This is a genomic window from Enterococcus sp. DIV1368f, from assembly GCF_051712245.1.
In the GTDB taxonomy this organism is placed as follows: domain Bacteria; phylum Bacillota; class Bacilli; order Lactobacillales; family Enterococcaceae; genus Enterococcus; species Enterococcus faecalis.
This window is the reverse complement of sequence record NZ_JBIOON010000001.1, coordinates 2665857-2723527: the sequence shown is the minus strand read 5'-3', so window position 1 is coordinate 2723527 and position 57671 is coordinate 2665857. Positions and strand designations below refer to the sequence as shown.

General features: G+C 39.6%; 47 protein-coding genes and 1 riboswitch (1 of these 48 only partly in view). Of the genes, 28 read left to right on the top strand and 19 right to left on the bottom strand.

The window, feature by feature from the left end:
* Positions 1-130: 130 nt before the first annotated feature.
* From IGL07_RS13205 to IGL07_RS13185, 5 genes are all read right to left on the bottom strand, one after another.
* On the bottom strand, positions 131-1117 hold the full coding sequence (locus IGL07_RS13205) for a polyprenyl synthetase family protein (RefSeq protein ID WP_002358954.1): 987 nt from the start codon (positions 1115-1117) through the stop codon (positions 131-133).
* Between the two features lie 37 nt (positions 1118-1154).
* Positions 1155-1712, bottom strand: a complete 558-nt coding sequence (locus tag IGL07_RS13200; RefSeq protein WP_002354743.1) for a Gx transporter family protein — start codon at positions 1710-1712, stop codon at positions 1155-1157.
* Positions 1713-1723: 11 nt separating this feature from the next.
* The gene (locus IGL07_RS13195; protein ID WP_002358956.1) at positions 1724-2146 is read right to left on the bottom strand and encodes a NusG domain II-containing protein; all 423 of its coding nucleotides are present in this window, start codon (positions 2144-2146) and stop codon (positions 1724-1726) included.
* Entirely contained in the window at positions 2124-2315 is a 192-nt protein-coding gene (locus IGL07_RS13190) for a hypothetical protein (protein ID WP_075575622.1), read from the bottom strand. Before IGL07_RS13190 ends, IGL07_RS13195 begins: the two co-directional genes overlap by 23 nt.
* A gap of 197 nt (positions 2316-2512) precedes the next feature.
* Positions 2513-4459 (bottom strand): NAD(P)/FAD-dependent oxidoreductase, encoded by a 1947-nt coding sequence (locus tag IGL07_RS13185; protein ID WP_002354747.1) that lies wholly within the window; start codon positions 4457-4459, stop codon positions 2513-2515.
* A gap of 277 nt (positions 4460-4736) precedes the next feature.
* Here IGL07_RS13185 and pplA point away from each other — a divergent pair, with 277 nt between their 5' ends.
* The 6 genes from pplA (at position 4737) to IGL07_RS13155 (ending at position 16767) form a co-directional block, all read left to right on the top strand.
* The gene (gene pplA, locus IGL07_RS13180; protein ID WP_002368513.1) at positions 4737-5666 is read left to right on the top strand and encodes an extracellular electron transfer flavoprotein PplA; all 930 of its coding nucleotides are present in this window, start codon (positions 4737-4739) and stop codon (positions 5664-5666) included.
* 255 nt (positions 5667-5921) lie between these two features.
* Positions 5922-6989, top strand: coding sequence for an FAD:protein FMN transferase (locus tag IGL07_RS13175; RefSeq protein ID WP_002354751.1), 1068 nt, complete (start codon positions 5922-5924; stop codon positions 6987-6989).
* Positions 6990-7002: 13 nt separating this feature from the next.
* Entirely contained in the window at positions 7003-7950 is a 948-nt protein-coding gene (gene menA / locus IGL07_RS13170; protein WP_010817733.1) for a 1,4-dihydroxy-2-naphthoate polyprenyltransferase, read from the top strand.
* Positions 7951-8335: 385 nt separating this feature from the next.
* On the top strand, positions 8336-8719 hold the full coding sequence (locus IGL07_RS13165) for an LPXTG cell wall anchor domain-containing protein (RefSeq protein ID WP_195526218.1): 384 nt from the start codon (positions 8336-8338) through the stop codon (positions 8717-8719).
* The gene (locus IGL07_RS13160) at positions 8700-12500 is read left to right on the top strand and encodes a WxL domain-containing protein (protein WP_202578181.1); all 3801 of its coding nucleotides are present in this window, start codon (positions 8700-8702) and stop codon (positions 12498-12500) included. The genes IGL07_RS13165 and IGL07_RS13160 overlap by 20 nt, the downstream gene beginning before the upstream one ends.
* A gap of 499 nt (positions 12501-12999) precedes the next feature.
* Positions 13000-16767 (top strand): WxL domain-containing protein, encoded by a 3768-nt coding sequence (locus IGL07_RS13155; protein ID WP_010817729.1) that lies wholly within the window; start codon positions 13000-13002, stop codon positions 16765-16767.
* A 153-nt stretch (positions 16768-16920) separates the two neighbouring features.
* On the opposite strand, the gene pepG1 is transcribed toward IGL07_RS13155, so the two are convergent.
* Both pepG1 and IGL07_RS13145 read right to left on the bottom strand, forming a co-directional pair.
* The gene (gene pepG1 / locus IGL07_RS13150) at positions 16921-17064 is read right to left on the bottom strand and encodes a type I toxin-antitoxin system toxin PepG1 (protein ID WP_002415596.1); all 144 of its coding nucleotides are present in this window, start codon (positions 17062-17064) and stop codon (positions 16921-16923) included.
* A 330-nt stretch (positions 17065-17394) separates the two neighbouring features.
* Complete coding sequence (locus tag IGL07_RS13145) at positions 17395-19011, bottom strand: phosphatase PAP2/LCP family protein (RefSeq protein ID WP_010817728.1); 1617 nt, start codon at positions 19009-19011, stop codon at positions 17395-17397.
* Positions 19012-19102: 91 nt separating this feature from the next.
* Positions 19103-19269, bottom strand: a riboswitch (M-box (ykoK) riboswitch).
* 429 nt (positions 19270-19698) lie between these two features.
* On the opposite strand from IGL07_RS13145, the gene IGL07_RS13140 reads away from it, so the two are divergent.
* On the top strand, positions 19699-20337 hold the full coding sequence (locus IGL07_RS13140; RefSeq protein WP_002375448.1) for a lytic polysaccharide monooxygenase: 639 nt from the start codon (positions 19699-19701) through the stop codon (positions 20335-20337).
* A gap of 303 nt (positions 20338-20640) precedes the next feature.
* Here IGL07_RS13140 and IGL07_RS13135 read toward each other — a convergent pair whose 3' ends face one another.
* On the bottom strand, positions 20641-21633 hold the full coding sequence (locus tag IGL07_RS13135) for a biotin--[acetyl-CoA-carboxylase] ligase (RefSeq protein ID WP_010817727.1): 993 nt from the start codon (positions 21631-21633) through the stop codon (positions 20641-20643).
* Positions 21634-21771: 138 nt separating this feature from the next.
* Here IGL07_RS13135 and IGL07_RS13130 point away from each other — a divergent pair, with 138 nt between their 5' ends.
* From IGL07_RS13130 to rpoC, 5 genes are all read left to right on the top strand, one after another.
* Positions 21772-21987: a zinc ribbon domain-containing protein gene (locus IGL07_RS13130; RefSeq protein ID WP_002354768.1), complete on the top strand. Its 216-nt coding sequence runs from the start codon at positions 21772-21774 to the stop codon at positions 21985-21987.
* Positions 21988-22160: 173 nt separating this feature from the next.
* Entirely contained in the window at positions 22161-22391 is a 231-nt protein-coding gene (gene mazE / locus IGL07_RS13125) for a type II toxin-antitoxin system PemI/MazE family antitoxin (protein ID WP_002354773.1), read from the top strand.
* Positions 22391-22732: a type II toxin-antitoxin system PemK/MazF family toxin gene (locus tag IGL07_RS13120; RefSeq protein WP_002360937.1), complete on the top strand. Its 342-nt coding sequence runs from the start codon at positions 22391-22393 to the stop codon at positions 22730-22732. Before mazE ends, IGL07_RS13120 begins: the two co-directional genes overlap by 1 nt.
* Positions 22733-23102: 370 nt before the next feature.
* On the top strand, positions 23103-26717 hold the full coding sequence (gene rpoB / locus IGL07_RS13115) for a DNA-directed RNA polymerase subunit beta (RefSeq protein WP_010712913.1): 3615 nt from the start codon (positions 23103-23105) through the stop codon (positions 26715-26717).
* Between the two features lie 166 nt (positions 26718-26883).
* On the top strand, positions 26884-30537 hold the full coding sequence (gene rpoC, locus IGL07_RS13110) for a DNA-directed RNA polymerase subunit beta' (RefSeq protein WP_002354777.1): 3654 nt from the start codon (positions 26884-26886) through the stop codon (positions 30535-30537).
* Between the two features lie 48 nt (positions 30538-30585).
* Here the strand turns inward: rpoC and IGL07_RS13105 are convergent, their stop codons facing one another.
* Positions 30586-31278 carry a prepilin peptidase gene (locus IGL07_RS13105; RefSeq protein ID WP_010817726.1) on the bottom strand — a complete coding sequence of 231 codons (693 nt, stop codon included), beginning with the start codon at positions 31276-31278 and terminating at the stop codon, positions 30586-30588.
* Positions 31279-31386: 108 nt separating this feature from the next.
* Here IGL07_RS13105 and IGL07_RS13100 point away from each other — a divergent pair, with 108 nt between their 5' ends.
* The 9 genes from IGL07_RS13100 to IGL07_RS13060 all read left to right on the top strand — a co-directional run bounded on the left by IGL07_RS13100 (position 31387) and on the right by IGL07_RS13060 (position 43285).
* Entirely contained in the window at positions 31387-32907 is a 1521-nt protein-coding gene (locus IGL07_RS13100) for a gluconokinase (RefSeq protein ID WP_010817725.1), read from the top strand.
* Positions 32908-32990: 83 nt separating this feature from the next.
* Positions 32991-33710: a DUF5105 domain-containing protein gene (locus IGL07_RS13095; RefSeq protein ID WP_010817724.1), complete on the top strand. Its 720-nt coding sequence runs from the start codon at positions 32991-32993 to the stop codon at positions 33708-33710.
* Positions 33711-33837: 127 nt separating this feature from the next.
* On the top strand, positions 33838-34305 hold the full coding sequence (locus IGL07_RS13090; RefSeq protein WP_002354782.1) for a Dps family protein: 468 nt from the start codon (positions 33838-33840) through the stop codon (positions 34303-34305).
* 237 nt (positions 34306-34542) lie between these two features.
* A complete protein-coding gene (gene rplM, locus IGL07_RS13085) occupies positions 34543-34971 on the top strand; it encodes a 50S ribosomal protein L13 (RefSeq protein WP_048670019.1) in 429 nt (142 codons plus the stop codon).
* Positions 34972-34984: 13 nt separating this feature from the next.
* On the top strand, positions 34985-35377 hold the full coding sequence (gene rpsI, locus IGL07_RS13080; RefSeq protein ID WP_002354786.1) for a 30S ribosomal protein S9: 393 nt from the start codon (positions 34985-34987) through the stop codon (positions 35375-35377).
* A 138-nt stretch (positions 35378-35515) separates the two neighbouring features.
* Positions 35516-38533, top strand: coding sequence for a sulfatase-like hydrolase/transferase (locus IGL07_RS13075; protein WP_025189602.1), 3018 nt, complete (start codon positions 35516-35518; stop codon positions 38531-38533).
* A gap of 189 nt (positions 38534-38722) precedes the next feature.
* Positions 38723-39283: a hypothetical protein gene (locus tag IGL07_RS13070; protein ID WP_010817722.1), complete on the top strand. Its 561-nt coding sequence runs from the start codon at positions 38723-38725 to the stop codon at positions 39281-39283.
* 462 nt (positions 39284-39745) lie between these two features.
* Complete coding sequence (locus IGL07_RS13065) at positions 39746-39901, top strand: hypothetical protein (RefSeq protein ID WP_438747454.1); 156 nt, start codon at positions 39746-39748, stop codon at positions 39899-39901.
* 456 nt (positions 39902-40357) lie between these two features.
* The gene (locus tag IGL07_RS13060) at positions 40358-43285 is read left to right on the top strand and encodes a CHAP domain-containing protein (protein WP_202578176.1); all 2928 of its coding nucleotides are present in this window, start codon (positions 40358-40360) and stop codon (positions 43283-43285) included.
* Between the two features lie 55 nt (positions 43286-43340).
* On the opposite strand, the gene IGL07_RS13055 is transcribed toward IGL07_RS13060, so the two are convergent.
* The 5 genes from IGL07_RS13055 to IGL07_RS13035 all read right to left on the bottom strand — a co-directional run bounded on the left by IGL07_RS13055 (position 43341) and on the right by IGL07_RS13035 (position 48587).
* Positions 43341-45860 carry a sigma 54-interacting transcriptional regulator gene (locus IGL07_RS13055; RefSeq protein ID WP_010776200.1) on the bottom strand — a complete coding sequence of 840 codons (2520 nt, stop codon included), beginning with the start codon at positions 45858-45860 and terminating at the stop codon, positions 43341-43343.
* Between the two features lie 147 nt (positions 45861-46007).
* The gene (locus tag IGL07_RS13050) at positions 46008-46835 is read right to left on the bottom strand and encodes a PTS system mannose/fructose/sorbose family transporter subunit IID (RefSeq protein ID WP_002360964.1); all 828 of its coding nucleotides are present in this window, start codon (positions 46833-46835) and stop codon (positions 46008-46010) included.
* Positions 46832-47647 carry a PTS mannose/fructose/sorbose/N-acetylgalactosamine transporter subunit IIC gene (locus tag IGL07_RS13045; RefSeq protein WP_002365419.1) on the bottom strand — a complete coding sequence of 272 codons (816 nt, stop codon included), beginning with the start codon at positions 47645-47647 and terminating at the stop codon, positions 46832-46834. Before IGL07_RS13045 ends, IGL07_RS13050 begins: the two co-directional genes overlap by 4 nt.
* Before the next feature lie 16 nt (positions 47648-47663).
* Positions 47664-48155 carry a PTS system mannose/fructose/N-acetylgalactosamine-transporter subunit IIB gene (locus IGL07_RS13040; protein ID WP_002354800.1) on the bottom strand — a complete coding sequence of 164 codons (492 nt, stop codon included), beginning with the start codon at positions 48153-48155 and terminating at the stop codon, positions 47664-47666.
* A gap of 12 nt (positions 48156-48167) precedes the next feature.
* A complete protein-coding gene (locus IGL07_RS13035; protein WP_002354802.1) occupies positions 48168-48587 on the bottom strand; it encodes a PTS sugar transporter subunit IIA in 420 nt (139 codons plus the stop codon).
* Between the two features lie 257 nt (positions 48588-48844).
* Here IGL07_RS13035 and IGL07_RS13030 point away from each other — a divergent pair, with 257 nt between their 5' ends.
* The 3 genes from IGL07_RS13030 (at position 48845) to IGL07_RS13020 (ending at position 51705) form a co-directional block, all read left to right on the top strand.
* On the top strand, positions 48845-49780 hold the full coding sequence (locus tag IGL07_RS13030) for an ABC transporter ATP-binding protein (protein ID WP_002354809.1): 936 nt from the start codon (positions 48845-48847) through the stop codon (positions 49778-49780).
* Positions 49773-50543, top strand: coding sequence for an ABC transporter permease (locus IGL07_RS13025; protein ID WP_002354811.1), 771 nt, complete (start codon positions 49773-49775; stop codon positions 50541-50543). Before IGL07_RS13030 ends, IGL07_RS13025 begins: the two co-directional genes overlap by 8 nt.
* 187 nt (positions 50544-50730) lie before the next feature.
* Positions 50731-51705 carry a tRNA dihydrouridine synthase gene (locus tag IGL07_RS13020; RefSeq protein WP_010710860.1) on the top strand — a complete coding sequence of 325 codons (975 nt, stop codon included), beginning with the start codon at positions 50731-50733 and terminating at the stop codon, positions 51703-51705.
* A 57-nt stretch (positions 51706-51762) separates the two neighbouring features.
* Here IGL07_RS13020 and IGL07_RS13015 read toward each other — a convergent pair whose 3' ends face one another.
* From IGL07_RS13015 to rpsN, 5 genes are all read right to left on the bottom strand, one after another.
* Positions 51763-53298, bottom strand: coding sequence for a zinc ABC transporter substrate-binding protein AdcA (locus IGL07_RS13015; protein ID WP_002398929.1), 1536 nt, complete (start codon positions 53296-53298; stop codon positions 51763-51765).
* Between the two features lie 20 nt (positions 53299-53318).
* Positions 53319-53441 (bottom strand): putative metal homeostasis protein, encoded by a 123-nt coding sequence (locus IGL07_RS13010; protein ID WP_002383181.1) that lies wholly within the window; start codon positions 53439-53441, stop codon positions 53319-53321.
* A 33-nt stretch (positions 53442-53474) separates the two neighbouring features.
* Entirely contained in the window at positions 53475-54449 is a 975-nt protein-coding gene (locus tag IGL07_RS13005; protein WP_002367488.1) for a CobW family GTP-binding protein, read from the bottom strand.
* 15 nt (positions 54450-54464) lie between these two features.
* Positions 54465-54614 (bottom strand): 50S ribosomal protein L33, encoded by a 150-nt coding sequence (gene rpmG, locus IGL07_RS13000; protein WP_002354818.1) that lies wholly within the window; start codon positions 54612-54614, stop codon positions 54465-54467.
* A 110-nt stretch (positions 54615-54724) separates the two neighbouring features.
* Positions 54725-54994 (bottom strand): 30S ribosomal protein S14, encoded by a 270-nt coding sequence (rpsN, locus tag IGL07_RS12995; RefSeq protein WP_002354822.1) that lies wholly within the window; start codon positions 54992-54994, stop codon positions 54725-54727.
* A gap of 201 nt (positions 54995-55195) precedes the next feature.
* On the opposite strand from rpsN, the gene IGL07_RS12990 reads away from it, so the two are divergent.
* The 4 genes from IGL07_RS12990 to IGL07_RS12975 all read left to right on the top strand — a co-directional run.
* Positions 55196-55594, top strand: coding sequence for an OsmC family protein (locus tag IGL07_RS12990; RefSeq protein WP_010817718.1), 399 nt, complete (start codon positions 55196-55198; stop codon positions 55592-55594).
* Between the two features lie 361 nt (positions 55595-55955).
* On the top strand, positions 55956-56678 hold the full coding sequence (locus IGL07_RS12985) for a methionine ABC transporter ATP-binding protein (RefSeq protein WP_002354824.1): 723 nt from the start codon (positions 55956-55958) through the stop codon (positions 56676-56678).
* The gene (locus IGL07_RS12980) at positions 56675-57346 is read left to right on the top strand and encodes a methionine ABC transporter permease (RefSeq protein ID WP_010817717.1); all 672 of its coding nucleotides are present in this window, start codon (positions 56675-56677) and stop codon (positions 57344-57346) included. Before IGL07_RS12985 ends, IGL07_RS12980 begins: the two co-directional genes overlap by 4 nt.
* Positions 57347-57358: 12 nt before the next feature.
* Positions 57359-57671, top strand: partial view of a MetQ/NlpA family ABC transporter substrate-binding protein gene (locus IGL07_RS12975; protein WP_002354826.1) — the 5' portion only. The gene runs 506 nt beyond the window's last position; the window shows 313 of its 819 coding nt (coding positions 1-313); it begins with the start codon at positions 57359-57361; its stop codon lies off the right edge, out of view.

Here is a 57671-nt window from a genome sequence, read left to right as displayed (position 1 = left end):
TAAAATCAAGCTACCGTCTTAAACGGTCTACCCGAGAGCGTATGTCTAGTACGCTCTCTTCGTGTTTATTATACCAAGGTATCACCTAAAAAGCTAGCCGCTAAATCCTCAATAGGATTTAGCGGCTTCTTTAATTTTCTCTTGTCAAAATCGTTTGTGTAATTTCATACAATTGTTCTTTCGCTTGGGCCTTTGTTTCAGGAAGTTTGCTGATTTCTTTCAGCGCTTTTTCTGTGTAATGAGTGGCTAATTGTTGGGCCTTTTCTACGCCACCTAGTTCATGGACAAGACGATAAATTTCCTGTGTTTCTTCATCGGTCAAGGCTTCTTTTTTCATTAAAAGTGGCAACAAGACTTCACGATTGGCTTCAAGTGCATAAATCAAGGGCAAAGAATACACGCCTTGACGTACGTCTTCTAAGACGGGTTTGCCGATAGCATCAGCAGTTTGTGTATAGTCCAAAATATCATCAATAATTTGAAAAGCCAGTCCGATATTTTCGCCGATTTCACCACAACGTTTGGCAAAACGTTGGGAGGTGCCACTTTCATAGGCACCGACAAAACAACTTAGCGCAAACAGTTCCGCAGTTTTCCCGGAAATGTTTTTTAAATATTGGTCAATTGTTACCTCGAAATTATAGCGATTGTCCATTTGACCAAGCTCACCAGTCAGGACTTTTTCCATACTGCGCGAATTTAATTGAATGCTTTTTAATGAAGAAGAATAATCAGATAAGAGCTTGAAACAGCAAACAAAAAGATAATCGCCTGTATACACGGCTGTGCTATTCCCAAAGCGCGAACGCAATGTTGGCAAGCCACGACGCGTATCGGCTTCGTCGACAATATCGTCGTGAACTAACGTGGCGGTATGCAGTAATTCAATGGAAGCCGCTAACGCTGTCGCCTTTTTAGGGTCCCGCTGTTCACCAAAATAAGAGAACAACAGTTGGTAGGCTGGACGTAGCAATTTGCCGCCAGAATGAATCATGTCATGGACAGCAGCTTGAATCTCTTGATTATCGATTTGAACCGCTTGTTCCATCAAGCGAAGAGTAGTTGTTAATTCTTTTGATAACGTAGGATAGGTATTCCACATAGGATGTATATTCATAAGATGACTCCTTTAATTGTGGCGGACAGGTTTTCAATTAGAAAAATTGACTCCACTTATGTTTCGTTGTTTGTTCATAATTTAGTTGGAATTTTCGTAACGTCTGGACATGTTGTAGTAAATAATTAGCGGCAATCCCAATGGCAATCCCCGAAAGTAACCCAAACAGAGATAGAAATGGTAAGTACAGCATCGGCGCCCACGAATGAGCAAAGAAAGAGGTCGTTAGCAACTGACCAACGTTGTGTAAGAAACCACCAACGGCACTAATCCCAATGATACTGACCCGTTTTGGACCCAGCTGTTTGACAAGCAACATGCCGAAATAACTTAATAAGGCACCACTGGCACTATAGAAAAAGGTCGAAAGTGTGCCGCCCAGTAATGTCGTTAAAATCAAACGTAAACAGACCAGGAAAAAACTATCACGCTTACGCATGGTGAAAATCGCAATAATGGTAATTAAATTTGCTAGACCGAGCTTTGCCCCAGGAGCAAATGCGAAAGGGTAAGGAATCATATTTTCGATTAAACCAATAATGACCCCTTGGGCAACGAGCATAGCAATATAAATATTCTTGTGTAATTTGCTCATAGTTGTCGTGCTTAATAAATTAAGCTACCGTCTTCACTCCCATCAGAAGCTTCCACGGTGATAAACAAATTGTGGGGCAGACAGGCAATCGGGGTTTCACCAGGTTTGGAAATCCAGCCTCGCCGAACATCCACTAAGTCAGCACAGTTGGCTTCCTTCACGCGGATACGATCACCATCTACTTCAATCAGGTTGTAATCACCGTCTTTTGCTTCGTATTTATATGTATAATGCGGGCCGTCCTTTTTTAAATCAAAGACTTTGATTACTTTGTTGTCTACTTTCAAGACTGCTTGATACGTAGCCGCTTCTTGACCACGGTTTTGCATGGCAAAAACAACAAGGGGCAGAAAAGAACCAAGAACTAAAACAGCAATAATAATAACGTCCCATGTTTTCAAGCGACTTTTCTTAATGAATTCTTTGATCGTCATTTTCTTCTCTCTCCTTTGGTGTTTTTTTCTTGTCTATCATAACACAGTGAACGAGCTTGGAACAAAAATTATTTTGAATTTTTGTTCCAAGCTCAAAAACTGATAAACGGCGGGAACAGAACCAACTCCTTCGGAAATAAGCCGAAATTCCCCAAAAATTAAAGAGCAATTTTCGGAAATTTCTTCTTATTTCTCGGAGCTAAACGATTCTGTCCCGACCTCAGTTGAGCCACCATATTATATAAAAGAAAATATGTGGGACAAAAGTCATGCTTGACTGCTGTCCCACATACTAAATCCTATGATAGTCAGCTGGAGACATGTGTCTCAGCTTTTGCTCGTAGTTGTCAATCGATTATCGATTGCTTACTTACCGCCGTATCTAGCTTTCGGGGTACCATACCACGCTTTACCAAGTTTGCGTTGAATCCATGGAATTACCCAGCGGTCTAAACCGACAGCACGGCCTGAACCGTTCATCAAAGCAAAAGCGACAAAGATAAACCAGATATTTACCCAATAGAACATGCCAGATAAACAGAAGGCAATTGTTAAACCAATTGTAGCAGCACTTGATAACCAAGTGAATAAACCAGCAATCAATGCTAAAGCAATACATACTTCAACGATTGTCATGAATTTTTGCATGAACAAAGCAACTTCTTGGTTTGGCATCATAAATTTCATTACGCTTTCGAACCATTTAGGCATGTGATCAAACACTTGCATTGGTGTTTCGCCGTAAGCGTAGCTTAAACCAAAGTGCGCTGCTTGTGTTGCCGCATCGGCACCACCGCTTGCCGCCGCATCCGCCGCACCACTTGCAGCAGTTGTTGCTGTTTCAGTTGCTTGAGAAGCACCTGTTGTTACTTGTTCTTGTAACCAAGGGAATGGGAAAACGACTTTATCTGTGAACCAAGAACCATCACCAAACCAAGTGCTTGGTTTCAAGTAATCGCCGTTGCCGACAATTTTCTTCATTGATTCGACTAACCAAACCATACCATAGAAGACACGTAGCGGAACACTCCACAAGACATTGCCGTAACGAGACGTATGTCCGCGAGCAACAGAACGATCATCTTTAATATGGAAGATTTCGTGCATAATGTATTGGAACATGTAGTAACCAGAACGAATATCAAAGAAGTATTTCAAGTTAACGATATGTTTCATAATGATGGCTAAGAAACCACTCAAATGAATTTTATCGAATAAGTTGGCAACGCCCCATTTCGCGCCGATGGAAACCATGAATCCTTGGTAGTTTCCTTTAAAGGCGTGTTTTTCGCCGCCTTTAATATCTGCAACGATGTTGGCAGCCGCAGTATGACCTGTTTGTTCAGCTGCTTGAACGATTTGAGGAGTTGGTGTATTTGGTGTTTCTTCGTAATAAACCAAGTCACCAATGATATAAATGTTTTTGTCTTCGTAACCTTTTGCTTGCATGTATTCATTCGCAACTAAACGACTACCACGTGCTGCTTCTAAACCAAAGTCAGCGGCATCAGAAGTTGCTTTCACACCAGCTGTCCAGATTAACGTATGCGTTGGTACTTCAGAACCATCTTTTAATTTAATGTGATCTGCTGCAACTTCAACGATTGGTGAGTTCAATAATAATTGAACATTTTTCTTTTCTAGATAACGTTCTGCTTTGGCAGCATCGTTACGAGATAACATGTTTAAGATGGTTGGCATTGCTTCAACAACCATTAATGTAATTTCGTCTGGATCAATTTTGGCATCTTTCGCTAAACGATCTTTCCAGTCGATTAATTCGCCGACCATTTCGATCCCAGTAAAACCAGAACCACAGACAACGAATGTTAACATTGCTTTGCGTACTTCAGCATCTGGTTCGATGGCTGCTTTAGCAACGGTTGCTTCAATGTGATGACGAATTTTCACTGCATCATCAAATGACCATAAGGTGAAACCATTTTCTTTCACGCCTGGTGTTCCAAAGTCGTTTGGTTCGCCACCCATACCCAGAATTAACTGGTCAAATGGATAAGAACCTGCTAAAGTTTTCACAACTTTGTTTTCTTTGTCGATCCCAGTAACAGTATCTGTTACTAATTTTACGTTTTTCTTGCGTGAGAACAAACGTTGTAAGTCGTATTGAATTGCTTCTGGTTCAACACGTCCGCCTGCTACTTCATGCAATTCGGTCATCATAGTGTGGTAAGAATGGCGATCAATCAATGTGATTGTTACGTCCGTATCTTTTTTAAATTTCTTTGCTAGAAATTTAGTAGCTGAAACGCCAGCATACCCAGCACCTACAACGACAATATTTTGCTTTGTCATTGACAATCCGCTCCTTAATATTGTAAGTAGTAAAATAGTGATAATGATTAATAAGTACACAATCGACTAACATTATATAAGTATTTCACGAATTTGTCTAATATAAATTTTAATTGTCAACAAATTTACTCCAACGATGAGTTTTTGATGAAAAAAAGACCGAAATGTAAATATTTTTAGGGGATGGTCTTGACAACGTTTTTAAAACCATTATAATGTGTAATGTATCACAAACTTTTAATGTTTGTGAAAATCATGAAAGAAAAGGTGACTATCAATGAAAGTGAATAAATTTGTTAAAGGTTTTGCGGCAATTGCATTATTTAGTTTAGTATTAGCAGGCTGTGGCGCAGACAAGAAAGACAACACAACGAACTCTTCTAGCGCAGCATCTTCAGAAACGAAAAAATCAACTGAATCATCAGCACCAGCGAAAAAAGTTGCCGGTGGCGATTTAAAAGATGGTACGTATAAATTAGAAGAAAAAAATGAAAAAAATGGTTACCGTGCAGTCTTTGAAATGACTGTAAAAGACGGCAAAATCACTGAATCTAAATATGACAACATCAATGCTGACGGCAAATCTAAAACAGAAGACACTAAGTATGAAGAAAGCATGAAAGCAAAATCTGGTGTTGGACCAAAAGAATACATCAAACAATTAAACGATTCTTTTGTTAAAGCACAAAGCGCAAGCGGTGTGGAAGTAGTAACTGGTGCGACTCATTCATCTGAATCATTCCAAAACTACGCACAACAATTAATCCAAGCCGCACAAGCTGGTAACACAGACACAATCGAAATCGACAATGGGGCAACATTGAAAGATGGTACGTACTCATTGAAAGAAAAAAATGACTCAAACGGCTACCACACAACATTCTCAATGACTGTGAAAGATGGTAAAGTGACTGAATCTAACTACGATAACGTGAACGCTGACGGCAAATCTAAAAAAGATGACACTGAATACGAAAGCAAAATGAAAGACGTTGCTGGCGTTGGACCAAAAGAATATATCGAAACATTAAACAAAGAATTTGTTAAAGCAATGGGCGAAGAAGACGGCTCACCTGCAGGTGTTGAAGTAGTAACTGGTGCAACACACAGCACACATTCATTCATCAACTACGCACAACAATTAGTGAACGCTGCTGAAAAAGGCGACACAACTGAAATCGTTGTTGACAACATCGTAACAAAATAAGTAATAATAAATGAATCGTGAAGTAGTTCCTGAAACGCTTTTCAGCAATTGCTTGACACCATTGAGGGGTTGGGAAAAAGTCGGTTAGCTGACTTTCCCGCCCCTTTTTCTTCGCTAGTTCTGTCCATCGTTTCACAAATTTTTTTCACAGAAATTTGTGAATTTCCAAGAGAAAGTCTTTTCATTTTTTCCAAAAAAGGCTACTATGCAAGAGAACTTATTTTTTAATTAAAGAAGGAAAGAAGAGGGAATCCTATGAAAAAGAAACTTCTGCTCATGGTGAGTGTTCTAGCAGTGCTGTTTGTGGCAGCTGCTTGTTCCTCAAAACCAGAAGCGAAAATTAATACAGAACCATATTCTGACCGTCAAACAATGCTTGGTACCTACGTTCAAATTCGCATCTACGATGATGGCAAAGAAGACGTCTTACCGAAAGCCTTTGCCCGTGTCAAAGAACTAGGCGATAAAATCACCGTCAACCAACCAGGTTCAGAAATTGATGAAATCAACCAAGAAGCAGGCGTGAAACCAGTCAAAGTCTCAGATGACCTGTATCCTTTATTGAAAAAAGCCTATGAATATAGCAAAGACTCCCGCGGCGGCTTTGACATGGCAATTGGCCCAATCACCTCTATGTGGCACATTGGCTTCGATGATGCCCGCAAACCAAGCCAAGCTGAAATTGATCAAGCCTTGAAACTTGTCGATTACACGAAAGTCAAATTCAACGACAAAGAGCAAACCGTTTACCTTGAAGAAAAAGGCATGCAATTGGATTTAGGCGCAATTGCCAAAGGCTTCATTACCGATGAAGTCGTGAAAGTTCTGAAAGACAACGGCGTTACCACTGCTATCGTCGATTTAGGTGGGAATGTTTACGTCTTAGGACACAGCCCGCGTGGCAAAGACATGGACTGGACAGTCGGCATTCAAGATCCGAATAAAGCCCGCAACACTGTTTTAGGTCAAGTCAAAGAAAGCAACAAAACCTTAGTCACATCAGGAATTTATGAACGCTACTTAAAAGTCGATGGCAAAACCTACCACCATCTCTTTGATCGTGAAACTGGCTATCCGTTTGATAACGACATCGCGGGTGTCACCATTATCACCGACAAATCCATCGATGGTGATGGTCTCTCAACAGCCGTCTTCTCAATGGGCGTCAAAAAAGGACTAGAATATGTCGAAAGTCTGAAAGGAACCGATGCCATTTTCGTCACAAAAGACGACAAAGTCTACATCAGCAAAGATATCGAAGGCAACTTTGAAATCGGCAAAGACTCTGGCTATACGATGGGGAATCGGGCCGATTTGAAATAAGGAGCGACTAAAAATGTCTTTAAATGTGTTTTTAAAAGTAGTGGAAATTCAGACGAAGCTAGCCAGTCTCTTTCCCTTTATCATCGGGGTCTTGTTTTCAATGACCTATTTTGGGGAAGTTCAGTGGGGCAACACGCTGGTTTTCTTCATTGGCATGGTGGTCTTTGATATGGCCACCACTGCCATTAATAATTACATGGACTTCAAAAAAGCTAAATCAGACGTCTATAAATATGAAGAAAATATTATCGGACAATCAGGCGTTTCACCACAACTAGTTCGCAACATGATTTTCGCCATGATTGCCTTCACTGCCGTTGTGGGTGCGTACTTAACGGTTCAAACCGGTTGGCTCTTCCTTGTGTTAGGCGGGATTTGCTGCTTCATCGGGATTTTCTACACGTATGGACCGATTCCGTTATCCCGCATGCCCTTGGGAGAAATTTTCAGTGGCTTCACGATGGGCTTAGGCATCTTCGTCTTAACCGTTTACTTGAACGTCGTCACCAAGCCGCCGTTTTACTTAACGGTTGATTTCGCCAGTGGCGCCTTTCGCTTAGACGGCAATCTCTGGGCGGTGCTTGCGATTGTCGTGGCTTCCTTGCCCTTGGTTTGTTCGATTGCTAACATCATGCTCGCCAATAATTTACGAGACTTAGATACGGATATTGAGAACCACCGTTATACGTTAGTCTATTACATCGGGCGCCCAGCAGGGATTGTCCTGTTTCAAGTATTAGCGTTAGCAGGTTATCTGGTGATTTTATTTGGCTTCATTAGTGGTATTTATCAATGGCCTGTGTTAATCACGTTTGCCACTCTGCCAGTCATTTGGAAAAATATTCAAACGTTTAAGCAAGAATTGCCGCAGCCGAAAAGTTTCCGCCATTCCATTAAGAACTTACTGGTTTTCAATGGCACCTATGCCTTAGGGCTATTAATCAGTGCCTTGATTGGTTAAACTCTAAAAAAGTGCGCAGAATGCGAAAAAAATCTTGTTTTTTTTCAAGAAGTTTCTTCAAAATAGTTAAGAAAAGCTCAAAATGTTAGTGGTCGACACTAACATTTTGAGCTTTTCTCGTTAAAAAGGACAAAAAATTAAACTTTGAAAGAGTGGTTTCAGAGAAAAACAGGTGGGAAACAATATTCCTGTTGGTCGATAATTAAATAACATGCCTGTAAACGCTGTTCTGTCAATATATTTCAAAAAATTCGCATGGGGTGCGTAAAAATCGTCAATTTCTCAAAGGGGTTTCTTTGTTATTATAGAGGTATGAAAAAAGGTTGTTTGAGCATTCGATAAACACCAGCTCAAATCTGTTGTTGATTTAAAAGGAGGTTTTAAAATGAAAAAAAAGCGTTATTTAATTATTGCGTGCCTACTATTTTCCCCTAGTTTTTTTATAAATGTTGAAGCATCTGATGGTGGTTCTAGTTCGGTGGGGGTGGAATTCTATCGAAAAGATCCAGCGAAAGTCGCTCCCAAAAAGCCCTCGCCGAAAACAGATGCGCCAGCCGCTAGTCCGCAGGGGAAAGCAAAGGGACAAGCTGGCACTCCACAAGGAGGTCATTCAGGTGGTGGTTCGGCACAAGCCACCACGACTGGCTCGCAGCTCCCTAGCACAGGGAGCAAGAGTCAGGTAAATCTTAGCATTCTCGGCTTAGCCTTAATTGGCCTGGTGGGAATGGTACATAGAAAGAAGGGGCAGCATGAAACAGATCAAGTTTAGACACTTAGCAACATTGGGATTATGTTGCTCGTTATTAGCCAATTCATTCACAGGAATTACGGCTATTGCCGAAACTGTGACGATTGAAAGTAGTCCGACGGCAGAAACAGTGGCAAGTGAAACAACAGAAACAGAGAAAAAAACAAAAGTAGAACAAACAGAACAAACAAAAGAAGCAAAAAATCAACAAGAGCATAAAGAAACGGAAGCTACATCGCAGGATACCTCAGAAGAAAACAATCAAAAAGAAGTCGCGCAACCAACCGAGGCTACAACGTCATCCTTAGAAAAAAACCTACCCAAAATCGAGTCAAGAGGGATTCCGTTAAAAACAGTTGTTTATCCGAAAGTTCAGTATGATTTTGTGGATGAAACCGGCGCACCGTTTACAACACCCTTATCTTTTTCGGGAAATTATATAGCACAATATGGTGGTATAGATGGGGCACCAGTTGCATTACCTGCACCTTATAATAAACTGTCGGCTCAGGCAAATGGTACGGGGTCCTATATTTTAAGTATCAATAATAATGAGGGCTTTCCCTTGACTCCACAAATGATAGAAAAGTATGGTATCAACAAGTACTTTGCATCATTTGTAGTAGATAAATTAAGGATTGTAACGTCCTTGAAATTTGTGGATAGCATTAAGTATGCTTCGACAAGTAATTACTGGCCTGTCTATATATATAAAGGACATAATATAACTACAGGAATTTTTGACAACAGTATTGAGGACGGCATAGTAGAGGAATATACCTTGTACAGTGGTAGAGACGGCACATTCAAAATAAATACGCTGGGTTCTTTTGAAATAGTCCAACCACATAACTTATCGATTACAAGTGGTGGCTTTCCTGGGAAGGTAGCTCCAGGTTATGAGTCTATTTTATTACGTGGTTTTGATGGGACAAATACAATCAAAACAAAATTGGTTTACAAAGTCACTCGAAAACAAGTCACCGAAAAATTTGTTGATGGAACAGGCGTGGCAATTACACCACCAACAGGGTTTACCCAAAATAAGAAAACACCAATGACAAATAACAATTTCACTTATACAAGTGCTAAAGCATTACCAGACACTTACCAAGCGAATGGCAAGACCTACAAATTCAAAGGCTGGTACAAAGGCAAAACCAAACCAGCAACCTTAAAAACAACGAAAACACCAAGCTATGCTGTGACTTATGATAACAATGATGATTTGAATGTAGTGTACGAAGAGACCTCTAAAGACTACAAATTCCCAAGTAGCACCGTGAATTTCCAATTTGTCAATGAAGCAGGAACGATTATATCGCCAACGCCTTTTACAATAACAACTGATTTACAACAAGAAATTAATTCCACTTATACAAAGCTTGGATCAATTACTGGAACTAATTCAGGAAATACCAAACAGGTGACGATTCCCGCCAAAACGATTAGAGCAGATGTGTCTTTAGGCGGAGTGAATAACTATGGAACAACCAACACGAGAATCACTATTCCAAAATTTTATGAAAATATATCTCTTTACACAGGAAATGCCTATACACAAGCTACGTTGAATGAGTATTTAACTGTAAATAATGCACTCGGTAAACCAGTCAATAATCCGCCATTGCATTATGGTTTAAGTAAAGTGACAGCGACACAATTTAAAATAAGCGAAGTTACTAATGGTTCCAATTATAGATACAGTCGATTGTTTGCAGCATCTAATCAATATAATTTAGAAAAATATTATACACCAGTAGGGACGATTTACTATCAATTAACCAATCGCAAGGTCACTGAGAACTTCGTGGACGCCAGCGGTACGAAAATCACGCCACCAACTGGCTTCACCCAAGGTAAACAAACGGTAATTAATAGTGACCTGTACACCTTCAAACAAAGTGGTACCTTACCAGACACATACAAAGCAAATGATAAGACTTACAAATTCAAAGGCTGGTACAAAGGCAAAACCAAACCAACAACCTTAAAAACAACGAAAACACCAAGTTACGCAGTGACTTATGATAACAATGATGATTTGAATGTTGTTTATGAAGTGGACCCGGCTAAAGACTACAAATTTCCAAGTAAAACCGTGAATTTCCAATTTGTCAATGAAGCAGGAACGATTATATCGCCAACGCCTTTTACAATAACAACTGATTTACAACAAGAAATTAATTCCACTTATACAAAGCTTGGATCAATTACTGGAACTAATTCAGGAAATACCAAACAGGTGACGATTCCCGCCAAAACGATTAGAGCAGATGTGTCTTTAGGCGGAGTGAATAACTATGGAACAACCAACACGAGAATCACTATTCCAAAATTTTATGAAAATATATCTCTTTACACAGGAAATGCCTATACACAAGCTACGTTGAATGAGTATTTAACTGTAAATAATGCACTCGGTAAACCAGTCAATAATCCGCCATTGCATTATGGTTTAAGTAAAGTGACAGCGACACAATTTAAAATAAGCGAAGTTACTAATGGTTCCAATTATAGATACAGTCGATTGTTTGCAGCGTCTAATCGACATAATTTAGAAAAATATTTTACACCAGTAGGAACAATTTACTATCAATTAACCAATCGCAAGGTCACTGAGAACTTCGTGGATGCCAGAGGTACCAAAATCACGCCACCAACTGGCTTCACTCAAGGCAACCAGATTCCGATGACCAGCGACACCTTCAAGTACACAGCTGCCAAAGCTTTACCAACTAGCTATACAGCAGATGGTAAGACGTATCTGTTCCAAGGTTGGTACAAAGGCAAAACGAAACCGAACACGTTGACCACCAGCACTACGCCAACGTATGACACAACCTTTGATGACAATGACGATATGACAGCAGTCTACAAAGAAGCGAGCATCAGCGCTAACTTAACGATGCGTGGTGCAGTCGATGTCGTTGACAATGGCGGAACCATGGAATATTGGGAAGTGCTCCTCAAAAATACGGGAGAAGCACCATTAACCTCAATTAAGATTAAACCAACCACTGACTGGGAGTCTGGAATTAGTACACCCACGGAACTGTTTATTTTAGGTACTGGTCAAAATACGAAAGTTCGACCAATCACGAAAGAACAGTGGGAAGCAGGTTTTGAGATTCCTTTAGACAAAAGTCTTCCTGTTGGTGGGCAACTAACAATTAATCTCATAGGAACAAAAGTTACTGGACAACCAAACCAAGTGCTAAAAGCCGCTGTGGAAGTGTCAGGAAACTTTAACAAACTGACGGCCTCAGATACTGTTCGGATCAAAGATTTAGATCAAGAAACAAAGGAACCAACTGGGGAAGGATTTATCAGTGTACCAACTTTCGATTTTGGTCAAGTTGGCGTTGCTAGCGTTACGAAGCAACATGGTTTGAAGAAAGCCGCTGATTACTATGGCAACGGTACTCGTAATCCCTATGTCCGAATTAGCAAAACCCAACCGAATTGGAGTTTAACCGCACAATTGTCACAACCAAAATCAGCTACTGATAGTCTACCGACAGCGACCCGCTTATTATTAGGCGCGGCTCCTGTTTCAAGTTTCTCCAATTATAATCAACCAACTGAGTTGAAAAATGCAATTGGCACCACGAATGCTATTAACTTAACGGCAAATAATGCGGCAACCAGCATTATTGCCAATCAACAATTTACCGGTAGTGATGTCTATCAACTGGACTTTACGTTTGATAATATCAAACTAGAAGTACCAGCCAACCAAGGAACGGCTGGTCAACAATACCAAGCCGCAGTTACGTGGAATTTAGTAACTGGCCCGTAAAAATAAAAAATACTCGAGCTTCAGAAAAAGAGGAGGCTCGAGTATTTTTTATTGATAGTCTGATTATGGTCATTGTGCCATAATAGAAACGCCAAGAGAGCGGTTAAGAAGGGTAACGAAAAATAGTCTTTTTGAAATGACTGTCTAACTAGCTGAAGTTAAACTGCAGTCATTTCTTTTTACTTGCTTTTTAATAGTAAAGAAATTGTGAGAAAAGCTCAAAATGTTAGTGTTTGTGACTAACATTTTGAGTTTTTTGTGGTAAATATTAAGGAATTTCGCAGGAGATTAAGAGAAAAATGGTGATTTTCCCTGGAACTCAGGCGTTTTTTCGAAAAAAAAAGGCTCTTCCACCTTGATATAACAGGAATCGTTGGAAAAGTCGACTAACCGTATTAAAATTTGAAATTTCAGGGAACGACTTTTTTGATAGAATAATATAGAAAATAAAAAGCTGTACATAGACTAATAAAAATATACATACTAAAAGGAGAATAGCATGAATCAAAAAGTAAAAAAAGTATTCGCAACCGCTTTGTGTTGTTCCTTATTAATAAGTTCACTTAATGGTATTTCAGCAGTTGCTGAAACCATAACCACAACAAGCATCACTCAAGAAACACAACCAGAAGAACCTCAAGCGGATGTATCACCAGAAAGCGGAGCGCTCCTTCAGGGACTACCAGTGCTTCCATCAATTACGACAACGGCGGAAGAAATACAACCAGAAGAACCGCCAGTGACAGAATTTTCTGAAAAATTTGAACCTGATCAGCCTGTTCCTTTTTTGCCTGACCCACAGCAAGGGAGCAAACGAGAAAATCGAGCGGCAGGTACATTTGCTATTCCCGCCAAAACTTATAAATTAGCGTTTATTGATGAAGCGGGTAAGTATATCGATCCCGCTAAAGTCACGATTACTGGCGAGACCATGAAGGTTGAAGCACAAGGTACCTCTGGCAAAGTTGGCAATGTTGTCACAAACAATGTTGGTAATCTTAAAGAAATGACGGTGCCGTCAGTGACGTTGGCTGATGATGATAGTACGGGAAACACAGGGTATTCGGGGGTTCAGAATAGTCAAATTCGTTTACCTGGTTACTATGATTTACCTCAAATGTCCCCCACAACTTATCATACAGGTACGACATTTCCAATCGCTCAATCTAAGAGAGTTCGTCTTACAAATAATGAAGTAACAGAAACAGATGATAGTGGTACGCGCTTTAGGTTGGTTAGGACTACTCCAAAGCAATACGAGTTTATCAAAGTTGCTTGGCAAAGTGATGTATCAAAGACTAAGTTTGCTTATGGCTTTAGTATGGCCACGACAAGTGGTGCCAATGATTATTTTACTACAGATGACACGGTTTACTATTACGTGCCCAACCGCCGTGTGAATATTTATTACAGTGATGCAGAAGGTAACGGCTTACCAGCTTATCCAACGGGCTATTCGGCTGCTCTTTCAACCACGCTTGTTGATTCAGAGAACTATCACTATACAGCACCCAAAGATTTTCCAGAAACCTATCATTCTGGCGGTCGCTATTTTAAATTTAAAGGCTGGTATAAGGGCGGTGCTAAACCAGACCCTAAAACAACGCCTTTAAATACAAGTTTAAGACCTGACTTTGATGTAACCTATGATGGCAATGATCGTGTCTATATTTTTTATGATGAAGTGGAAGAAATGACTACTACAATTCCTGAAGTGAAATATAATTTTGGGTTTGTGGATGAAAAAGGTGCATTAATCGCTCCCACCGAGTTTGATATGACGACTAATTTAAAGGCAATCATGAATGGTGTCGCCCAGAATACGGGAACAGCTACAGGTATTGATGTTGGTAATTTAAAACAGTTGACTATTCCTAGCCAAACGCTAACATATGTACCCAAACTCAACATGGCTTTTTCTGGGACAGGAGATTTTCGTTTAACCGTTCCCAAGCGCTATAAAATTCCGACCGTAACGCCGAGTTTATTTTATAAAGGCTCAACGACAGCTTATCCTATGGCGACAACTTTATTAAGATTTATCGGCAACAAAGCAGACGAACGTCTTGTAACAGATGGTTCGCGATACCGTTTGGAAAATACCAGCGTCCCACATAGCTATCCCATGCGTCGAACTTATTGGGACATTGACTTAACAAAGACTATGTTTAATTCAGCTTTAAGTATGGCAACGACAGAAGCGCAACCAGCGTATTATACAACGGACGATACGATATATTACTACTTGGAGAATCGCCGCGTGACTGAACACTATGTAGATGAAGCAGGCACTGAAGTGCCAATGCCTTCAGGCTTCACCCAAGGAAACCAAACAGTAATTGACAGTGATACCTACCATTTTAAATTGTCGAAGGAATTGCCGTTTAGTTATTTTTTAAACAATAAATCCTATCGTTTCAAAGGGTGGTATAAAGGTAAAACTAAGCCTCAGGTATTGGAAACGAGTCGAACGCCTGAGTATGATACAACTTTCGATGATAACGATGATTTAACCGTCATTTATGAAGAAATCAAATACGGCGGAAATACTGTTACATTTGGTTTTGTCGGGGAAGATGGGCAGTTATTGAATCCTGCGAACTTTAACATTACGACAGATATTGTGGAATCAACCGCAGGAAATTCAACCGTTTTAAGTAATGTGTCTGCCGTGCTTGCAGCAAACAACTTTAAAGCCTTAACGGTACCGCAAAAAGAACATACACTAACAGAGCAGTCGTTTTATTATGGAACGAAAAACACGCTGATTACGATTCCAAAAATGTACCAAGAGATTTCTTTTGAAAAACCAGTAACGTATCAAGGAAAAAACTATCCAGTAGCAGGCCGCGTTGAAGCTACCTTTAGTGGTAATGAGTATGTCGGTGGTGCAGGACCGCCTTACTTTGCTGTTTCAAAGATGAGCCAAGGGCAATATAAAATGAGAGAATTTGCTTGGGAGGAAGCGCCAGGTCAAGTCTTTTCAAACCTATATAAAATAGCTATTTCTCGTTCAGGGACGTCGATTGGTGGGGTCGAAATGTATCCTGATGCACCAATCTATTATTACGCAACCAACCGTCGTGTCACGGAAACGTTTGTTGACACAAGCGGCGCCAAAATCACGCCGCCACAAGGCTTTACACAAGATAATCAAGTCACAGTCACCAGTGATCCTTTTACTTATACTGCTTCAAAAGCTTTACCAAGCGTTTATGCGGTTGGGGAAAAAACCTATAAGTTTGTTGGTTGGTATAAAGGCAAAACAAAGCCAACGGCCTTCACCACAACGGCTACGCCAACTTATCAGGTGACTTTTGATGATAATGACGATATGACGGCGGTCTACGAAGAAGAAACGCCGACTGCTGCTTTAACTTTAACGAGTACCAACCGTGTCGTGAACAATGGCGATAGTATAGATTGGGTGGCAACACTGAAAAATACCAGCCTGGCACCACTTAAAACGCTGACAGTGAAACCAGCGACCACTTGGCCTGCAGGAATCGGTACGCCGACGTCACTTTCTGTCCAATTGGAAGGACAATCACCAAAAATTTATCCAGTAACGGCGACTACTTGGTCTGAAGGAATCAGCTTAACAGGTCTTGAAATACCGGCAGGTCAAACAGCCAACGTGACGCTTGTTGGTACCAAAATTTCAGGAACATCAGACCAACGCTTGACGGCAACCCTTGATGTCACAGGGAATTTTGCGACAGTGAGCGCTGCGGATGCGTTACGTCTAACAGATACCACCCAAGGAACAATTACACCAACAGCAGAAGGTTTTATCAGCGTGCCAACCTTTGATTTTGGAAAAATGAATATTGCTAGTGCAACCCAACAATCAGGCTTGAAAAAAGCGGCCGATTACTATGAAAATGGTACACGTAATCCTTACTTGCGAATTAAGAAAAATCAACCGAATTGGCAGATGACAGCGCAACTATCTCAACCGAAAGCAACTACAGATAGTCTGCCACCAGCGACTCGCTTATTATTAGGTCCTGCGAATGTTTCAAGTTTTACAAATTATAACGAAGCAACCGAACAAATCAAAGCAGTTGGTAAGACTAGTTCTTTGAGCTTAACGGCGAATAATGTGGCAACCAGTGTCGTTGCAAACCAACAATTCACAGGTAGTGACGTCTATCAACTAGACTTCACGTTTGCTAACATCAAACTAGAAGTGCCAGCCAATCAAGGCATGGCTGGCCAACAATACCAAGCCGCAGTCACCTGGAATTTGGTGACAGGCCCATAAAATAAAAATGCCCGAGCCTCTTATTTTTCTAAGGCTCGGGCATTTTTTATTGATGGTCTTTTTAGGGTTGTTGTGCTATAATGATAAAGAAAAGAGAGATATGCTTCCAACATATCTCTCTGATGTAGAGCCGTTTAAGACGGTGACCCGTTATTATTTTTTCTTGTCATTTTTAAGCAATTTCACAATCAGCGCAATCAAAGCAATGGTAAACATACCAAACCCTAGGATCGTCTGAATTGTTTCATATGCTGACAAAAGGCCTCTCCTTTCATAGATTTTAGCACTTACATTCATAAGCACCACCACCGAAAGGGAAAGTCTCTGCTCCTACGCTTCTCACTTTGTTGCGATTCTCGTCGCAAAGCGCATGTTCCTTTGTGCTTGCCGCCGCCATAACTTCTCTACGCTTAGAGTATACTATGTAAAACAAAAAATAATTAGTTTCCAATATATTTTTTAGGCAATTGTACTATAATGGTAATGAAAAGAGAGCTATGCGCTAACATACTTCTCTGATGTAGAGCCGTTACTAACGGTGACAAAAATTAATATTTTTGAAATGACCGTCTAACTAGCCAAAGTTAAGCAGCGCCCCTTTCATTAAGGGACGCTGCTTTTTAGTCTTTATTGCGATTGTTCAGTGTCTTTTGTAGAGAGGTTCATTTGTTCTTTGATGGCATTTTCGACACGTTGGCGTTCACTCTCTTCCACAAGTTGATAAGAAATACCTTCAATCCCTGTCACGCCATCGCCAGTGTAATCGTAGCCTTTTAATTGATCGGTTTCAATCGTTTTTAGTGCGGGGGTGTATTTTTTTAGCATCGCCATCATTTGGTCAAAGGACAAGTCGGTTTCGCCATGTTCGCCGATTACGTCCAGAATTTCTTGATATTTTAGCAAGCTGTTAAAAGAAAGTAACTTGTTGGTTAATTCAATTAAAACTTCTCGTTGGCGGCGTTGACGACCATAGTCGCCTTCAGGGTCTTCGTAACGCATGCGCGCGTATTGTAAAGCTTCCCAGCCCCCTAAATGCTGTTTGCCTTTCGGATAATGAATCCCTTCAGCGTCAAAAGCAAAGGCGTTGTCAACAGTGACGCCGCCCACCGCATCGCCAAGGTCCTTCATAGCATCCATATCAATTGAAAAGTAATGATTGATTGGGATGTGCAAGACATTTTCAACCGTTTTAATTTGCATATCGGCACCACCGAAAACGTGGGCCGCATTGATTTTATTGTATTCGCCATTGGTGCCAGCCATTTCCACATAGTAGTCGCGCGGGATGCTAGTGATGGTAGTTTTTTGTAATTGATTATTCACTGTGACCACCATTAGGGCGTTGGAGCGGTAATCGGTTTTGCGTTTTGAGTCATTCGCAATTCCCATAATTAAGAAACTAACCGGTTCCCCTTTGGCTAAATCGGGACTTTTCGTGGAAGATTTTCTTGGTTTATACATGGTATTCGCCGTTTTTTGCAAATTGCGATACATGCTGACGCCGTAAGCCGAAACAGAAAGTGAGCCTAAAAATAAAAGGGTTAAACTGAAGACCACGAATAAACTTTTTCTTTTACGAGAATGGCGGCGCCGGCGTTGTGTCGGTACTTCTGCTTCCTCTGGTTCAGGTGCCGGCAAATAACGTTGAACAATTTGAAATGAAAAGTTGATCCAGCTATAACTTAGGAGCATCCCAGCGATGACATCACTAGGATAATGAACGCGTAAGATTAAACGACCTAACACAATCAAAACTAAATAAGTGAGTAAGAAAATTTTGATGCCTTTGGTTTTTTCAACATGAAGATAGGCCAAAATGATCAAAATCGTACAGACTAGCGCCATTGCTAATAATGAATGTCCGCTGGGAAAGCTAGCAGAGCTCCGGTCAGCTAAAGCGCCTAGGTTTGGTCGAGCCCGACCCACCACATGTTTAAAAACGCTCCCTAAAAAGCCGACAGCTAATAGGTTACTGACAGCCCAAAAGGCTAGGATTTTTTCTTTTTTGCGTAAAAGGTAAACCATCAATAATAAGAAGAATAGCAGCATTGGTCCAATCGTGGCTGTTTTTGCTAACAGATTGACCGCTGTTAAAAGTGGGGCATTTAATTGCCATTTGATGTGATAAATAGCTTCGTCCATTTGTTGAAACCAATTTGGACTAGCCGCCACTAACAAAGTGAGGAAAGTAAAACCAAGCGTTGTTAGGGCATAAAGTGGAAATTTTTTATTCGATGTTTGCATGAGAATCCCTTTCTTTTTCCCTTGAAAGAGTAGACTAAGCCAGCATCGATCGTAAATAAGCGCTTGCGACTAAACAGGACACAGCAAGCCAATCGGTTCTCATCGTCTGAGCTTTAGCACTATCCAACGTAAAGATTTCTCTTAGCTATTTTTAGAAGAGCCTTAATTCGACCATTCCTGTTTTACACATTGGTGTCTTTCGACATTTCTGCGCAATAGCCTATGTTTGGATAGGAGCCTCACCTAACAAGGTTATTTTATCTAACGCTAGAAGTATAGAATTTATGCAGCGGTTCTCACAATGAAGTTTAAGAAAATTTATTGTTTTTTAAATAAATTTAAAGGTGTGGGGAAGTGAAGCAGTTAAAAAAACAGTACTTGAGCATTCTAAAAAAAGAGTGGGCAAGGCTGTTCTCGGTTAATCGCTATAAATAGTTGGGTGTTCAATAATGATAAATTAAAAAACAAACATTTTTTATAAGAGTGCTATAAGTTTTTCTCAGTAAAAAAGGCGAACAGTTGCTATTGAATTACTAGTTCATTTAAAATAAATATGTCGACAATAATTGTGCACAAAGTTGATGGTCGCTATCGAAAAAGTAAAAATGATGTTGTGGAGATTTTACGTTTCAGTTGATTAAGATTACATGTTTTTTGAAGGGTTTTGCTTATAAGGGAGCGATATACATGAAAAAAATGATGTTATTCATAATTGCAGTAGGCGCAACGATGATCAGTGTTTTTGCTTTAGGAGATGCACAGCAGAGTTATGCACACGGCTATGTTGATAGCCCAGTCAGTCGAGTCAAAAATGCGGAAGCAAACGGATTTGGATGGGGACCTGGTCAAGACAGCTCACAGCCAGAAATTATCACGACACCCCAAGGAATTGAAGCGCCAACTAAATTATTAGACACGGGTCAATTAAATGGAAGGTTGCCTTCAGCTGGCTTAGCAAGCTATTCCAAACTAGATGAACAAACAGCCACTCGTTGGGTAAAAAGTAATATAACAACAGGAGAGAATAATTTTAAATGGGTGATGACGGCAAAACATAAGACCAATCGTTTTAGATACTATATGACGAAACCTGGATGGAATCCTAATGCACCATTAACGATGGACGAAATGGAACTGATTGGCATAGTAGGGCAACCAATCGGTCAAGATTTACCTCCTGGTCAAGGATTTATGGTCAATGATACAGAAACACACAGAATAAATATTCCCGCTGATAGGAAAGGATACCATGTTATTTATGCCGTTTGGGATATCAATGACACGATTAATTCATTTTATCAAGCGATAGATGTTAATGTTCAATAATCAGGTATCAAGATAATGCGGCTGAGACAAAAGTGCTTAGCACCAAGAACCAAGTAGGTTCTGTTCAACACTTCCAAAGGCTCAAATACATCGAGTAATCGCAGATGTCATCTATTTACTTTGCAAATAGTATTTCTCAACACTTAAGAAGGCTAAACTGCGACGAATGCTCACATGAGAAAGCCAATAAGAAGAAATTTCCGAAGGGGCTGCTTTTGTTCAGCTGATTATCTTCAGAAGTAGCAAGTGGGACATCAGTCAAAACGACTGATGTCCCACTTGCTTTTTTCTAAACTTCCCCACTTATCCTCGACGCCATTCACCAATCTGGTCCAAACTAATTTCTCCAGAAGACAACGTTTTGGCCGTGCCATCAGGCAACTGGACAATCAATTCTCCATTTCCATTAATGGTTGTCGCAACGCCGCGGAAGTCTTGCCCGTTTTGGGTAAAAGCGACGTCTTTGCCAATCACAAAGGAGCGTTGCCGGTATTCTTCTAAAAAGTCTTTCGTTGAACGTTCGTCTAAAATCTGGTAAAAATGATTCCAAATGTTGGCGACTAATTCATTTCGCGTCGCCGTCGGTTCACCATCTGGGAAAAGGGAAGTCACTTTCTGCCGAATGTCCTCAGGAAATTCGGTTTCTGTAATTGAAAAATTAATCCCCATGCCGATGATAACATTAGAAATCTGCCCTGTTTCCACATTGCTCATGGCTTCCGACAAAATCCCGCAAACTTTTTTGCCATTTAAATAAAGGTCGTTGACCCATTTAATTTCTGTGTGAACGCCTGCCAGAGCATCCATTGCTCGAGCGACCGCTACGGCCATAATCACAGTATATTGAGCGATTTCTTCAAAATTTTGGTTCGGTTGAAGCACCATGCTCATGTAAATCCCTTTACCTGGCGTAGCGAAAAACGGCCGGCCGAACCTGCCCCGCGGCATTTCTTGCATGTCAGCAACAATCAAAGTATTGTCGGGCGTTTGGTCTAAAATCGCCCGCTTAGCATCGGTCATGGTAGATTCAGATGTTTCTAGGACGGTAATTGTTAAAGGCGGTGTTTGTGACCATAACGCCAACTGAATGCCTTCTGCAGAAAGGACATCTGATTTTTCAAGGCGATACCCCTTATTTTGCACGCTAGTAATTTGATAGCCATCTTTTTTCAATTCATTAATTGCTTTCCAAATAGCTGTGCGAGATAAGGACAGACGTTGTGCCATCTCTTCGCCGGAAAGGAATGCGGGCGTTTGTTTCATCAATAAAGTTAGGACTTGGCTTTTTGTCGACATATTTTTTCCTCCGATTCGTTATGCTTATTGTAGCGGAAAGGAAAAGGCTTGGTCAACTAGTGAAAAAATCCATCTTAGGATGGAGGAAAATGAAGCAGGCGTTTGCTATACTTGTTTTATTGAGAAGGAGTGAGGGGAATGGAAAAGCAACAATATGTTTGTGAGAAATGTGGCAACATGCACTATGTGTCGGACCAATTTCAAGCAACAGGTGGGAACTTTGCGAAAATTTTTGATGTTCAAAATAAAAAATTTATTACAATTAGCTGTACCCAATGCGGCTACACCGAACTTTACCGCAGCCAAACAAGCGGCGGCATGAATGTCCTAGACTTTTTATTAGGTGGCGGTTAGTCAAAAACGAATGCATCTTTGCATTCGTTTTTTTGTGTGTGAACAGGAAGATAGGGGAAAATGCGTAATTATTTATTACGCCTTATATAGTAAACTCAGTCACATTAAGTGTGATTTAAAATTCTTTCCATCATTGCAAAGGCATAGTATAATGAAGCGAAGGGAGTGATTTCATGCTAACAACTAAATCAAGAAGACAAGGAAGCTCGGTCGTTTTAACTTTACCCACTGATAATGGTAAAAAACCAAAAGTCGACCAAGAATATATTGTGATGTATTCTGACGACGGTACAATTACATTAGTCCCTAAAATTCAGGATCCATTTAGTGAAGGTCCAGAAGGTGAGTATTATGAAAAAGATGAGTGGCATGATCTTGCACCTGAGGGGAGAGAACTTTTTTAATGAACGTTGAAAAGAAGTACATTCCCAAAAAAGGAGATATTGTATGGATTGATTTTGATCCTGCTGCAGGTAAAGAAATTCAGAAGAGACGCCCTGGTTTAGTCGTGTCAAGATATGAATTTAATCGGAAAACCATGTTTGCTGTGATTTGCCCGATTACTTCCACCATTAAAAATATTCCCACTCGATATACGTTGCCCGATGACATAGAAACTCATGGGCAAGTAGTGATCTCACAACTGAAATCTTTGGACTTCACTGAAAGAAAATTAAGTCAGATTGAGCATTTGCCATTAAAAGATATGGCGAAAATTGACCAAATAATTGAATATATTTTCTAGTTGTTGAAAAAATGCGTAATTATTTATTACGCATTTTTTCATTAAAACCCTTTACAAAAAAACTCCTTTTTATGAAAAAGAAAACCTTAAAGAAACCCTTGACTTTTCTAGATAAAGGTAGTAGAATCTATAGAGCAAAAACTATCTGAAAGTGACGAAGCAGGAGCGAAATATTGTCCGTTCCGGTTTTTTATAGGAAAACAAAAGTAGAAACGCCAGAAAATTTTTCGGAAGCATGTTCTATTTTTGGTTTTTTTTTGCTTAAAAACTGCAAAAAATGCTTTTTGTTACATATATTTAATATATGTAACGTAAATGTAATTTTTCGGATCGGTGTTTTGATAGACTTATAACTAGAGGGGTGAAGAGCTTGGCTGGACACGTAGTAAAATACGGAAAGCATCGCGAACGTAGAAGTTTCGCACGTATCAGTGAAGTATTGGAATTACCAAATTTAATTGAAATCCAAACAGACTCTTATCAATGGTTTTTAGATGAGGGACTTCGTGAAATGTTTGAAGACATTTTACCAATTGATGATTTCCAAGGAAACTTATCCTTAGAATTTGTTGACTATGAATTAAAAGAACCAAAGTACACAGTAGAAGAAGCCCGCGCACATGATGCCAACTATTCTGCGCCATTACATGTAACATTACGTTTAACCAACCGTGAAACTGGTGAAATTAAATCCCAAGAAGTCTTCTTCGGCGATTTCCCATTAATGACAGAAATGGGTACCTTCATCATCAACGGGGCAGAACGTGTTATCGTTTCCCAATTAGTTCGTTCTCCAGGTGTTTACTTCCATGGAAAAGTGGACAAAAACGGCAAAGAAGGTTTTGGCTCAACAGTCATTCCTAACCGTGGTGCATGGTTAGAAATGGAAACAGATGCGAAAGACATTTCTTATGTTCGGATTGACCGCACACGTAAAATTCCTTTAACTGTGTTAGTTCGTGCTTTAGGTTTCGGTTCAGATGATACCATCTTCGAAATTTTCGGCGACAGCGAAAGCTTACGCAACACAATTGAAAAAGATTTACACAAAAACGCAAGTGATTCTCGTACAGAAGAAGGCTTGAAAGACATTTATGAACGTCTTCGCCCAGGCGAACCAAAAACAGCAGATAGCTCACGTAGCTTGTTAACTGCACGTTTCTTTGATCCAAAACGTTATGATTTGGCAAACGTTGGTCGCTACAAAGTTAACAAAAAATTAGACTTAAAAACACGTCTATTAAACTTAACCTTAGCGGAAACGCTAGTTGATCCAGAAACTGGTGAAATCATTGTCGAAAAAGGCACGGTTTTAACACACCAAATCATGGAAACATTAGGCGAATACATTGACAACGGCTTAAACAGCGTAACTTACTATCCAAGTGAAGATGCGGTAGTAACTGAACCAATGACGATCCAAGTGATTCAAGTTCTTTCACCAAAAGATCCTGAACGTATCGTAAATGTGATTGGTAACGGCTATCCAGACGACAGCGTAAAAACAGTTCGTCCAGCAGATATCGTTGCTTCAATGAGCTACTTCTTCAACTTAATGGAAGATATCGGCAATGTCGATGACATCGACCACTTAGGTAATCGTCGTATCCGTTCAGTAGGTGAATTATTACAAAACCAATTCCGTATTGGCTTAGCCCGTATGGAACGTGTGGTTCGTGAAAGAATGTCTATTCAAGACACAGAAACATTGACACCACAACAATTAATCAACATCCGTCCAGTGGTAGCAAGTATCAAAGAATTCTTTGGTTCTTCACAGTTATCACAGTTCATGGATCAAACAAACCCATTAGGTGAGTTAACCCATAAACGTCGTCTATCAGCCTTAGGGCCTGGTGGTTTGACTCGTGATCGTGCCGGTTATGAAGTTCGTGACGTTCACTACTCTCACTATGGTCGTATGTGTCCAATTGAAACGCCTGAGGGACCAAATATCGGGTTGATCAATAGTTTATCTAGTTACGCAAAAGTGAATAAATTTGGTTTCATCGAAACGCCTTATCGCCGTGTTGATCGTGCGACAGGCCGTGTTACTGATCAAGTAGATTACTTAACAGCAGACATCGAAGACCATTATATCGTAGCGCAAGCGAACTCAGTTTTAAATGAAGATGGCACATTTGCCAATGATGTTGTTATGGCGCGTCTACAAAGTGAAAACTTAGAAGTTGCCGTAGACAAAGTTGACTACATGGACGTTTCACCAAAACAAGTAGTCGCAGTCGCAACAGCATGTATTCCTTTCTTAGAAAACGATGACTCCAACCGTGCCTTGATGGGTGCCAACATGCAGCGTCAAGCGGTGCCGTTAATTCAACCACGCTCTCCGTGGGTAGGTACAGGGATGGAATATAAATCAGCCCATGACTCAGGTGCTGCTTTACTATGTAAACATGACGGTGTCGTAGAATTCGTCGATGCAAAAGAAATTCGCGTTCGCCGCGACAATGGCGCATTAGACAAATATATGGTTACTAAATTCCGTCGTTCAAATTCAGGAACAAGCTACAACCAACGCCCAATTGTTCACTTAGGTGAAAAAGTTGAAAAAGGCGATACTTTAGCGGATGGACCTTCTATGGAAGAAGGCGAAATGGCTTTAGGGCAAAACGTCTTAGTTGCCTTCATGACATGGGAAGGTTACAACTACGAGGATGCCATTATCATGAGCCGTCGTTTAGTTAAAGACGATGTTTACACTTCTGTGCATATTGAAGAATATGAATCAGAAGCACGTGATACAAAATTAGGACCTGAAGAAATTACCCGTGAAATTCCAAACGTTGGGGAAGACGCATTGAAAGACTTAGACGAAATGGGGATTATCCGCATTGGTGCTGAAGTTCAAGATGGCGACTTACTAGTTGGTAAAGTCACACCTAAAGGGGTCACAGAATTATCTGCAGAAGAACGTTTATTACACGCAATCTTCGGGGAAAAAGCCCGCGAAGTTCGTGACACGTCTCTCCGTGTACCTCACGGTGGCGGCGGTATCGTTCATGATGTGAAAATCTTTACTCGTGAAGCTGGCGATGAATTATCACCAGGTGTCAACATGTTAGTTCGTGTCTATATCGTTCAAAAACGTAAAATTCACGAAGGAGATAAAATGGCGGGACGTCACGGAAATAAAGGGGTTGTTTCCCGTATTATGCCGGAAGAAGATATGCCATTCTTACCTGACGGAACACCTGTTGATATCATGTTGAACCCATTAGGGGTACCTTCTCGTATGAATATCGGACAAGTACTTGAATTACACTTAGGTATGGCTGCTCGCCAATTAGGTATTCACGTCGCAACACCTGTTTTCGATGGGGCAACCGATGAAGACGTTTGGGAAACTGTTCGTGAAGCTGGTATGGCTAGCGATGCTAAAACAGTTCTTTACGATGGACGTACAGGTGAACCATTTGATAACCGTATTTCCGTTGGTGTCATGTATATGATTAAATTAGCCCACATGGTTGATGACAAATTGCATGCTCGTTCAATCGGACCTTACTCTCTTGTTACGCAACAACCGTTGGGTGGTAAAGCTCAATTCGGTGGACAACGTTTCGGGGAAATGGAAGTTTGGGCACTGGAAGCTTACGGTGCTGCTTACACATTACAAGAAATCTTAACTTACAAATCTGATGACGTTGTCGGACGTGTGAAAACATACGAAGCCATCGTTAAAGGTGAACCAATTCCAAAACCAGGTGTGCCTGAATCATTCCGAGTATTAGTGAAAGAATTACAATCACTTGGTTTAGACATGCGTGTCTTGGACATTGAGGAAGCTGAGATTGAGTTACGCGATATGGACGATGACGATGATGATTTAATCACCGTTGACGCACTAACCAAATTTGCGGAACAACAATCAGCGAAACAGCTGGAAAAAGAAGCAGAATCAGTCGTGAAAGAAGAAGCGCAAGACGTTGTTCAAGAAATTGAAACAGCCGAAGACAGAGACTAATTTGTCGCTACCACTCTGATGAGTTGATTCAACTGCGACTTTGTTGCAACTGCGCAAGCCATTACTTGTTCCAAGTGTCGTCAGACCTTCTTTCAAGTGATGCTTGCCATTTGCTAACAAGTTGCTGACTCAGCTTCTCTAAATAAGGAAATGGAGGGAATTCCTTTTGATCGATGTAAATAAATTCGAAAGTATGCAAATAGGGCTTGCTTCACCAGAAAAGATCAGAAGTTGGTCTTATGGGGAAGTTAAAAAACCCGAAACAATTAACTACCGTACATTAAAACCCGAACGTGAAGGGTTATTCTGTGAACGCATTTTTGGTCCAACCAAAGACTGGGAATGTGCTTGTGGTAAATATAAACGTATCCGTTATAAAGGTATTGTCTGTGACCGTTGTGGCGTTGAAGTCACTCGTTCAAAAGTACGTCGTGAACGTATGGGACATATTGAATTAGCCGCACCAGTTTCACATATCTGGTACTTTAAAGGAATTCCATCTCGGATGGGTCTTGTTTTAGACATGAGCCCTCGTGCATTGGAAGAAGTCATTTATTTTGCTTCATACGTTGTCATCGAACCAGGTGACACAACATTAGAGAAAAAACAATTGTTAACGGAACGCGAATATCGTGAAAAACGTGAACAATATGGCCAAGCCTTCAAAGCTGCTATGGGTGCCGAAGCCGTGAAACAATTATTAGATAACGTCGATTTAGATGGCGAAGTTGCGCAATTAAAAGAAGAATTAAAAACAGCTTCTGGTCAAAAACGGACACGTGCCATCCGTCGTTTAGACATCTTAGAAGCCTTCCGTGCCTCTGGTAACCAACCAAGCTGGATGGTAATGGATGTTATCCCAGTTATTCCACCAGATTTACGTCCGATGGTTCAATTGGAAGGTGGTCGTTTTGCAACAAGTGACTTAAACGACTTATACCGCCGTGTTATCAACCGTAACAACCGTCTAAAACGTTTATTAGACTTAAATGCGCCAAGCATCATCGTTCAAAACGAAAAACGGATGTTACAAGAAGCGGTCGATGCTTTAATCGATAATGGTCGTCGTGGCCGTCCAGTTACTGGACCAGGTAACCGTCCATTGAAATCTCTTTCTCACATGTTGAAAGGGAAACAAGGTCGTTTCCGTCAAAACTTACTAGGTAAACGTGTTGACTATTCTGGTCGTTCCGTAATCGTCGTTGGTCCGTTCTTAAAAATGTACCAATGTGGTTTACCAAAAGAAATGGCGATTGAATTATTCAAACCATTTGTAATGCGTGAATTAGTACAACGTGAAATTGCAACAAACATTAAAAATGCGAAACGTAAAATCGAACGTGGCGAAGATGAAGTTTGGGATATCTTAGAAGAAGTTATCCAAGAACACCCAGTTTTACTTAACCGGGCACCTACGTTGCATAGATTAGGGATCCAAGCTTTCGAACCTGTTCTTGTTGAAGGTCGTGCGATTCGTCTTCACCCATTAGTTTGTGAAGCCTACAATGCCGATTTCGATGGAGACCAAATGGCGGTTCACGTGCCTCTAAACGAAGAAGCACAAGCAGAAGCTCGTATGTTAATGCTTGCTGCCCAAAATATCTTGAACCCGAAAGATGGTAAACCAGTTGTTACACCATCTCAAGATATGGTCTTAGGTAACTACTACCTAACAATGGAAGAAGAAGGCCGTGAAGGGGAAGGTATGATCTTCCGCGACATGAACGAAGCTGTTTTAGCATGGCAAAATGGCTACGTGCATTTACACTCACGGATTGGGGTTCAAACAACACTTTTAGGTGACAAACCATTTACTGATTGGCAAAAAGAACGAATCTTAATCACCACAGTTGGTAAGATCATCTTTAACGAAATCATGCCTGTTGAGTTCCCTTACTTGAACGAACCAACAGACTATAACTTAACTGTTCAAACACCAGATAAATACTTCGTAGAAGCTGGTACAGACATTCCTGCACACATTAAAGAGCAAGAATTAGTTTTACCATTCAAGAAGAAAAATCTTGGAAATATTATTGCTGAAGTCTTCAAGAGATTCCACATTACGGAAACCTCTAAAATGCTTGACCGCATGAAAGACTTAGGTTACAAACACTCAACTTATGCTGGGATGACGGTAGGGATTGCCGATATCATGGTTCTTCATGAAAAACAAGCAATCATTGATGCTGCCCACAAACAAGTTGAAACAATTACTAAACAATTCCGTCGTGGTTTAATTACTGATGACGAACGTTATGAACGTGTAATCGGCGTTTGGAACGGTGCCAAAGACGAAATCCAACAAAAACTGATCGAAAGTATGGAAGCTCGTAACCCAATCTTCATGATGTCTGACTCTGGAGCCCGTGGTAACATCTCCAACTTTACACAGTTAGCTGGTATGCGTGGTTTGATGGCCGCTCCGAATGGACGAATCATGGAATTACCAATCATCTCAAACTTCCGTGAAGGACTTTCTGTCTTAGAAATGTTTATCTCAACTCACGGGGCTCGTAAAGGGATGACCGATACGGCCTTGAAGACAGCCGATTCAGGTTACTTAACACGTCGTTTAGTTGACGTTGCCCAAGACGTAATCATTCGTGAAGACGACTGTGGCACTGACCGTGGTCTTGAAATCGAAGCCATTCGTGAAGGTAACGAAATTATCGAACCATTAGACGAACGTCTATTAGGTCGTTATACACGTAAATCAGTTGTTCATCCAGAAACTGGTGCAATCATCATTGGTGCGGATCAATTAATCACTGAAGATCTTGCAAGAGAAATCGTGGACGCTGGTATTGAAAAAGTAACCATCCGTTCTGTCTTTACATGTAACACAAAACATGGTGTATGTAAGCACTGTTACGGACGTAACTTGGCAACTGGTTCTGACGTTGAAGTCGGAGAAGCAGTTGGTACAATCGCCGCTCAATCTATCGGGGAACCTGGTACACAGTTAACCATGCGTACGTTCCATACCGGTGGGGTTGCCGGTGACGATATCACTCAAGGTTTACCTCGTATCCAAGAAATCTTTGAAGCACGTAATCCGAAAGGGCAAGCAGTGATTACAGAAGTAACCGGTGAAGTTATCGATATTTCTGAAGATCCTGCCACACGTCAAAAAGAAGTAACCATCAAAGGAAAAACAGATACACGTACCTATACTGTCCCTTACACTGCACGTATGAAAGTTGCTGAAGGCGACATCATCCACCGTGGTGCACCGTTGACAGAAGGTTCAATTGATCCAAAACAATTATTACAAGTTCGTGATGTTTTATCTGTTGAAAACTACCTATTACGTGAAGTACAACGTGTTTACCGTATGCAAGGGGTAGAAATCGGCGACAAACATATCGAAGTAATGGTTCGTCAAATGTTACGTAAAATCCGCGTAATGGATCCAGGTGACACTGAAATCCTTCCAGGAACATTAATGGACATCGCAGAATTTAAAGACCGTAACTACGACACATTAGTTGCTGGTGGCGTCCCTGCTACTAGTCGTCCAGTCTTACTTGGTATTACCAAAGCGTCATTGGAAACAAACAGCTTCTTATCTGCTGCATCCTTCCAAGAAACAACACGCGTGTTAACAGATGCTGCTATCCGTGGCAAAAAAGATCCATTACTTGGATTGAAAGAAAATGTTATCATTGGTAAAATCATCCCAGCTGGTACTGGTATGGCTCGTTACCGTAACATGGAACCAAAAGAAGTTGGCGTAGCTAGCGAAAACGTTTATAGTATTTCAGACATTGAAGCACAAATGGCTGCTGAAGATGCGATGAAAAACATCAATAAATAAACCCTAAAAAGCCGTAAGGAGCATGCTCCTTGCGGCTTTTTTTATTTGCTATAAGCAACTGATTGTGAGTAAGCCCAAACTTAAAAAGGGGACAAAGGGAAGTGTCTGTTCAACTGGATACCCCAAAAATTTACAGCTGTAGCCATAGATTAGGCCATAACTACTGGCAAAAAATAGTAGCATCAGCAACTGAGGTACCTGTAAAAAACAGCCCCACAAACCCAGTAACAAAAGATCCCCTCGCCCCATGGCTTCCGGAAAATAATGTAAGACGGCTCGGAAAAAACAAAAACAAAAAAGACCAGTCAGTAAGTAAAACGAATGCTGACCCGCCACTTTCAGCAAGCAAAGCACAAAAAAACTCGGATAAAGAATCTTCGGTTCAACCACTAAATACCAGTAATCAATCAAGGATAATGTGAAAGCACTCGTCAGCCACCACCAGAGAATCAAAGCATCAATCGTCAGGCCAGCTGAAAAACAGCTTGCGGTTAAGCCGCCCATGACAAGTTCTGCTAAAAGATAACTCTTAGCTACTGGCTGTTGACACTTTCGACAACGAAAGCGCTGCAGCAAAATCGAAACAACTGGAATTAATTCATAGAGTTGTAGAGGCTGGTGGCAACCTTGACAGTGGGAAGGGGGCCACCACAAAGAACGCCCTACTGGTAAGCGCTCCGCCACTAAGCATAAAAAAGAACCGAAACAGGCACCAATCAAAAAGAGACTCAAGAAAAACATAGGTTACCTCCTTAAAAATAAACTACGCTTTTTTTAAACTTTTTCGTTTGACTAGACAAATCTTTTTTTGTTAGGAATAATAAAAGAAACAAGAAATGAGGGAATCAAATGGAAAAATTAGCGATTGGTGTCGACGTTGGCACCACGCAAGCCAAAGCAGTGGCTTTTCAACCCAATGGCACAGTCGTAGCTTCTAGCTATGTGCGTTATCCATTAATTCAAGAGACTGAAGGAATGGCGGAGCAAGACCCAGAAACGCTGTTCCAAGCTGTGGTGAACTGTATTCGAACCGTCACACAACAAGTGAAGAATCAACCAATTGGGCTCATTTCTTTTGCTTCAGCGATGCATGGCTTAATTGCCATGGATGCGCAAGGACGCCCATTGACCCAAGTGATTACTTGGGCTGACACACGAGCATCTGATTATGCGGAAGCGTTAAAAGAAACGCCAGCGGCCCAATTGTTTTATCAATTGACAGGGATGCCAGTTCATCCAATGGCACCTTTGTACAAGATTCGCTGGCTGCAGGAAAATCAGCCAGCCGTTGCGCAGAGCGCGGCCAAGTTTATTGGGATTAAGGACTACATTTTTTACCGTTTCTTTGGCGAATACTGGACAGATTATAGTAGTGCTTCAGGGATGGGTTTATTTAATATTCACACGCGGCAATGGGAATCGTCGATTTTAGCGTATTTATCTATTGAGGAGGAACAGTTGCCAAAAGTTGCCCCGTCAACGTTCATTTTTCCAGCGTTAGCGCCTTCTTGGCAAGAGATGCTTGGTGTTGAGGAGGAAACGGTTTTAGTTCTTGGTGGCGCGGATGGCCCGTTGTCTAATTTAGGTTTGGGAGCGCTAGGAACGGGTGTAGCGACTTTGACCGTCGGTACGAGCGGTGCACTTCGGTATATTGTCGAAGAACCTTTTTTGCATCCGCAAGGTGAAACGTTTTGTTTTGCTCTAGATGAACAGCACTGGGTGATTGGTGGCGCAAGTAGTAATGGTGCAGTTGCGTTAGATTGGGCGAGCCAAACGATTTTTGCAGAAGAACGTCAGCAAGCTATTCAAAACGGGACCAATCTCTATGCCCCAATTATGGCCAAAATTGCAACCGTGCCAGCTGGGGCAAATGGCTTACTGTTTCATCCTTATTTGCTAGGTGAACGAGCACCGCTGTGGAATGCAGAGGCGAGCGCAAGTTTTATTGGCTTGCGCAAAAATCACCACGCCGGACATTTAGCTCGAGCGGTGGTGGAAGGAATCTGTTTCAATTTAAAAACTATTTTAGAGGATTTGAAACAACTCGGTGGACCCGTTCAGGAGATTCGGGCGACAGGCGGCTTTGCTGATTCCCCTGTGTTCCGTCAAATCATGGCTGATGTGCTGGGAGAAACGTTATCGTTCACTGATAGCACCGAAGCTTCGGCATTAGGCGCTGTTTTGCTAGGCTGGCAAGGCTTAGGGCAGTTACCAAATTTGCAAGCAGCGGCGCAACAGGTGCTGATTCATGAAACGGTCACGCCACGAGCGGATCAATTGCTAGTTTATCAAGAACTGTATCCTGTTTTTCAAGAAACCCAACAAGTTTTAGCACAAAGTTATCAAAAATTAGCAGAATTCCGCAAATAATTGATAGTAAATAGCTTTGACAAATGGCTGAGAAGTTGCTTAACTAGAAGAGAGACGAAGACTTGAGGAAATGAGGATGAGAAATGAAGAAGCAGCTACTACCACTATTTCTGTTATTCATTGGGGCGTTAGCAAGCTGCAGTGCACCGTCTCGTTCCGGCGAAAAAGCAGCGCAACAGTTGGTAGATTACTTTATTTATCAAGAAAAGACAGCGACATTCTCTCAAACTTTTCGTGAACCGAAAGTCTTAGTGGAGCATTTGCAGACGAGCCGTCAACAGTTCCAGAAGCAGTTTTTCAATAGCTTAAAAGAAATGAACGCGGAAGTCACCGAGACCGAAGCCCAGAAGCTTAGCGCAGAATTACTGGCTCAAGTGAAGAAAAAAGCGTCATATCAACTAGTAGCCACGAAAGAATTGAGTGGGCAAGCGACAATCACTTTTCAGATTAAGGGCTTAGATTTTGTGACGGCGATTGAAGATACAACCACTGCTCTTCTTCAGCAAACGCAACAGGCGACACAAGCGCTAGACATGCAGCACACGTTAGCCGTTTTAAAAAAAGAAATCCAACAAATCAATGTCAGCCATGAGCCAGTTGAACTGCCATTAACGGTTAAGCAAGTAGAAGGACAATGGTACTTGCCGGCAGCGGAGCAACTGAGACTGAATCAGTTTTTTTTAGCTTTCGTCACAGGAAAAGAAGATACTGACCAGTTGACGGAGGCACTCGACACGATCCTCACTCAAGCGGAACAAAAAGTCGTCACTGCGGATGAAAAAACAGCGATTTCAGGAAATTAATTAGATTCTTAATTGTAATTATTATAATTTGATAATAATTTTAAAAAAGAAAGGTTTTCAGTGTACTTTTTTCACAATTCATATTACACTAAGAGTGTAGAAAAAATATTTAGGAGGATGACAAAGAATGAAATTTGAAAAAACAAAAGAAATTTTGAACCAACTCGTTGCAGATTTAAGCCAATTTTCCGTGGTAATTCATCAAACACATTGGTATATGCGTGGACCTGAATTTTTAACACTTCACCCACAAATGGATGAATACATGGATCAAATCAATGAGCAATTAGATGTTGTTTCAGAACGTTTAATCACATTGGACGGCTCTCCATTCTCAACATTGCGTGAATTCGCAGAAAATACAAAAATTGAAGATGAAATTGGTAATTGGGACCGCACCATTCCAGAACGTATGGAAAAATTAGTAGCAGGCTACCGTTACTTAGCAGATCTTTACGCAAAAGGAATCGAAGTTTCTGGTGAAGAAGGCGACGACTGCACACAAGACATTTTCATCGCAAACAAAACAGACATCGAAAAAAATATTTGGATGTTACAAGCCAAACTTGGCAAAGCGCCTGGTATTGACGCATAATTTAAAACAACTCCCAAAGCCGCTGACGTTGACGTTGGCGGTTTTTTTTCTGTTTAAAAGGCACAAAAAAATAAGTGAAAATCTATTTTCTGAAAGCGCAGAAAAACATTGACTTTATCAGTGATTGAAGGTAAAATATTAAATGGTATTGTTTGCCCCACAATGAGCCCCGGAAACTCAAGTGTATGTCAAACATCGAAAACAAAATTGGAGGAAAGAAACGTGCGTACAACATATATGGCCAAAGCTGGCGAAGTAGAACGTAAATGGTACGTAGTAGATGCAACAGATGTTCCTTTAGGACGTCTATCAGCAGTTGTTGCTTCTGTACTACGTGGTAAAAATAAACCAACATTCACACCACATGTGGATACTGGAGATTTCGTAATCGTAATTAACGCTGATAAAGTAAAATTAACAGGTAAAAAAGCTACAGACAAAATTTACTACCGTCACTCAATGTATCCTGGAGGATTAAAATCAGTGACTGCTGGTGAATTACGCGACAAAAACTCTCGCCGTCTTATCGAAACTTCTGTAAAAGGTATGCTACCTAAAAACACTTTAGGACGTAAACAATTTACTAAATTGAACGTATACGGTGGAGCTGAGCATCCACATGCTGCACAACAACCAGAAGTATTAGATATCACGAACTTAATTTAAGGAGGGAAATTCATTGGCACAAGTACAATATAGCGGCACAGGCCGTCGTAAAAATGCAGTTGCCCGCGTACGCTTAGTACCAGGTACTGGTAAAATTACTGTAAACAAAAAAGACGTAGAAGAATATATTCCACATGCTGACTTGCGTGAAGTTATCAACCAACCATTTGGCGTAACTGAAACAAAAGGCGCTTACGATGTAATCGTAAACGTAAACGGTGGTGGCTATGCTGGACAATCAGGAGCTATCCGTCACGGAATCGCTCGTGCATTGTTACAAGTAGATCCTGACTTCCGTTCTGCTTTAAAACGCGCTGGGTTACTTACTCGTGACGCACGTATGGTTGAACGTAAAAAACCAGGTCTTAAAAAAGCCCGTAAAGCTTCACAGTTCTCAAAACGTTAATTATTTGGAGTCGTTGCGAACGTGTTCGCTTACGAAAACAATCTGGGACGAAGATTTCCTTGGAAATCGAGTGCCAATCAATTATCATTTTGAAAGACACTTTCCAAATGAGGAAACTAAAATTATAAACCGTCCATTTTGGACGGTTTTTTTAAATTAAAGATAGGTGAAAATATGATAGAATCAAAAAAATACCCAATAGTTACACCAATTATGGCATGTATTTTTATAATTGTTCAACATGTATTATTTTCGGGTACAGCGATTCCACAATATGACCAAAATGGTACGCGTTTTTATCTTTATTCAGTAGCATTAGGATTAGTTGCAGTTGGTGGGAATTTATTGGCTTTATATATGGGGTACCACGGAAAAAAAGCAGTAGGAACCAAGCCGCTAGCTAAATTTGCAAATTTTTATTTATTATATGTTTTTGGAACACTCGTTTTAAATTTGTCTTTGGCTTCTTTTTCATTAAATATACGTGATTATTGGACGATACTCTTTCCAATTAGTCAAAATATTTTTCCATTTGCTACGGGTTACTTGCTTTTGTTTTTATTAAGCCCTTATTTATACGAGTATTTAGATCGGTTAAAGAACGAACAAATCAAATGGACTATGTCACTACTAACGTTCTTTTTAATCGCTTTACCAACTTTTTTTGGAAAAGATATTTGGGGAATGGCTAGCGGCAATAGCATTTTACTTTTAGTTTATTTTTACTTAGTTGGCTACACCATTTATCGGTTTAAATTTCTTCCTCGTTATCATTTGAAATTTATTCAAGTGACTTTTGGAATAGTAATATTAGCAAGCTTAGTTTTACTAATGACGCATATTTCTCTATTTTTAAACAAAGGAACAAGTACTGCTACTCGATTCAATGTTCCTTGGTCTCTTTTTTCCGTGTATTATTCAATCTCTTTATTTATATTTTTAGAAAATGTAAATAAACGATTTTCCTTATTGCGTTTAAATTTTAATGTGCTATCTACAAGTTTATTAGTTGTACAAATCTTAGTAAACTGGCCAATTGTTACACGTCTAGTTTCTGAGAAATTTGTTCAAACAGAGGTGAAATCTGGTACTGTTTGGGCAAAACAAATTATCTATTTAACTATTGCTTATTTGATAGTAGCACTTCTTTCTAGCTGTGTTGTATTACTTTTACAAAAAATTCCGCTATATCGTAAAATTGAGCAGAATTTAAGAGTAGAAAATTTTTCACAACTAAAATTGAAATTAAGTAAGCTATGGAACTGGGTCTGCGCTTACCGCAGATTATTTTATAGTGCGCTATTTTTCTACTTATTCACGATTATGCAAATGTTATTAATTGCAGATTACGGATCGAAGGATATAGCACTTCGTTCTATTTTTACTATTTTTATCTATAGACAAGCACAAGTTTTCTTAAACGTAATAGTAATCATGGCATTCTTAATGTTAGTTATTTTATTGATTAATAGATTTTGGTATGCGTTTGCGTTTACCTTAGTGATAAATCTTGTTTTAACTATCGCGACAGTTTTGAAAATTAAATATAGACTTGAACCAATTTTACCAGCAGATTTAGCTTTTTTAAACAGTATTAGTGAAATTTTAGATATGCTAAATCCTGTCATTCTTATTGTTAGCGTCATTGGTTTAGTTTTAGTAGGAATTTATTCTTGGATTCTACAAAAACGTTTGGAAAGAACCTATCATCTAAAAATAAACATAAAAAAACGAGTATTAGGAATTGTCTCAATTTTAGTGTTTTTTTCAGGGGTCTTTTTCATTAACCATCAGAACTCGCTGCCTAATTTGGTATTTAAGCTTTTCCGTATTGATAGTCAATTTTATAATCAAAGACGTGGGACACAGATTAATGGTCCAGTTATCCAATTTTTAAGTAATATTGATGTGAAAATTATGGAGGAACCCTCTGGATACTCACAAGAGAACATTAAAAAAATTATGGCCAAGTATGATGCAGAGGCTAAAAAAATAAATTCAGAACGTCAGGATTGGCAAAAAGAGCAAACGGTTATTTTTACTCTTAGCGAAAGCTTCAGTGATCCGTCTCGATTGAAGGATATAACCTTGAACAATAATCCATTTCCGTTTATTACACAGTTATCTAAAGAAACAACATCGGGTTTAATGCTTTCCTCAGGTTATGGTGGAGGTACAGCAAACATGGAGTGGCAATCGTTGACAGGGATGGATTTAAGTAACTTGGGGGCTACCTTGCCTGTTCCTTACACTCAGTTAGTGAACAAGCAAAAAAAGACGCCGACTTTTTTAAATTTATTTGATGAAGCTGTGGCAATTCATCCATTTTCAGCAAATACTTACAGTCGTTTAAATGTATTTGAAAAGTTTGGGTTTGATAAATTTCATTATATTGGAAGTCCAGATGGATTGAATTATACACAAAAGATTGAAGCGAATCCGTATATTTCAGATGAAGCAGCCTATCAAGAAACAATTGATGCGATAAATGCAACGGAAGGTAAGACTCAGTTTATCCAACTATCTACAATGCAAAATCATATGCCGTATAACAATTACTACAAAGAAGATACATTTGATTTCGACGGGGCCGGTGTGGCAGAAAGTAATAGAAATCAAATGAAGACCTATCTTCAAGGTTTAAATTATACAGATCAAGCAACGCAGAAATTTATTGAAGAAATTGATAAAATTGAAAAACCAATTACAATTGTTTGGTATGGAGATCATTTACCAGGCATCTATAAGGAACAAGATTTAGCGAAGTATCCTTTGTTGTATCGAGAAACAGATTATTTCGTATATAACAATAAATATGCTCAACAACAAAGAAAACTGCCGAATTATTCATTAGTATCTCCGTATATGTTTTCTTCATTGGCGCTCGAGCAAGCTAATATTAAAGTGACACCATTTTATGCCTTGTTAACAGCAGTGACAAATAATTTACCAGCTACAACAATTGACCCTAATTCTGGTAGTCAAAACGTTCAGAATGGTAAAAAAGTATTTGCTGGTGATCAAAATAAAACGACAGAAGAAAAAGATCTTACGAAGGAGCAAAAAGAGTTGCTTCATGATTATGAATTGATTCAGTATGACCTAGTCGCAGGAAAACAATATTCAGCAGATTGGGCGGAAAAAAAAGTGAATTGATTGGCAATAAAAATGTTATATAAAGAAAATAGGGCATAAGTCGAAACGACTTATGCCCTACTAGCTATATCTTAAAATAATTAGCTGAACAAAAGCAACTTCTTCAGAAATAAGCCGAATTCTCCAAAAAATGGTATCATTAAGTAATGAAACATAGCCATAAAAAATAACGAATATCGGAGGCAAAAAATGAGTAGTGTGGTTTGTCAAAGTTGTGGGGCGAATGCGTTTAGATGGTACGATACCGCTGATCAAGTGGTGGAATGTAAGTATTGTCATTCCAAGCAAGCTTTTATAAAAGGTATGGGCGTCGAGTCAGCCATAAAAGTTGTTGGGGGAAAAGAAGAAGCGGAGACGGATTCTGAATACCAAGAACGGATTATTCATCAATTTGGTTTGAAAGATCAAGTGATTGAAGTGAAGAATTATTCATTAATCGATATTCCGTTAACATTTGTTGTTTGGTTGTATTTAGATATTTTATTAGGAGCGTTGTTTATCTGTGGTGGTTTTCTATCTAAAAACTATCGGGCTTGGTACGCCAATTTACTTCGTTGGCACTTTTGTGGTTGGCGGTATACAAAGTCAGCGACTGAAAAAGAGAAGGCAAGTCAACGGATTAGAGGCAGTCTGTTGATTAAATGGCTACTTCAAGAGGACCCCGACAAAACGAAAAAATTAATAATGGTTGGCGTGTCCATTTTGTTCACTTTCTTGTTCGTTTACACTACAGGAAACAGCGCTGCCTAAACGAAATATTTATTGAAACACTTTCTGCTGATAGAAAGTGTTTTTTTGTCTCGATGCATAATTGAAATTGATTAATTTAATCATTCGTATGTCATCAAAATAAGCGTTGACCTGTGTTTTTACTTATGTCTATAAAATATTATAGAAGGATAGTTCAAAACATAAAATCATGTGTTTAGCTTAAATAAAATCATAATAAAAAATTACTAATGGGAATGATAGGGGAGTCGTGTTGAGCGGTATATTGAGTAGTTATATGAACAAGAAGAGTCAAGCGAAAAAACTCAAAAAATCTGGCAAAATACTTTGTCCGAGGCTAGAGATATGGAAATAAAGATTTCGTTATCTGAACAAAGAAATACTTTAGCATAGGAGGGAGCGATTGAAATGATTATCCAAAATCAGCCAATTCAACTATATGAAGGAAAATGACAAAAATCGAAAAAAACTAAATGAACTGATTTGTCAACTGAAAAAACAATTGCTAACCAAATAGTGACAAATCAAAAATTAGCTCAATTAGCACAGCAAGCACAAAGAAATGCTAAAAAAGCAGAAGTTGAGGGAGGTCCAGAGACTATCAACTGTTTATCGAGTGCTCGAGCAAGCGAAAAATGATGGGCAACAAGCCATCCGTCGATCATTGTTCCAACTGGAAGAAAAGTTAGAAGAGAACAGACAAGTGTATAGAAAGGAAATGAATACATATGAAGATGAGTGGCAGGGGTTACGACGAAAGGAGAATCAGTAAATGTTTGATGAGGTTATGGAAGGAGCAGCAGAAATACTTGCACGTTTACAGGAACAACTTTTACAAATTGAAAAAACTATCAAAAAATCAACATTAGTAACTATGTAGCAAATAGAGGCCTGCGCCGATCAAAGAATCAGCAAGAAGAGTTGAAAAATGTGGTGACGGAGTTGGAAAGTGTATAGCATGAAAAATCGGTATTTTATATCTTTGTTTTATTTACAAAACATTTAATAACTTTAGCCATAATTGTGTTTTAATTCACAAGCTTAAGTGTTATAATTTAAATGTTATAAAATATATTTATATGAAAGGGTTATTTTATGAGAAAGAATAAAAAAATATGGGCGTTTTTAGGGATTTTATTAGTTGTTATGAGCTTTTCTTTTAAATCAGGGGTAGTAAATGCAGAAGATAAAGTAATAGGTGATGATTATCCTGCTAAATGGAAAAATCTGCCTTTAGGTGCAACTACTGATGATTGGGGTATGGCTACAAGATACTGTACTTCCTTTGTGGCAAATCGATTGAGTGTGGAAAATAAGTTTGATATTAGACGTGATGGTTTAGACTGGAATGCTAACCAATGGGGAAATAATGCTAGAAGGCAAGGCTATAAGGTAGATATGATACCCAGAAGAGGATCAGTAGCTTATTGGAACAGTATGTATCATGTAGCTTGGGTAGCGGCAGTTGATGGGGATAGAGTTTTGATTGAAGAATATAATTATGGATATACAGGAAGATATAATTCTAGATGGATTAGTAAAAACTCTGTTGATGGGTATATACATTTTAAAGATATATCCTCTTCTCCTGAAAAACAAGCTATTAATAAATATATTACTATAACTAAAGATGGACAAGATTTTTTTGAAAATATTGAGTGTACTACCAAAAAAGCAAAAACAGTTAGAGGAAGAATTTATTATGTAAAGATAGCGTACAAATTGTCTAACGGACAATTATTGTACTCTGTATATGAAGATGAAAAAGGAACAGCCTGGATTGGATATTTAAGACAAGGATCTTCAGAATTTACACAGTTAGAAACTTTTAACAGAAAAAAAGTTTCTTTAACGAATAATACGACAACACTTTGGAAAGATTTAAATTATCAAGGTAAATTAGGGATATCAGTAGCTGGGAATGCATACACGGTAAACCGAGTATTCTATAACTCTACCAATAATGCATCTTATCATGAATTGTATCGGGGAAACACGTTTTGTGGGTATGTGAATAGTGGGGCAGTAAAAGATATAACAACGCAAACAGTTAATAAATATATCACTATCACAGAGGCTAATCAGGATATTTTTGGTAATATCGAATTGACAAGTACTAAAGGGAAAACAGAGAGAGGAAGAATTTATTATGCTACGATAGGCTATAATTTAGGCGACGGTAGTGTTCTGTATTCATTGTACAAAGATGAGACTGCAGCTGAATGGGTAGGTTATGTAAAAGAGAATGTGTTTGAATATACACCAATAGAAACGTTTGATAAAAAACAAGTAATTTTAACAAACAGTACGACAACACTTTGGAAAGATTTAAATTATCAAGGTAAATTAGGGATATCAGTAGCTGGAAATGCATACACGGTAAACCGAGTATTCTATAACTCTACCAATAATGCATCTTATCATGAATTGTATCGAGGAAACATATTCTGTGGGTATGTGAATAGTGGGGCAGTAAAAGATATAGTTAGTGAACCTATTAAAAAATATGTGACGGTGACAGAAGATAACCAAGAGATTTTTGGTAATTATGAACAAACAAATATCAGAGGAAAGACAGAGCGGGGAAGAATTTATTATTCTAATGTTTCTTACGATCTAGGAAATGGAACAATTTTACATTCATTGTATAGAGACGAGACAATGTCGGAATGGGTAGGTTATGTAAAAGAGAATGTGTTTGAATATACACCAATAGAAACGTTTGATAAAAAACAAGTAATTTTAACAAACAGTACGACAACACTTTGGAAAGATTTAAATTATCAAGGTAAATTAGGGATATCAGTAGCTGGGAATGCATACACGGTAAACCGAGTATTCTATAACTCTACCAATAATGCATCTTATCATGAACTGTATCGAGGGAACACGTTCTGTGGGTATGTGAATAGTGGGGCAGTAAAAGATATAGTTAGTGAACCTATTAAAAAATATGTGACGGTGACAGAAGATAACCAAGAGATTTTTGGTAATTATGAACAAACAAATATCAGAGGAAAGACAGAGCGGGGAAGAATTTATTATTCTAATGTTTCTTACGATCTAGGAAATGGAACAATCTTACATTCATTGTATAGAGACGAGACAATGTCGGAATGGGTAGGTTATGTAAAAGAGAGTTTGTTTGAATATACGCCAATAGAAACGTTTGATAAAAAACAAGTAATTTTAACAAATAGTACGACAACACTTTGGAAAGATTTAAATTATCAAGGGAAATTAGGGATGTCAGTAGCTGGAAATGCATACACGGTAAACCGAATATTCTATAACTCTACCAATAATGCATCCTATCATGAATTGTATCGAGGAAACACATTCTGTGGGTATGTGAATAGCGGGGCAGTAAAAGATATAGTTAGTGAATCTATTAAAAAATATGTGACGGTGACAGAAGATAACCAAGAGATTTTTGGTAATTATGAACAAACAAATATCAGAGGAAAGACAGAGCGGGGAAGAATTTATTATTCTAATGTTTCTTACGATCTAGGAAATGGAACAATCTTACATTCATTGTATAGAGACGAGACAATGTCGGAATGGGTAGGTTATGTAAAAGAGAGTTTGTTTGAATATACGCCAATAGAAACGTTTGATAAAAAACAAGTAATTTTAACAAATAGTACGACAACACTTTGGAAAGATTTAAATTATCAAGGGAAATTAGGGATGTCAGTAGCTGGAAATGCATACACGGTAAACCGAATATTCTATAACTCTACCAATAATGCATCCTATCATGAATTGTATCGAGGAAACACATTCTGTGGGTATGTGAATAGTGGGGCAGTAAAAGATATAGTTAGTGAATCAAAATTTAAGGAAAATCCTGATATGAATCAAACAGACGTACTGAAAACACAAGACAGTATGGATGAATTTATAGATTTTGATAATGATGGAAAAGAAAATAAGGAAAGTTTAAAAGAAGATATTACTGAAAAAAATCTGAGTTCTAAAGAAGAGAGTAACAAGGAGCAGACTGAAATATCTTACTAAACAAAAAACTAAAAAAAGCCACTTTCCTCTGGAAAGTGGCTTTTCCCATCCCCCCTCACCGAGAAGACAAAATTTCATAAATCACATAGAGTTCCCAGTTGGAAATTTCTATTCGATAAAACTGTTCTAGAGTATAGAAAATGTTTTTAGCATTTTGGAAAAATGGTTTTTGGTTAATGGTTAGTTCCTCTAGGTTAGCAGGGACTTCATAGTCTTCAACGCCGAGCATTGTCCGCTCTACCATGAGCGCGTTGTGCATCATTAAGTTAAATTTCATTTTGCCGCTGAGTGTGAGGTCGAAACGTTTTTCAATGTTTTTTGTAACATTTTCGACTTGTTTAATAATGACGTCAGGATTTAGAAATTCTAGTTTTTCTGACAAGCCCTCTTTCGAGAAGAAGTGAACAAATTCGTTAATCATGCTATCAATGTTATTGGGATGCATCAAGTTTTGGAAAGGTTCCATCAACTGGGTTCCTGCATCTTCGTCTAACATGTCTAAGAGGTTCACGCTAGCAACATTCGTATGATTGTCTAAGTAGGACGTCGTCAAAATGAGCGAGGTTTCTTTTAAATAATTTTCTTCGGCGTTGGCAATGTCTAACGTGTTCACCAAATCTTTGTATTTTAGGGTAATGACTTTAATATCAGTATACAAGTATTTTTGACAGATTTGTTTGATTTGCTTGGCAATATCCAGACCTGAAATACTAGAGACAATGATATTTTTTTCCACTGAAAAGCCTTCAAAGTACTGTACATCGGTTTTAAATTTTTTTTCAGCGGTTTTAGCAATACCATAGAAAAGTTGTTCGTTCATTAATTGATGACCAATTTCCAACGCATAGGCAGTGGTCAGGTTGTTGATCACCAAAAGTTCTCCAAGAATTTGCGGTTTCAAACTTTTATAAAGTTGTGTCAGGGAACCCATATCGACGAGCATAATGACGCCTTGTGATGTGTCCCGCTGAGAAAGCCACTCTTTAACTTCGGCGACGATATCTCTGACCGAAGAGGTTAAGGGCATGTTAATCGCATCAAAAATATAGGTACCACATAATTTGTTGGCAACGGCTTGAATACTTGTGGCAGTCGATTCACCATGCGCCACGAGGAGCGCTTGGTAAGGAATCGTTTCAGAAATTTCTCCGCTAAGTAATACAGATAAGAGTACCTCTGTCAAGAAACGGTATTCTTCTGGCAGCGGACTGACTAAGTTTTTCACGAGGGAAACCGTTCGCGGATAGTGTTCTTTTAACTGTGCTTGGACTGGAAGGAGCATTGTTTCGTTAAATGTTGGCGGTAAAATTTTCAGCAATTTGGCAACATCTTTCATCGGTTTTTCAGTTTGTTCAGGTTGGTTAATAATTAGTTTGTTTTTGGTTTGGACTTCCGTGACTAGGTTTTGTAAAAAATAATCATTTTCTAAGGTTATTTCATCGTCTAAACAATATTTAATGAATTGTGTCAGTTCAGTTTTTAAGTGGGCCAGTGTTTTTTCTTTTGTAAATAAGGCTTCAAATGTTGCGAAAATATCGGAAGAAAGTGTGTCTTCTTCTAACACTTCTTTGTCTAAAGGAATCGCAATCATTGGTTGAGTCGCATCGCCAATGACGACGGGTTGATTGGGCAAAGTTTTTCGTAATTGCGACGCGCAAAGGAGCTGCACTTTGTTGGATAAACTTCCCACGTTGCCAGGTTCGTCATTTTCTAATAATGCCGTAAAGATTTCTTCGTCCACGTTGATGTCTTTGGTCATTCGTTTCGCTTCTCGGTGGAATAAGTTTTTTAAAATCGCAATCCGTTCTCGAATGGGGCGCTCTTTGAAGTTCGGAAGTGAGACGATTACGGAAATTCGGCGATAAAAGGTTGGTAATAAGACTTTTTTCGGGTTTTCGGTGGTCGCAAATAGTAGCCGGACCTTGGAATGCACCATTTTTCCTTCTTCACCAATAGGGCGGAAGGTCCCTGTATCCATAAACTGAAAGAGTTTTTCTTGGTTTTCGTTGGATAATCGATGTACTTCATCTAAAAAGAGTACGGAATTATTAGCTTGGGCCAAGAGTCCTTGTTTTTCTGATTCAGCCCCAGTGAATGCGCCTTTGGTATGGCCGAAGAGAATGGATGATAGCAATTCGGGATTATTGGCATAATCGGCACAGTTAAAGGTGTAGAATTTTTCCAGGCCAATGATTTGTTCATTTTTCAGATACTCATAAATCAGCTTTGCCAAAAAGCTTTTGCCGACGCCACTGGCTCCATGGATTAATAAAGGCATACCCAATGGGGGATACAACATAGCGGCTTTGCATTGTTCGATGGCTTTTTTGGCGCTGCCTTGGCTACCGATGTATTGTCGAAACACATCGGTCGTGGGGGTTGTTGCACGGGTTAATTGCCAATAAACGGGTTTTTTTCCCGTTTGTTGGACTTCACCTTTTTCCAATAATTTATTTAAGTATAAGCTGGTTACCGAGCGGCTTAATTGAATTTTTGTGGCAATTTCTTGTGTGCTCATCGGGGTGTTGCTGGTTTCTAAAATATCAACTAAGTGTTGGTAGGTCTCCAAGCGCATGATTCATCGTCCTTCCAAAAGAGAGGTCGGGAAAGGGGTTGCTTCTGTTCCCGCCGTTTATCAGCTTTTAAGCCTGAGATAAAAATCACTTTGGATTTTTGTCTCAGGCTCTAAGTGTTTAATAATTAAATGTTTATTGTTTCAATTTTAACAGATGCCTAGTAATCCTAGCAAGATGCCTAAGAACATGATGCCAAACATCACCACGTTAACATTGACTTTTTTGCGTAATAGCCAGAAAGCAAGTAACGTCACGGCTAATGGTACGATACCGACGAATAGTTGATCCAAATAGTCTTGGATTTTAACTACGTCTTCGCTTCCTTTAACGGAAACTTCAAGAATCGTTTTGAATTTTACATTCGAAGCAGTCATACTGCCCATCATCATTAAGCCTAGCATACTCGATACTTTTGTGAGTATCTTCATTCCGCCTGATTCGTACATTTTTTGGATAAAACTTTCACCGATTGAATAGCCGCTATACAACGCATAATAGTGAATCAGGAACGCAGGAACGTTGTATAAAAGTAAGAAGACAATCGCCCCTAATGGCGAACCAGTGCTGGCTAATGAAATCCCAATACCGGCAGCAATGACACGCAAGATGCCCCAGAAGAAGGAATCACCGATGCCTGAAAGTGGCCCCATTAGTGAGGCTTTAACTGCTGTAATAGAGCTAGCATCAAAGTTTTCGTCTTCACTGTTTTGTTTTTCCATCGAAGCAACGAGCCCCATGATGAAGTTATTGATATGCATGGTTGCATTGAACCAAGTGGTGTGACGCACCAATGCCTCGGCCCGTTCTTCCTTGGTTTTATAAAAACGATTGATAACTGGGAGTAAAGTGTACATGACACCCACTGCGTGGTATTGTGTAGCTCCTGTCCGGCTAGCGTTCATCGTCCAAGAACGCCAGAAAACAGAGCGCATCATTTTTTTCTCTTCTTTAGATAAATTCTCTTTTAACTTCATGCGAAAAAGTCCTCCTCTTCGATTTCTTTCGCGCTGCCTTCAACCGCAGAAGACGCCGCAGGTTTTCTTTTTAGAATGTCGCGAAATTCTACATCCCGTTGGGCACTCACGACACAGATTACTGTCCCGATGACCGCTACCGCAACGGCTGGTAATTGTAGGTACGCGGTTAAAACAAAGCCTAAAATGTAAAAGACGGCTAATTTATTATCCCATAACAGTTTCATTAACATAGCAAACCCAACGGCAGGTAAAAGTCCGCCAGCTGCGCTTAAGCCGTTCATCAAATTTTGTGGAATGCTTTCAACAAACAGATTTACTGGCCCGCTTCCTGCTAAAATTCCGATAAATGAAATCGAAGCGATGATTAAATAATAAATAATCCACGTTCCGTAATGCAGTGTCACAACCATTTTTTGGTTGCCTTCACGTGCTGCTTTGTCAAGAGAAGGAGCAAAGATATTCATAAAGACATTTTTTAAAAACATCACCACGAAAGCGGCTAACATCCCAATTGGTACGGCTAACGTCATGGCGGCTTTTTGTTCGACATTTGAAATAATTGCAAACGTTGTGGCTAAAGTAGTCGCAGTTACAGGTTCCGCTGCGATAACACCACCGATATTAACATTTCCTAAGAAAATTGCTTCTAAAGAGGCCCCCATTAAGACCCCTGTTTTCATGTCGCCCATTAAAATTCCTGTGACTAATCCAACGACTAAGGGACGTTCCATCATACTTTGACCAGTTAAATAATTCCCAGCAAAACAGATAAATACAGCTAAGGCTGCCATTGTTGCATGCATAAGCATTGTTCATTTCCTCCTTTTAATTGACGGCTTGTTTTAGACTTAATTTTGAGTTGGTTGGCAGTACTTGGTTATAGCTTTCCACGTGAGTCAAACTGGCTAATTCTTTGGCAGCTTCTAACTCTTCAGGGTTTAATTGGACACTTGGGAAAACCATTGTTTTGGTGGCTGGATCTGATTTATCAAAGCGGCCAGCGTTGGCAACATTCACACTTTCAATATCTGTCACGTTTTTCGCAATTTTAGTAGCATCCGCTACACTGTTCACAATTACAAAAATTCGTTTGTCTTTGCCACGAGGATCATTGAAGACATCAATCGCATCATCAACTGAGCGAATTAATAGTTTCATGCCATTAGGGACAGCCATTTTTAACGTCATTTGCATTACTTCGTTTTTGGCTGCTTCATCATTCGCTACAACTAATAAGGGGGCATTCAATTCTTTGGTCCAAACTACGGCTACTTGGCCGTGAATTAATCTGTCGTCTACTCGTACTTGTGTAATCATTTTAATTTCCTCCTAAAAAAAGTTTTCTTCTTCATTTGATGGGTTTAATTCAACGAATTGAATTTGTGCTTCAGCAATTGCTGCTTGAATATCTTCTTTGGTTAGCTTTTCGCCTTCTTTTAAGAAAATCAGCGACAAGGCAATGGCTAAGTTGGCATTGGAAATGATAAAAACATTGTCTGGTTTTGTCGTCATGACTTCTTGAACAATTTTTTGATTGACACTACCACCATATAAATCTGTTAAAATAATAGCTTGTTCTTCTGCGCCAAGGGACTGAAGAAACGTTTGAATAATTGGCGTGTAGTCCTCAGGAGTCACATAGGCATTGATGACCGCCAGCTCTTTTCCTTTGTCTGCGAGAATATCCAAGGAACTTTGGAAGCCTTTCGCTAAGTTTCCGTGACTAGCAATTAAAAATTTTCTTTTCATTCTTTTCACCTCACTTTTATATAAAGCAAGTTCTGTGCCAAAAAAAGAGAACTCTAAATCCTTGATTTGAAAGGGTTTTAACGCTCTCGAAACTGTTTAAACAGTTTCAAGTCAAAATAAACACGTTAATCGTTGGCTAGTTTGTTGTTGAAAAATAGCTAAGCAAAACTGTGAAATTTAATCAAAATAACCCCCGTTTTTATCGAGAAGTGTTACAATAATATTCATGAATATTTATACATTAAGGAGAGTTACGAATGACTGATGCTCTTGTGATACAAGATTTACGCAAAGTGTACGCTTCAGGTGTTGAAGCGTTGCGGGGGATTGATTTAACAGTCGAAGAAGGCGATTTTTATGCTCTTTTGGGACCGAATGGCGCAGGAAAATCAACGACGATTGGGATTGTGACCTCGTTAGTTAATAAGACTTCGGGGAAAGTCAAAATTTTTGGGTATGATTTAGATACGGAAATGGTGCGGGCGAAGCAACAGATTGGGTTAGTGCCGCAGGAGTTTAACTTCAATCCGTTTGAAACGGTCCAGCAGATTGTGGTCAATCAAGCGGGCTATTATGGGGTGTCTCGTAAAGAAGCCATGAAACGGAGTGAAAAGTATTTAAAACAATCCAATTTATGGGAAAAACGGAACGAACGGGCGCGAATGCTTTCTGGCGGAATGAAACGTCGCTTGATGATTGCTCGCGCGCTGATGCATGAGCCGAAGTTATTGATTTTAGATGAACCAACTGCAGGTGTCGATATTGAATTGCGCCGTGAAATGTGGGCCTTTTTACAAGAGTTAAATGCGCAGGGAACCACGATTATTTTGACGACCCATTACTTAGAAGAAGCTGAGATGTTGTGTCGCAACATTGGGATTATTCAGTCTGGTGAATTGATTGAAAACACCAGCATGAAGCACTTGTTAGCAAAATTACAATTTGAAACGTTTATTTTTGATTTAGCACCTTATACGCAGGCGCCAGTTATTGAAGGCTATCAAAGCGTATTTGAGGACGAGTTAACGTTAGCGGTGGAAGTGGAACGAAACCAAGGAGTCAATCACTTGTTTGAACAGCTAAGTCAACAAGGAATCAAAGTATTGTCAATGCGGAATAAGTCCAACCGTTTGGAAGAGCTCTTCTTGAAGATTACCGAGGATACGTACCAAAGGGAGGATCAACATGTTTAGTCTGTATTTTACTGCTTTAAAAAGTTTAGCTGTGAAGGAAACCAACCGTTATTTACGGATTTGGGTCCAAACACTGGTACCGCCAGTGATTACGACGTCCTTATATTTTGTGATTTTTGGGAAAATGATTGGCGGGCGAATTGGCGACATGGGCGGTTTTTCTTATATGGAATTTATCGTGCCAGGTTTAATTATGATGTCAGCCATTACAAGCTCGTACGCCAATGTTTCATCTTCCTTTTTCTCACAAAAATTCCAGAAAAATATCGAAGAAATTCTCGTGGCGCCAGTTCCAACTCATGTGATTATTTGGGGATTTGTGATTGGTGGCGTTGGTCGTAGTATTTTGGTCGGTGCGTTAGTCACCATCATTTCTCTATTTTTCGTCCCATTGCACGTTGTTTCTTGGCTGATGGTCATCATGACTTTATTGATGACAGCGATTCTCTTTTCTTTAGCTGGTTTGTTAAATGGTATTTTTGCGCAATCCTATGATGATGTATCGATTGTGCCGACCTTTGTGTTACAGCCTTTAACCTATTTGGGTGGGGTTTTCTATGCCATTTCCATGTTGCCGCCATTTTGGCAAGCTGTCTCAAAAGTTAATCCGATTGTTTACATGATTTCTGGGTTCCGCTACGGTTTCCTAGGGGTTCAAGATGTGCCAATTGGTATTTCTATGACCATTTTAATCTTATTTATTGTCGTTTTATATGGCATTTGTTGGTACCTTGTAGAAACAGGGCGTGGCTTACGTAGTTAAGCCGTAAAAAGATTAAACTGTCTGAATCACTCATTCTAGCGAGCAGATTCAGACAGTTTTCTTGTTTCTAAGTATGCCTTTTTTGATTCTTCGTGCATTTCCCTGTATAATAGCAATGTTTCGCACCAGAATATGTCGACAATTGTCGTTGAAAATAAAGAAAAAATCAGAAACGGAGTATATGAAGATGAGCAAGAATTTTTGGGCAACATTGCCAAAGCCCTTTTTTGTTTTAGCACCGATGGAAGACGTCACTGATGTGGTCTTTCGTCATGTCGTGAAAGAAGCTGGGGCGCCAGATGTGTTTTTTACAGAGTTTACTAATTCAGATAGTTATTGTCATCCTGAAGGAAAAGACAGTGTGCGCGGGCGCCTCGTTTTTACAGAAGATGAACAGCCGATGGTGGCACATATTTGGGGGGATAAACCGGAATTTTTCCGTGAAATGAGTATCGGCGTAGCGGAGATGGGCTTTCAAGGATTAGATATAAATATGGGCTGTCCTGTACCCAACGTGGCTGAGCGCGGAAAAGGCAGCGGGTTAATTTTGCGCCCAGAAGTCGCGGCTGAATTGATTGACGCCGCCAAAGCAGGTGGCTTACCTGTTAGTGTCAAAACACGCATTGGGTTTACTGAAATGGCGGAAATGGATGCGTGGATTACGCATTTATTAGAGCAAGACATTGCGAATCTATCCATTCATTTGCGAACACGAAAAGAGATGAGCAAAGTGGATGCCCATTGGGAGGTCATTCCGCAAATTATGGCTATTCGGGACCGTGTCGCACCGCAAACGACAATTACGATTAATGGGGATATTCCCGATCGTCAAAAGGGCCTAGAATTAGCAGAACAATATGGTGTAGATGGCATCATGATTGGTCGGGGGATTTTTAAAAATCCTTATGCCTTTGAAAAAGAACCCAAAACACATACGCCACAAGAATTGCTGGGCTTGCTACGTTTACAATTGGATTTGCAAGACAAATATGCGGAATTGGTGCCTCGCTCCATCGTTGGGCTGCATCGCTTCTTCAAAATTTATGTCAAAGGCTTTCCAGGTGCCAGTGATTTAAGAGCACAATTAATGAATACAAAATCAACGGATGAAGTGCGCCAATTGTTAGCGACGTTTGAAGCAGAACATGGTGTGCTTGACTAAATAAAAAAAGAGAGGAGGCAGCATTTTAGCTAATGCTACCTCCTCTCTTTTGAATGCTTAATGCGCAATCATTTCTTGGGCAATTTCTTGTTTGCTTAAGTCGTTTGGATAATACGTTGGCCAGTTGTCCATTTCATTGAACAGACTTTCTTGGCTATCGCCGCCGAAGAAGATGTGGAAATGAGCGGCTTTCGTTGGTGCGATGTTGTGGTCACTAAATTGGACGTATTTAAACCGCCCAGCATTGGCATCATCTGTTTCAAAAAGGAAACGGACGCCACGGTTGCCTTTTGCATAGTTTAAAATTTTATAACCGGCTGCTTTATAGGTGAATTTTTGTGGTTTGCCATTGACCAGAAATTCAATGGTGGAATCAGTGATGTTGATGTGGTCGACATCGGTTTGATAGCCGGCATCATAGTAGGTTTTGTATTCGGCTGGTGTTTTATCTTTTTTCAGTTTCGCTTTGTAATCGAAGACTTGGTCTAATGTGCCATCTTTTAATAAAGGATAGACGGATTGCCAATTTCCAGCGTAATCTGTCAGTGTTCTCTCAGCCACCTCACTGTCTTTGAAATAGCCGTTAGCCACGGTTTTTTCTGTTTTTTCAGAGGTTTCTGGCTGAACCTCTTTCCCGGCTGTATCTGTTGTTTTTTTCAAAGCAGTTAAGTTTTCTTTCATTACAGAAAGATAATCTTCGCCATTGTCCATTTGTTTTTGTGTCAAACTTTCTAGCGGGTTTAGGACTTCCAATTGAACATTTGCTTCGTCAGCTAACGTTTTAGCAATTTTATCGTTGGCATTTTTTTCAAAATAAATATAGCGAATTTGATTGTCTGTGACATATTTTTTCAACTCTGCCAAGCGCCCTGCGGTTGGCTCTTGTTCAGGTGTTAAACCAGCTATTGGCACTTGTTTTAAGCCGTAATCTAAGGCAAGATAACCAAATGCAGCATGTTGGGTAACAAAACTTTTTTGCTTAGCGTCTTTCAAAGCTGTTTGGAACTCTTTGTCTAAGGCTGTTAATTTTGTTAAGTATTTTTCTGCGTTTGTTTCAAATGTTTTGGCTTTTTTAGGGTAAAGTTTGACTAATTGTTCTTTGATGTTTGTGACTTCTTGGATGGCACGATGGGGCGAAACCCAAGTATGCGGATCTAATTCATGGTGGTGGCCTTCTTCGCCATGTTCGTGGTCATGGTCGTGTCCGTCTTCGTCACTGCCAGGAAGTAAGACCATGTTTTCGGTACCTTTAATGACGTTTGGGGCTCCTTTTTTCCAGCCTTTAGCAGCTTTTGGTACCCAAGATTCCATATTTTCATTGTGGTAAACGAAAACATCCGCATCATGGATGGTAGCCATATCTTTGGCGGATGGTTCATAATCGTGTGGTTCAGAACCAGCAGGGATTAACAATTTGACGTCTCCTTCATCGCCTACAATATTTTTAGTGAAATCGTACATAGGATAAAAAGTCGTGACAATGGATAGTTTTTCTTTACCGTCAGCGGTTTTATCAGAGGTGTTTGTTTTGCCGCAAGCGCCGAAAAGGATTAGCGATAAGGCGGCTAACAGGGGAAGAGTAAATTTTTTCATAGGTGTGCTCCTTTAGTGAATTACGCAATTTTCTTTTGTTTATTGCGCTTATGTTCTTTAATGATTTTAAGTGCGCGTTTTCGTGTTTTGATGTTGGGACTTTTCAGTCGACGATAAGCGCTAGATAAGTCAGTTTTTTCCATTATATATAGGACCTCCATTTCGTAAAAAATAATTTACGGAGTAGCTATTTTGTTGAGGGTTTGAAAGGTTTCTTGAATTTTTTTTGTCTCTAATTCTTTGCCAATCAGAACAATTGTCGTTTCTTGAGGGGGTTGATTCGTCATTTGAAAGGCCACTTGCTGGTTGACGCCTTGCATGGCAATGGCCAAGTCATGCTCCTGTAAGGCGAGAATCCCTTTGAAACGGTATAACTTTTCCTGATGTGTATACATTAACCAATCAAGCCAACGAGTGAAAAGAGGTTCGTTGAGGGCTGAGGACGCCGTTAACGTTAGGGAGTGAAAGGTATGGTGATGATGCTCGTGGGCGTGCTCATGCGGGGAATGAGTCATTTCGTGTTCTGTAAGTGTTGCCGTAAACTTATTTAATTGAAAAAAGTCACTAGCCAAAAGAGGCTCGTTGGCTTGAAAGGATAAAATATCAGCAAAAGGATTAATGGTACGAAGGGTTTCTTGGAACGTTGGTAGCTGAGTGCTGTCTGCTGGTTCCTTGACAGAAAAAAAGAGGCGATCTGCTAAGGCCAGTTGTTTGATGGCTTCGGCTTCTTGAAGCTGCTGTTGCCAATGATGCCCATCAACGACCGTTAAGAGACTGTCTATATAGAAATGATTTTTGATGTGCGGGGTCGTTAAAATTGTTTGAATGATTGGTTGTGGATCAGCAATGCCCGTTGTTTCTAAAATGACTTGGGCAATGGGTTGTTGTTCTTCTTGGTACACTTCTAAGATTGCTGATAAAGAGGCAAGAAGATCTCCTCGTAAGCTGCAACACATGCAACCGTTATTTAATTGAATAATTCGTTCCGTGGTTTGTAAAAGTAATGCGTGATCAACACCTGTTTGACCAAATTCATTTTCAATAATAATAATTTCTTCTTTAGGAAACGGTGACTGCGCAAGCGCATGGTTAATTAAGGTTGTTTTTCCTGCGCCTAAAAAGCCAGAAACAATGGTGATTGGAATGCCCATCAAGTTTTCCTCCTGTTATTTGACTTCAGTGAAAAGTGCGCGGCGCCGTAATTTTGGTGAATATTTTTTCAGCTGTAATTTTTCTGGTGTATTTCGTTTGTTTTTACTTGTTAAGTAAAGGCGCTCGCCAGTTTCAGCGCAAGCTAACGTAATGGTTTGGCGCATAGTGCCGTCCTCCAATTTGATTTTTTTAATTGCGTATAAAAGATAAAGGGGGCTGCGAGGTCAGCCCAAATGCGACTGTCCTCGCTAGTTGTCTTTATCGAAATAATGAGTTACCAGCTTGCTTTTTTGACGCCAGGAATCAAGCCTTGGTGAGCCAATTCACGGAAACGAATCCGAGACATGCCAAATTTACGCATGTAGCCACGTGGGCGCCCATCTGTTTGATCGCGGAGTTTTAAGCGACTTGGATGAGCATCTTTTGGCAATTTGCTAAGACCTTCATAATCGCCAGCTTCTTTTAAGGCTTGGCGAATAGGCGCATATTTTGCAATCATTGCTTGTTGTTTTTTTGCTTTAGCAATTTTTGATTTTTTAGCCATAAGGCACTTCCTTTCTTTTTGGATTTATAAAATCTAAATCGTAATGGTTACGATTTGAACGGAAGTATATTATCAGGTGTTGCGTTGTTTGTCAAGTGAGAATTTTGTTTTTTTTAGGACTTGCTAAGTTGAGAAGTTAGAAATGTTTGTTTTAGCGCTGTTTTGTAGTATCTTTCTAAGAAAGAGTAAAAAGGAGTGAAGATGGCAATGGTAGAACGTTTGACGATTATTCGTGGTGTGGAAAAATTTGAATTACAAACGAAAACAGCGCACTGGGTGTTAGCAAAAGAAGAGGGATATTCGCCAGTTAAAATGCTCGTTTCGGCAATTGGCGCTTGTGGGGGATACGTGTATCAATCCGTTTTGGAAAATTCGCACATTCCCTTTGAGTTTGAAAAAATAGAAGTCACGTATTCAAGAGAAGTAGAGAGACGCGCACAACCATTAAAACAGGTGACGATTCTCTTTTATGTGACTGTTCCAGAAGCCTTTCAAGAACGGGCGACACGGTGTTTGAAGCTTGTCTCCCCAAACTGTCCAGTGATTCAATCATTGGCTGAAAGAATTACTGTCGAAGAAACAGTTGTCTTTAAAAAGTAAACTATTAGAGACATTATCGTTACGAGCGCTTTTCCCTTTTTGGATGCCTCGTTTCTGAGAATGTCTTTTTTTAGAGGAGCGTGGGGAAATAGCTGTAGAAACAGGAAATTTTTAATTCATTTGTACAAAATAATACAGACAAAAAACAGATAGTGTTTTTTTCACAAATAAAAAGGTTGCTTTTTTTTCTGTTTTAGTAGATGATGTAAGTAGTTACATCTCTGATATAACGCTATTTTTCGAAACGTGTGTTATTTTTTAATTCGTAATAGTTTTTTTAAATCGTTTCACAGAATTACTTTAATTGTTATACAGTTTTTTTAGTTGTTATAGTTTGTTTGTCGGCCTTTAGGAGGTAATCATGATTGAGTTAGTGAATGTGTCGAAAGTCTATCAAGAGACACACGCGTTAAAAAATATTCACTTTTCTGTCCAACCAGGAGAAATCGTTGGGATTGTTGGGAAAAGTGGCTCTGGCAAGTCCACGTTGTTACGTTTGTTGAATTTAATGGAACAACCGAGTGAAGGGGAGATTCGTATTGATGGTAGAAATGTTCAAACCTTCTCTAAAAAAGAAGTTCGCCAGCAGCAACAACAAATGGGGATGGTGTTTCAGCATTACAATTTGTTAGAAAATTTGAAAATTTATGATAATGTTGCGTTGCCTTTGAAACTTTTAAAAGAGAAACAGCCTGAAAAAATTGAGCGTTTATTAACGTTTGTTGATATGGCCCATAAGGCAGAAGCGTATCCTGCTCAGCTTTCTGGTGGGGAAAAACAGCGTGTCTCTATTGCTCGAGCGTTGAGCCGTAATCCAAAATGGTTATTATGTGACGAGGCAACGAGTTCATTAGATGAAGAAAATACAGAAAGTGTCGTTCGACTATTACATAAGACGCATCAGGAATTCCGGCCGACTATTTTCTTTGTCAGTCACGAATTAGAAACCGTGAAGCGCTTATGTAATCGTATCTTAGTGATGGAAAAAGGTCAGCTAATTGGCGAATTTCTGAATAATCCTCAGCAATATGAGGAAGAACCGCTTTCCTATTTAGAAAAAGTGGAAAGGAGTTTGCGCCCATGACTTTTTCAGAAACCTTTGCCGAATATTGGCCATCTATGCTGGTCGGTTTAAAAGAAACAGGGATTATGATGTCGATTTCGATGGCTATCTGTTTGCTTGTTGGCTTGCCTTTAGGCTTAGGACTATTTTTGGCTAATCCGAAAGTCAAAGGGTATCAACCTTGGCTATACTGGGTTTTAAATTTCATTGTAACTGTTATTCGTTCGTTTCCTTATTTATTATTTGTGATTGCGTTGATTCCAGTCACTCGTTCTGTTTTAGGAAAGGCGTTTGGCCCAATTCCTTCATCTGTGCCATTGAGTATTGTTGCGATCGCGATTTTTGCTCGCTTGGTTGAACAAGTGCTGTTGGATGTTCCAGAAGAAATTTATTTTTTAGCTAATTCGTTAGGTACCTCGAAAGTCCAATACATTTGGCACTTTTTATTGGTGGAAGCGCGTAGCGGATTAGTCCTTGCTTACACAACCACGACAGTGAGTATGGTTTCATATTCCACGGTGATGGGTGTTGTTGGTGGCGGCGGGATTGGCGATTTTGCAGTTCGTGTCGGGTATCAACGGTATGAATACGGTATTATGTATGTTGCCATTGTGATTATGATTGCACTGGTCTTCATTTTACAAATGCTTGGGAACTTCATTGCCCAAAAACTAGACAAAAGAAAGTAGGAGGACAAAAGAATGAAGAAGTTTTATTTAGCAACATTCGCTGTTATTGCAACAGTTATTTTAGCTGCCTGTGGGGGAAATAAACAAGCAGACCAGAAAGAAGACAAGGAGATTACCGTTGCCGTGCAATTGGAATCTTCAAAAGATATCTTGGAGATTGCCAAGAAAGAAGCTGAGAAAAAAGGGTACAAAATTAACATTATGGAAGTGAGCGACAATGTTGCCTACAACGATGCCGTGCAACATGACGAAGCGGATGCTAATTTTGCGCAACATCAACCCTTCATGGAAATGTTTAACAAAGAGAAAAAAGCTGATTTAGTGG

What these genes read in the sequence shown, in the direction of transcription:
- IGL07_RS13040 (WP_002354800.1), bottom strand. Translation starts at nt 48,155, where the DNA reads ATGATTACACAAGTACGAGTAGACGACAGATTAATTCACGGCCAAGTA.
- IGL07_RS13185 (WP_002354747.1), bottom strand. Translation starts at nt 4,459, where the DNA reads ATGACAAAGCAAAATATTGTCGTTGTAGGTGCTGGGTATGCTGGCGTT.
- IGL07_RS13195 (WP_002358956.1), bottom strand. Translation starts at nt 2,146, where the DNA reads ATGACGATCAAAGAATTCATTAAGAAAAGTCGCTTGAAAACATGGGAC.
- IGL07_RS13205 (WP_002358954.1), bottom strand. Translation starts at nt 1,117, where the DNA reads ATGAATATACATCCTATGTGGAATACCTATCCTACGTTATCAAAAGAA.
- IGL07_RS13070 (WP_010817722.1), top strand. Translation starts at nt 38,723, where the DNA reads ATGAGTAGTGTGGTTTGTCAAAGTTGTGGGGCGAATGCGTTTAGATGG.
- menA (WP_010817733.1), top strand. Translation starts at nt 7,003, where the DNA reads ATGTCTTTAAATGTGTTTTTAAAAGTAGTGGAAATTCAGACGAAGCTA.
- IGL07_RS13135 (WP_010817727.1), bottom strand. Translation starts at nt 21,633, where the DNA reads ATGTCGACAAAAAGCCAAGTCCTAACTTTATTGATGAAACAAACGCCC.
- IGL07_RS13010 (WP_002383181.1), bottom strand. Translation starts at nt 53,441, where the DNA reads ATGGAAAAAACTGACTTATCTAGCGCTTATCGTCGACTGAAAAGTCCC.
- IGL07_RS13090 (WP_002354782.1), top strand. Translation starts at nt 33,838, where the DNA reads ATGAAATTTGAAAAAACAAAAGAAATTTTGAACCAACTCGTTGCAGAT.
- IGL07_RS13050 (WP_002360964.1), bottom strand. Translation starts at nt 46,835, where the DNA reads ATGAAGTTAAAAGAGAATTTATCTAAAGAAGAGAAAAAAATGATGCGC.
- IGL07_RS13015 (WP_002398929.1), bottom strand. Translation starts at nt 53,298, where the DNA reads ATGAAAAAATTTACTCTTCCCCTGTTAGCCGCCTTATCGCTAATCCTT.
- pepG1 (WP_002415596.1), bottom strand. Translation starts at nt 17,064, where the DNA reads ATGAATGTAAGTGCTAAAATCTATGAAAGGAGAGGCCTTTTGTCAGCA.
- IGL07_RS12985 (WP_002354824.1), top strand. Translation starts at nt 55,956, where the DNA reads ATGATTGAGTTAGTGAATGTGTCGAAAGTCTATCAAGAGACACACGCG.
- IGL07_RS13055 (WP_010776200.1), bottom strand. Translation starts at nt 45,860, where the DNA reads ATGCGCTTGGAGACCTACCAACACTTAGTTGATATTTTAGAAACCAGC.
- IGL07_RS13175 (WP_002354751.1), top strand. Translation starts at nt 5,922, where the DNA reads ATGAAAAAGAAACTTCTGCTCATGGTGAGTGTTCTAGCAGTGCTGTTT.
- rplM (WP_048670019.1), top strand. Translation starts at nt 34,543, where the DNA reads ATGGCCAAAGCTGGCGAAGTAGAACGTAAATGGTACGTAGTAGATGCA.
- IGL07_RS13105 (WP_010817726.1), bottom strand. Translation starts at nt 31,278, where the DNA reads ATGTTTTTCTTGAGTCTCTTTTTGATTGGTGCCTGTTTCGGTTCTTTT.
- IGL07_RS13200 (WP_002354743.1), bottom strand. Translation starts at nt 1,712, where the DNA reads ATGAGCAAATTACACAAGAATATTTATATTGCTATGCTCGTTGCCCAA.
- IGL07_RS13020 (WP_010710860.1), top strand. Translation starts at nt 50,731, where the DNA reads ATGAGCAAGAATTTTTGGGCAACATTGCCAAAGCCCTTTTTTGTTTTA.
- IGL07_RS13145 (WP_010817728.1), bottom strand. Translation starts at nt 19,011, where the DNA reads ATGCAAACATCGAATAAAAAATTTCCACTTTATGCCCTAACAACGCTT.
- rpsN (WP_002354822.1), bottom strand. Translation starts at nt 54,994, where the DNA reads ATGGCTAAAAAATCAAAAATTGCTAAAGCAAAAAAACAACAAGCAATG.
- IGL07_RS13130 (WP_002354768.1), top strand. Translation starts at nt 21,772, where the DNA reads ATGGAAAAGCAACAATATGTTTGTGAGAAATGTGGCAACATGCACTAT.
- IGL07_RS13160 (WP_202578181.1), top strand. Translation starts at nt 8,700, where the DNA reads ATGAAACAGATCAAGTTTAGACACTTAGCAACATTGGGATTATGTTGC.
- rpmG (WP_002354818.1), bottom strand. Translation starts at nt 54,614, where the DNA reads ATGCGCCAAACCATTACGTTAGCTTGCGCTGAAACTGGCGAGCGCCTT.
- IGL07_RS13025 (WP_002354811.1), top strand. Translation starts at nt 49,773, where the DNA reads ATGTTTAGTCTGTATTTTACTGCTTTAAAAAGTTTAGCTGTGAAGGAA.
- IGL07_RS13155 (WP_010817729.1), top strand. Translation starts at nt 13,000, where the DNA reads ATGAATCAAAAAGTAAAAAAAGTATTCGCAACCGCTTTGTGTTGTTCC.
- IGL07_RS13035 (WP_002354802.1), bottom strand. Translation starts at nt 48,587, where the DNA reads ATGAAAAGAAAATTTTTAATTGCTAGTCACGGAAACTTAGCGAAAGGC.
- IGL07_RS13060 (WP_202578176.1), top strand. Translation starts at nt 40,358, where the DNA reads ATGAGAAAGAATAAAAAAATATGGGCGTTTTTAGGGATTTTATTAGTT.
- IGL07_RS13100 (WP_010817725.1), top strand. Translation starts at nt 31,387, where the DNA reads ATGGAAAAATTAGCGATTGGTGTCGACGTTGGCACCACGCAAGCCAAA.
- IGL07_RS12990 (WP_010817718.1), top strand. Translation starts at nt 55,196, where the DNA reads ATGGCAATGGTAGAACGTTTGACGATTATTCGTGGTGTGGAAAAATTT.
- IGL07_RS13120 (WP_002360937.1), top strand. Translation starts at nt 22,391, where the DNA reads ATGAACGTTGAAAAGAAGTACATTCCCAAAAAAGGAGATATTGTATGG.
- IGL07_RS13005 (WP_002367488.1), bottom strand. Translation starts at nt 54,449, where the DNA reads ATGGGCATTCCAATCACCATTGTTTCTGGCTTTTTAGGCGCAGGAAAA.
- mazE (WP_002354773.1), top strand. Translation starts at nt 22,161, where the DNA reads ATGCTAACAACTAAATCAAGAAGACAAGGAAGCTCGGTCGTTTTAACT.
- pplA (WP_002368513.1), top strand. Translation starts at nt 4,737, where the DNA reads ATGAAAGTGAATAAATTTGTTAAAGGTTTTGCGGCAATTGCATTATTT.
- IGL07_RS13045 (WP_002365419.1), bottom strand. Translation starts at nt 47,647, where the DNA reads ATGCTTATGCATGCAACAATGGCAGCCTTAGCTGTATTTATCTGTTTT.
- IGL07_RS13140 (WP_002375448.1), top strand. Translation starts at nt 19,699, where the DNA reads ATGAAAAAAATGATGTTATTCATAATTGCAGTAGGCGCAACGATGATC.
- IGL07_RS13165 (WP_195526218.1), top strand. Translation starts at nt 8,336, where the DNA reads ATGAAAAAAAAGCGTTATTTAATTATTGCGTGCCTACTATTTTCCCCT.
- IGL07_RS12980 (WP_010817717.1), top strand. Translation starts at nt 56,675, where the DNA reads ATGACTTTTTCAGAAACCTTTGCCGAATATTGGCCATCTATGCTGGTC.
- IGL07_RS13095 (WP_010817724.1), top strand. Translation starts at nt 32,991, where the DNA reads ATGAAGAAGCAGCTACTACCACTATTTCTGTTATTCATTGGGGCGTTA.
- IGL07_RS13030 (WP_002354809.1), top strand. Translation starts at nt 48,845, where the DNA reads ATGACTGATGCTCTTGTGATACAAGATTTACGCAAAGTGTACGCTTCA.